Raw genomic sequence first — 54,414 nt, 5'->3', positions numbered from 1 at the left:
TCTGGGAGAACCGCATCCTCGGCCACGTCACCGAGGCCCCCAACTCCAAGCGCGGCGTCCTCGACCCGAAGGCGGCCCGCAAGGACACCGAGCGGATCGTGCGCGAGTACGACGTCCGCACCCCGGGCATCGACGTCACCGCGTCCTCCCTCTCCGGCGGCAACCAGCAGAAGCTGATCGTCGGCCGCGAGATGAGCCACGCGCCCAAGTTCCTGATCGCCGCCCACCCCACCCGCGGCGTGGACGTCGGCGCCCAGGCGCAGATCTGGGACGCGATCCGCGACGCCCGCCGCGAGGGCCTGGCGGTGCTGCTGATCTCCGCCGACCTCGACGAGCTGATCGGCCTCTCCGACACCCTCCGGGTGATGTACCGCGGCAAGCTCGTCGCGGACGCCGACCCCGCCACCATCACGCCCGAGGAGCTGGGCTCCGCCATGACCGGCGCGGCCACCGGCCGCCTGGAGGGCACCGAAGCGCAGTCCGAAGACGGTGACGCCCGATGATGAAATTCGACAAGGACAAGCTGATCATCGGCGCCGCCGGCCCGGTGCTCGCCCTGGTCACCTCGTTCGTGCTCACCGTCCTGGTGCTGCTCGCGACGGGCCTCGACCCCATCGAGCCGATCCGGCTGATGATCGAGAACGCCGGCTACTCGGACATCCAGGTCCTGATCGTCAACCAGACCGGCATCTACTACCTGGCAGCCCTGGCCGTGGCCATCGGTTTCCGGATGAACCTGTTCAACATCGGTGTCGACGGCCAGTACCGGCTCGCCGCGATGGTCTCGGCCCTCATCGGCGCCTCCGTCGAGCTGCCCGGTCCGCTGCACATCCTGCTCATCGTGCTCGTCGCGATGCTGACCGGTGCCTTCTGGGCCGGCATCGCCGGCATCCTGAAGACCGCCCGGGGCGTCTCCGAGGTCGTCTCGACGATCATGCTGAACGCCATCGCGACCTCGCTGGTGGCCTGGCTGATCCTGCCGAAGAACTTCGGCGTCCAGCCCGAGGGCTCCAACAACCTCACCACCGGCGAGATCGCCGAGTCCGGCTGGTTCCCCGGCATCGACATGGGCGAGGGCAACGGCGTCATCTACGGCTTCACCTTCGTGGCGCTCGCCCTCGGCGTCGTCTACTGGTTCGTCCTCAACCGCACCCGCTTCGGCTTCGACCTGCGCGCCACCGGCGCCAGCGAGTCCGCCGCGCAGGCCAGCGGCGTCGACGCCAAGAAGATGATCCTCACCTCGATGCTGCTCTCGGGCGCGCTGGCCGGCCTCTCCGGCATGCCGACGCTGCTGGGCGAGTCCCACACGTACAGCCTCGACTTCCCGACCGGTGTCGGCTTCACCGCCATCACCATCGCCCTGCTCGGCCGCAACCACCCGGTCGGCATCCTGTTCGCCGCGCTCCTCTTCGCGTTCCTCGACAAGGCGTCCTCGACGCTTGACACCTTCGGTTACCCGAAGGAGATCACCGTGATCATGCAGGGCATCATCGTGATCGCCGTCGTCGTCTCGTACGAGCTCGTCCGCCGTTACGGCATCCGCCGCCAGCAGCAGAAGGTCGGCGAGGAACTCGCCGCCGGCGGTGCCATCAAGACCGACAAGGAGGTCGCGGCATGAGCACCACCACCGTCTCCAAGCCGGGCGCCGCGCCCAGGGGCACCGGACGCCGCAAGCTCACCTGGCCCTGGATCCTGCTGATCGTCGCCGCGGGCATCGTGCTCTTCTCGCTGGTCCGGTCCGTCTCCGGGGCCAACGACCTCACCTCCGTGGGCCAGGTCTCCGGAGCGCTCCAGCTCGCCGTCCCGATCGGCATGGCCGGCCTCGGCGGCCTGTGGGCCGAGCGCGCGGGCGTCGTCAACATCGGCCTCGAGGGCATGATGATCCTCGGCACCTGGTTCGGCGCCTGGGCGGGCTACCAGTGGGGCCCCTGGACCGGCGTCGTCGTCGGCATCCTCGGCGGCGCGCTCGGCGGCCTCCTGCACGCGATCATCACCGTCACGTTCAACGTGAACCACATCGTCTCCGGTGTGGCGATCAACATCCTCGCGGCGGGCTTCACCCAGTACCTGTCGAACTTCACGTTCGCCGAGGCCGAGGGCGGCTCCTCCAAGCAGTCCCCGCGCATCGACCAGATCACCGACATCACCATCCCGGGGCTCTCGGACTGGCTGGCCGACCTCCAGCAGAAGCACTGGTTCCTGATCTCGGACGTCGCCGGCATCCTCGGCGGCCTGGTCACCAACCTGTCGCTGCTGACCGTCGTCGCCATCCTGCTGATCCCGGCCACCTGGTGGATCCTGTGGCGCACGGCCTTCGGCCTGCGCCTGCGCTCCTGCGGCGAGAACCCGGTCGCGGCCGAGTCCCTGGGCGTCAACGTCTACAAGTACAAGTACATCGCCGTCGTCGTCTCCGGCGGCCTGGCCGGCCTCGGCGGCGCCTTCCTGGCGATCGTCTCCACCGGCATCTACCAGGAGGGCCAGACCGGCGGCCGCGGCTACATCGGTCTCGCCGCGATGATCTTCGGCAACTGGATGCCCGGCGGCATGGCGATGGGCGCCGGCCTCTTCGGCTTCACCGACAGCCTCAAGCTGCGCGGCGGCGCCGAGAACGTCCACGCGCTGCTGCTGCTCGTCGCGCTGCTCCTGGTGATCGCCGCGCTGTGGCAGATGTACCGCAAGAAGTGGGTCGTGGCGGCGATCGGCGCGATCTTCGCCGTCGGCTTCTTCCTCTGGTACGTCCTCACCGACGAGGTCCCGAGCCAGTTCGTCGACGCCGCCCCGTACGTCACCACCCTGCTCGTGCTCGCCCTCTCGGCGCAGCGCCTGCGGATGCCCAAGGCGGACGGCCTGCCGTACCGGAAGGGCCAGGGCAAGTGACGACGGCGCCCGACTGGGACCTGCTCCGGGAGACCGCCCGCGAGGCGATGTCCCACGCGTACGCCCCGTACTCGGGCTACCCGGTCGGCGCGGCGGCCCTCACGGAGGACGGGCGGGTGATCTCCGGCTGCAACGTGGAGAACGCCTCCTTCGGACTCGGCCTCTGCGCCGAGTGCGGGCTCGTCTCCCAGCTCCAGGCGACCGGCGGCGGCCGGCTGACCCACTTCGTCTGCGTGGACGGCCGGGGCGAGTCCCTGGTCCCGTGCGGCCGCTGCCGCCAGCTCCTGTACGAGTTCGGCGGACCCGAGCTCGTCCTGGAGACGCCGCAGGGTTTCCTGACCCTCGACGAGATGCTCCCGCAGGCCTTCGGCCCGGACCACCTCGCCAAGTAGCACTTCGGAGCGACCCTTCCGGCACGATGGGAAGGGTCGCTCCCCCCTTTCCCCTCTATGCGCGTAGAAAGAGGCACCACCATGGACGTCATCTCCGTCATCCGCACCAAGCGGGACAAGGGCGAGCTGAGCCCGGAGCAGATCGACTGGGTCATCGACGCCTACACCCGCGGCGTGGTCGCCGACGAGCAGATGTCCGCCCTGGCCATGGCCATCCTGCTCAACGGGATGAACCGCACGGAGATCGCCCGCTGGACCGCCGCGATGATCGCCAGCGGCGAGCGCATGAACTTCGACGCGCTCTCCCGCCCGACCGCCGACAAGCACTCCACCGGCGGCGTCGGCGACAAGATCACCCTCCCGCTCGCCCCGCTCGTCGCCGCCTGCGGCGCGGCCGTGCCGCAGCTCTCCGGCCGCGGCCTCGGCCACACCGGCGGCACCCTCGACAAGCTGGAGTCCATCCCCGGCTGGCGCGCCCTGCTCTCCAACGAGGAGATGCTGCACGTCCTCGACACCACCGGCGCGGTCATCTGCGCCGCCGGCGACGGCCTCGCCCCCGCCGACAAGAAGCTGTACGCGCTCCGCGACGTCACCGGCACCGTCGAGGCCATCCCGCTGATCGCCTCCTCGATCATGTCCAAGAAGATCGCCGAGGGCACCGGCTCGCTCGTCCTGGACGTCAAGGTCGGCACCGGCGCGTTCATGAAGAACATCGAGGACGCCCGCGAGCTCGCCTCCACCATGGTCGCGCTCGGCACCGACAGCGGCGTGAAGACGGTCGCCCTCCTCACCGACATGTCCACCCCGCTCGGCCTCACCGCGGGCAACGCCCTGGAGGTCCGCGAGTCCGTCGAGGTCCTCGCCGGCGGCGGCCCCTCCGACGTCGTCGAGCTGACGATCGCGCTCGCCCGCGAGATGCTCGACGCGGCCGGCATCAAGGACGCCGACCCCGCCAAGGCCCTCGCCGACGGCTCCGCGATGGACGTCTGGCGCCGGATGATCTCCGCCCAGGGCGGCGACCCGGACGCCACCCTCCCGGTCGCCCGCGAGCAGCACGTCGTCACCGCCCCGTCGACCGGCGTCCTCACCCGCCTGGACGCCTACGACATCGGCATCGCCGCCTGGCGCCTCGGTGCCGGCCGCGCCCGCAAGGAGGACCCGGTGCAGGCGGGCGCCGGCGTCGAGCTGCACGCCAAGCCGGGCGACACGGTGACCGCGGGCCAGCCGCTGCTCACCCTCCACACGGACACGCCGGAGAAGTTCGACTACGCCCTGGGCTCCCTGGAGGGCGCCTGGGACATCGCGGCCCCCGGCACCTCCTTCACGGCGAACCCGATCGTCCTCGACCGCATCGCCTGACACCGCCGCGCGACGGGGGCCGGCAGGTCGGCTACACCGGCTCCCGCAGCAGCCCCGGCAGCTCGCGCATGTCGTCGAAGACGACCGTGCGCGGGCCCATCAGGCGGTCCGCGCGGGTCAGGCCGCCGCAGTAGCCGAAGGCCCGCATCCCGGCCGCGCGGGCGGCCTGGACGCCGTACGGGCTGTCCTCGACGACCGCGCAGCGCTCGGGGGGGACGCCCATCGTGGCCGCCGCGTGCAGGAAGAGGTCGGGGGCGGGCTTGCCGTGGGCGACGTCGCGGGCGCTGAACATGCGACCCTCGAAGCGGTCGAGCAGTCCGGTGCGGCCCAGGTTCTTGCGGATGCCGCGGTGGCTGCCGTTGGAGGCCAGGCAGTACGGGACGGCCAGGGCGTCCAGGACGTCCGCGACCCCCTCCACGGCCGTCAGCTCGGCGTCCAGCGCGTCCTCGTAGCGCTGCTTGAACGGGGTCTGCCAGCCGGGTTCGAGCGGGCGGCCCAGGCGCTCCTCCACGATCGCCGTGAGCATCTCGTGCGAGGAGCCGACGAAGTAGTCGGCGATCTCCGCCTCGGTGAACTCCGCCCCGAGCGACGCGAACACCTCCCGGTCCACGCGGCAGTAGATCCGCTCGCTGTCCACCAGAACGCCGTCACAGTCGAAGATCACCATTTCGACACGTCCGTGAGTCATGATCGAGAGCCTAGGGGGTGTCCCGGGACTCCCGCGATGAGTTCCGGGCGCCCGGACGGTCGTACGGGCATGGACACCAGTCGAACGCTCGTCGTGACCCTGCCCGCCCGTCCCGGCCGGGACGAGGTGGCCGTCCTCTGCGCCGAGCTGGGCGCGGCCCCGCCCGGTGAGGTCGTCTGCGAGGTCGGCGCGCTCACGCACCCCGACCTCGCCGCCGTGGACGCCCTCGCCCGCCTGAAGCTCGCCGCGGGCCGCCGGGGTCACCGCATCCGCTTCCACGGAGCAGGACCCGAGCTGCGGGCCCTGCTCCTCCTGACGGGCCTCGACGGGACCCTTGGCGGCTAGCTGTCCGCCGTCTGGCCGTCCAGCCGCGCCGGCAGGTCGAAGAGGGGGAACCAGCGCTCGGTGTCCAGGAAGAAGTCCATGCCGGCGACCTTGCCGTCGCGGAGCTCCAGGACGATGAGCGCCCACGGGCCGAAGCCGCCCGCCGGGTCCGGGTGGTACTGGGCGAAGGCGGGGGAGCCGTTGGCCACGGTCGGCACCAGCTTGGAGCCGGAGCAGACCTCGCCGACGCCCAGCATCCAGCCGACGATGTCGTCGTGGCCCTGGAGCCACAGGTCGTACGGCGGCATGGACATGGTCGCGTCCTCGTGGAGGAGCGCGGTGAGCGCCTTCATGTCGTAGCCCTCGAAGGCGGCGACGTACCGCTCCAGGAGCGCCTTCTGCTCCTCGTCCAGCGGGTTCGCCGCGTCGGAGGCGGCGGGCGCCTGCTCGGCCAGGGTCGCGCGGGCCCGCTGGAGGGCGCTGTTGACCGAGGCGACGGAGGTGTCGAGGAGTTCGGCGACCTCGCTCGCCTTCCAGGCGAGCACCTCGCGGAGGATGAGCACCGCGCGCTGCTTCGGCGGCAGGTGCTGGAGCGCGGCCACGAACGCGAGCCGCACGGTCTCCCGGTGCACGGCGGTCTCCGCCGGGTCGGCGACCGAGGGCAGCACCCGCCCGTCCGGGACCGGCTCCAGCCAGGTGATCTCCGGCTGCTTGACGAGCTGCGCCTGCGCCACCGGCGTCGGCGAGGTGAGGTCCATCGGCCGCGCCCGCTTGTTGCCCGCGTTCAGCGCGTCCAGGCAGACGTTGGTCGCGATCCGGTACAGCCAGGACCGCAGCGAGGAGCGGCCCTCGAACGAGTCGATGGCCTTCCAGGCCCGGACCATCGTGTCCTGCACCGCGTCCTCCGCCTCGAAGGAGGATCCGAGCATCCGGTAGCAGTAACCGGTCAGCTCCCTGCGGTACTTGTCGAGTTCGTCCGTCGTCGCGGTCGCGGCATCGCTCATCGGGTCCACACCCCACTCACCCCTCACCGGCCCCGTCCGGGCCGGTGAGAGGGAAGCTACCTCAGCGGACTGACAACCGGGGTCAGGTTCCCGGCTTGCGGCCGTAGACGAAGACGTCGTCGCCGTTCCTGAGGAGGTTCCAGTACGCCTTCGCGTCGGCCGGCCGCATGTTGACGCAGCCGCCCGAACCCGGCGGGTTCCACATGGACTTGGTGGTCGAGTGGAAGGCCTGACCGCGGTCGAAGAACTGCGAGTACGGCATGGAGACGTTGTACAGCGTCGACCAGTGGTTGATGTTCCGCCAGTAGATCTTCTTGGAGCCGGTACGGGTCTCGGCGCCGTCCCGGCCGGTGCGCACCGGCACCGGGCCGTACTTCAGCCGCGCCCCGTCCTGGATCCAGCTCAGCTGGCGCGTCAGGTCGACGCAGGCGATCCGGCCCCGGTTCGTCGGGCAGGCGCCCGAGCGGTTGGGGTTGGTGCCGGCGGCCTTCTGCTGGAGCATCGTGTTCATCGTGCGCCAGGTGAGCGGGCCCGCGTACCCCATGGTCGGGGTGATGCCGTGCTTGCGCTGGAAGGCCTGGATGGCCAGACAGTCGCCGAGCGACTGGCGGCCGTCGACCGTCCGCCCGAGGAACTTCTCCACCTGCTTCTGGTACGGCCCCGTCGTCACGTTGCAGGACGCCGCCTGCGCCGGGGCCGTACCGAGCGCGATCGTCATCGGCACCACGAGCGCCGTGAGGCCGACGGTGATTCCCGCTCTCTTGCCTATCCGGTCCTTGATCCGGTTCATGATCGTCAACTCCCCCTTGAGTCCTGTGGGTTAGGACGCGCGGCAGAGTCTGTCAGTTGCAGGGGCCCGGGGGGAGGGTCAGGACGCGGCGAGCTGGAGCCGCCGCGCCTGCGTACGGGCGCTGAGGCTGCCGTACAGCGTCACCGAGACGACGCCGAGGACCGCGACCAGACCGATCAGGACGGTGCCAGCCCAGCCGCCCGCGTGGAAGGCCACGGCGCCGAGCGTGCCGCCCGCGCTGCTGCCGAGGTAGTACGCGGACTGGTAGAGCGCCGAGGCCTGTGCGCGGCCCGTCTTCGCCGTACGGCTCACCGAGGAGGAGGCGACCGCGTGGCCCGCGAAGAAGCCGGCCGTGATCAGGACCAGGCCCGCCAGGACCGCCGCCAGGGAGTCGGCGAGCGACAGCAGCAGACCCGCGGCGGTGGTGGAGACCGCCAGGTAGAGCGCCCCGCGCCGGCCCAGCCGCCCGACCAGCTTGCCGGCGGCGGCGGAGGAGACCGTGCCGACCAGGTAGACCAGGAAGATCGAGCCGATCACGCCCTGCGGCAGCGAGAACGGGGCCTCGACGAGCCGGTAGCCGATCACCGTGTACACCGCGCCGAAGACCGTCATGAACAGCGCGCCGATCACGTACAGGCGCACGAGCAGCGGGTCGGACAGGTGCCCGCGCACGGTGCTCGCCAGCGCCTTCGGGTTCAGCGTGCCCGGGGTGAAGTGCCGCGCCTTCGGGAGCAGCACCCGGAAGACCAGCGCGCAGAGCAGCGAGGTCAGGCCGACGGCGGCCAGGCCCGCCCGCCAGCCCCACAGCTGGGCGACCCAGCCGGTCACCAGGCGGCCGCTCATGCCGCCGATCGAGTTGCCCGCCACGAACAGGCCGATCGCGGCGACCAGCGCCTTCGGCCGCACTTCTTCGGCCAGGTACGCCATCGCGGAGGCCGGGAGCCCGGCGAGCGCCGCGCCCTGGAGCGCGCGGAGCGCGATCAGGGACTCCAGGTTCGGGGCGAGCGGCACGAGGAGCGCGACGGCGACCGCGACCGTCAGGGAGGCGGTCATCATCGCCCGTCGGCCGAACCGCTCCGAGAGGGCGCTGAGGGGGAGCACGCACAGGGCGAGGGCGCCGGTGGCCGCGGAGACCGTCCAGGAGGCGGCGGAGGCGGTGGCGCCGAACTCGGCCGAGATGGCCGGGAGGAGGGCCTGCGTGGAGTAGAGGAGGGCGAAGGTGGCCAGTCCCGCGGCGAAGAGCGCGAGGCTCAGCCGGCGGTAGCCGGGGGCGCCGGGGGAGAGGCGGGAGTCGGCGGACGCGCTGGTGGCGGCCGCCTTGGTACTGGCAGGAGGCATGTCTCGAACGTAGGACGCCCCGCTTCATGCGTCCAATGCACGGAACTGCTGTAATCGTTCCCATGGCGCATGAGTACAGGTCACAGCCCCGCCTGTCACCGAACAGTAACGAAGAAGACATGGGACTGCTTCTCGCACCCCGGCTCGCCTCCTTCGCCGCCGTCGCCCGTCACGAGCACGTGACCCGTGCGGCGGCCGAGATGGGCATGCCGCAGTCGACGCTCTCGCGGGCCATGGTCCGGCTCGAACAGGACCTCGGCGTCTCCCTCTTCGCCCGCCGCGGCCGCACGGTCTCGCTCACCCCGGCCGGCCGCCGCTTCCTCACCGCCGCCGAGCGCGCCCTCGCCGAGGTGGAGCGGGCCGCCGACACCGTACGGGCCGACGCCGACCCCACCGCCGGACGGGTCGCCTTCGGCTTCCTGCACACCATGGGATCCGAGACCGTCCCCGGCCTCATCCGAGCCTTCCGCGTCGACCACCCCGGCATCCGCTTCACCCTCGTCCAGAACTACGGCGAGGCGATGATCGAACGGCTCCGGGCCGGCGACCTCGACCTCTGCCTCACGTCCCCCGTGCCGGACGCCCCCGACCTGGTCGCCCGGCGCCTCGACGAGCAGCGGCTCCGGCTCGTCGTCCCCGACGACCACCGGCTCGCGGGCCGCCGCCGCGTCCGCCTCGCCGAGGCCGCGGACGAGACGTTCGTGACCCTGGAGCCTGGATACGGGCTCCGCCGCATCACCGACGACCTGTGTGCGGAGGCCGGCTTCAAGCCCCGGATCGCCTTCGAGGGCGAGGAGGCCGAGACCCTCCGCGGCCTGGTCGCCGCGGGCCTCGGCGTCGCCCTGCTGCCCCCGCCCGCCGTGCCCCGCCCCGGCGTCGTCGAACTGACCGTCACCGCCCCGCGCGCGGTCCGCGAGATCGGCGTCGCCTGGCTCGACGGCCACCCGGACACCGCCCCCGTGGCCGCCTTCAAGAAGTTCCTCCTCGGCCGCCGCGGCCACCTCCTCCCGAAGGAACCCTCGGCGCCGGCGTGAACCGTCCGGTGCCTCACCGCCGGGGTGAGCCGTCCCCGAACCGTCCCCGGGTGCCTCGCCGCCGAGTGAACCGTCCCCCGGCGCCTCGCCGCCGGGGTGGGCCCGCCTCCCGGTGCCTCACCGCCGGCGTGCACCGCCGAAGCCCGCCGCCAGGGGCATGCGCAGGCCCAGCGGCGGGGGTGCCGCCAGCGCGTCCGTCACCGGACGGGCGTAGGGCCGGGTGAAGAGGGTGCCGAGGAGGAAGTCGGCGGCGAGGTTGCGGACCTCGTCCGCGTACTGGCGCAGCGCGTGCCCGTCCGAGTGGACCTCGAAGCGGCAGGTGTCGCGGTTGGCCTTCTTCGCCCGCTCGGCGAAACGGAACGACAGCTCCGGGTCCGTCCTGGCGTCGTTCGTGCCGTGCACGACCAGCACCCGGCGCCCCACCAGTTGCCGCACCGGCTCGGGCTCCGCGGCCACGTCGTCCTCCGGCAGCCACGGGGCCAGCGCGAGGACCGCGCCGACCGCGTCGTGCCCGCCCGCGCGCAGCGCCGCGCGCCCCCCGAGGCCGTGCCCGACGAGCGCGACCGGAACGTCCCCGTAGCGCCGTACCGCCTCCGCGACCGCCCAGGACGCGTCCGCCGCGAGCTCCGCGTCGGTGCCGTTCCAGCCGCGCCCCCGGTAGCGCACCACGTGCGCCACGAGCCCCTCCGCCCGGCCCGCCCGCACCAGCCCCCGCCCGAGCGGCAGCATCGCCGCGTGCGCCCGGGCGGAGGCGCGCCGTCTCGACACCGGCTCACCGTCCGGCAGGAGCAGCACCACGCCGCCCACCGCCGCCGACGTCCGGGAACCTCCAACAGGCCGCCCGAGCCGGGGTCTCCGGGTCTCGAGCGGCCCCACGAGTGCGTAGTGCGCCATGGTGGAACAGTCTCAGAAGGCGAGGTGTACACCACCCGTACACGCGGTCACTGTTACGTATCGCCGTGGGGCCGAACGTCCGCCGCCGCTCGGTGTGTTCGAAGCGGAAGACGGGGTGTCCCGTCAGCGGGTGGTGGCCGTCGTCCCCGTCGTGGCGGTGCTCGCGGTCTGGCCGGTCGCGCCGGTGGGCGCGGTGGTGTCGACGAGCCCGTTCGGACCGATGAGCGGGTTCGCGCCGAGGGGACTGGCCGAATCGAGGAGCGAGATGTCGCCCAGGATCTCCGGGGCGAAGCTCAGCGTCTGCGTGCAGGCGCCGAACGTGCCCTGGCAGCTGTCGGTGAGCTGCCGGCCGTCGAGGGCCTGTGCGGTACCGACCATGCCCATCGTCAGGGCGCCCGCCGAGACCGCCACGAGCAGTCCACGGATGATTCGCATGGCACGTCCCTGCTTGGTGCCGGCGGGTTTCGGCTCCCGCCGCGAAAGCACCACGTAACCGCGCGCCCACGGGTACCGGAGCGTCCTGACCAGGCGGTGTCGTCTCGACGGCCCGATAAGTCGTATGCGCGACGGGGCGTCGGAAACCGCGCGCTCTACGCGCGTAGGGGCTACAGTGCGGAAATGACGAGCCAGACCCCCAACGTCCCCACCGCGGACCAGATCCGCCGTGCCCCGAAGGTGCTGCTCCACGACCACCTCGACGGCGGACTGCGCCCCGGCACGATCATCGAACTCGCCCGGGAGCAGGGCTACGACCAGCTCCCCGAGACGGAGCCCGACAAGCTCGGCATCTGGTTCCGCGAGGCCGCCGACTCCGGCTCCCTGGAGCGGTACCTGGAGACCTTCGCGCACACCTGCGCCGTCATGCAGACCAGGGCCGCCCTCGTCCGCGTCGCCGCCGAGTGCGCCGTCGACCTCGCCGAGGACGGCGTCGTCTACGCGGAGGTGCGCTACGCCCCCGAGCAGCACCTGGAGGGCGGCCTCACCCTCGAAGAGGTCGTCGAGGCCGTCAACGAGGGCTTCAGGGAAGGCGAGCGGCAGGCCAGGGCCGACGGGTACCGCATCCGGATCGGCGCCCTGCTCACCGCCATGCGGCACGCGGCCCGCGCCCTGGAGATCGCCGAACTCGCCAACCGCTACCGCGACTCCGGCGTCGTCGGCTTCGACATCGCGGGCGCCGAGGCCGGCTACCCGCCCACCCGCCACCTCGACGCCTTCGAGTACCTCAAGCGGGAGAACAACCACTTCACCATCCACGCCGGCGAGGCCTTCGGACTGCCCTCCATCTGGCAGGCGCTCCAGTGGTGCGGCGCCGACCGGCTCGGCCACGGCGTCCGGATCATCGACGACATCGAGGTCGCCGACGACGGCTCGGTCCGCCTCGGCCGCCTGGCCGCCTACGTCCGCGACAAGCGCGTCCCGCTGGAGATGTGCCCCTCGTCCAACCTCCAGACCGGCGCCGCCGCCTCGTTCGCCGAGCACCCCATCGGCCTGCTCCGCACCCTTCATTTCCGTGCCACGGTCAACACGGACAACCGCTTGATGAGCGGCACGACCATGAGTCGCGAATTCGAGCTGCTGAACGAGGCGTTCGATTACACGCTCGACGACATGCAATGGTTCACGGTCAATGCGATGAAATCAGCGTTCATTCCTTTCGATGAACGGCTGGCCATGATCAATGAGGTCATCAAGCCCGGATATGCCGAGCTGAAGTCCGAATGGCTGTTCCAGCAGACCGCCACGACCAGCGGATCTTCCGCCGTTGAGGGCTGAGCGGCATCCCGTCGGGGAGCAGGAAGCGGCCGGGGCGGCACGACACCCGGCCGCTTTCCGGTGTTTGCGGAGGAGTCGATCGCTGGTTAGGTTGCAGAGTCGCTCTGCATTCCCAGGATTTCCCCGCCCGGCTTTCCCGGAAGCCCCCGGATTCCCCAAGGAAGATTTTCAGATGAAGCAGTCTGCCGCCAAGAAGCTCGGTGTCGCCGCCCTCGGTGCCGCTTTCGCCGTCGCCGCCGCCGGCACGGCCTCCGCAGCGCCGTCCCTGCCGCTCGACGCCGACGCGCTGGGCACGGTGACCAACGCCGTCCCGCTGGGTGACGGCCTCACCGAGCTCCCCGACGGCGCCGCCGAATCCCTCGGCGCCGGGCAGGGCGCCCTCGGCCAGGGTGTCGACCAGGGCGTGAAGACCCTTCCCGCCGCCGCCGGCCAGGCCACCCAGAACCTCCCGCTCGACGCCGCCGCCGGCGGCCTCGGCGCCACCCCGCTCGGCGGCCTCCTCGGCGGCCTGCCGCTCGGCGCCCTCCCGCTCGGCTGACCCCCGCCGCACGCCGAAGGGGCGCGTACCCGGGAGATCCGGGTACGCGCCCCTTCGGCGTGCGCGGCGCCGACCCGCGGGCAGCTACCAGGCCGTGGACGCGGACTTCTCCGACGGGAGGAAGAACCAGAGCGCCAGGTACAGCAGGAACTGCGGGCCTGGCAGCAGGCACGAGACCAGGAAGATCAGGCGCATCGTCCACGCGGAGGTGCCGAAGCGCCGTGCCAGCGCCGCGCACACTCCGCCGATCACGCGTCCGTCACGGGGGCGGATGACTGCGGCCATGGTGGGCTCCTTCGGTGTCGTTTCCGGGAGCCGCTCCGTCGGGCTCCCGATGACTCCATACTGCCGCCGGGAGGGGGGACGAAGCGTCGGTCTACCGGGCGATCGGGACCCTGGGAATCGTCGGGGTCGAACCCTGAGCCGCCTCGTTCCGCAGCAGGGGGGAACCCCTACCGGGCCTACGGCCTCCGGAGGAGGACCCGCGCCCCGGCTCCGACCTGCGGCGCAGCCAGCCACGGCCGGCCGGCACGAACAGGAGGTGCGCCAGCGCCACCCCCGCCGTGTTCAGGAGGACCGAGTCCACGTCGACGACCTGACCCGGCACCGCGGTCTGCAGCAGCTCCACCGCCAGCGACACCAGCGCGCCGGCCGCGGTCGTCCGGGCCAGCGAGGCCCACCGCGACACGTCGAGCCGCCCGTCGGCCATCGGGAGCAGCACCCCCAGCGGGGCCAGCAGCAGCAACCCCTCGCCGATCAGCCGCGCCGCCTCGGTCGCGCCGAGCGCCAGATCCGCCCGCAGACCGTGCAGCGGGATCGTGTTCGGCGCGGTCACCCATGCCACGTCCCGTGGCCGCAGGCTGACCCAGGCGACGAGCAGCAGATGCGCGAGGAGGAGTACGAACCCCACCACGCGGACGACCACGGCGGCACCACCGCCCGAACCTTGACGCTGCACGCCCCCCAAGACGCCCGCCACAGCGGAATCGGTTCCGCCGCGTTCCTTTCCGGCCAGAACGGCCACCCGCGACCGGCCCCGGGCCGCGGGGATCCCCCGTGCGTCGGCCCCGTCCGCGAGGTCCGTCCGGGACCGTCTCAAGACGCGGGGTCCCCGCGCGACCGCCTCAGGGGGCCGGGGTCGCCGAGGCGGTCGCCGGGGGGCGTACCGCGGCGGTCGGCGGGGCGGATTCCGGGCGTTCGCGGAGTTCGGTCGTGCAGCGGTAGCGCTTCGGCGGGTAGGAGCCGGGGCCGCCGAGCAGGACGGTGCGCTCGCCGGCGCCGGCGGAGCTCTCCGCGAAGGTGCAGACGATCTGCGACAGGGCGGTCGGCGCGAGGTCCTCCGGCTGCCGGCTCAGCCGCAGCGTCCCGGCCGGGTCGCCCGCGTGGCCGCCGGTGACCAGCAGGGGACTTCGTACCGCCGTCGTGAAACCGGCCTGCCGCTCGCTGTCCGACGGCTCGTCGAGCAGCTGCGCGAGCAGTCCCGCCGCCGTACGGACCGGATCGCCGCCCGCCTTCTCCTCCGGCAGCGGCGACCGCCGGTCGACCGGCTCCAGCTGCGAGCCGCACACCAGGTGGACCCGGACGGGCATGCCCTGCGCGGTCGTCGCCGACGCGCTTTCGTCGGCCAGGCTGCAGGGGACGCGGGACGGGGCCGCGCCCGCGTCCACGGGGACGGACGTGGTCCTGATCCCGCAGCCCGTGACCAGTACCGTCAGCGCGGCCGCGAGCAGGGCGCCCGCTCCCGTCGTACGCCCGAAGGTGCGGCGCCTCACTCTTCCTCCACCTCGCCCTGGCTGCTGCGGGTCTGCACCTCGCGCGTGATCCCCGAGGCGTCCAGCGGAAGGCGCAGCACGAACACCGCGCCGTCCACCGCACCGTCCTCGCCGACCGAGTTGGAGGCCGTGATCGACCCGCCGTGGATCAGGGCGTTCTCCATGGCGATCGACAGGCCGAGACCGCTGCCCTCGGACCGCGGCCGGGACGCGCTCGCCTTGTAGAAGCGGTCGAAGACGTGCGGCAGCACCTCCTCGGGAATGCCGGGGCCGTGGTCGCGCACCGCGATGACCAGCTCCTCGTCCTCCGTGCGCACGGACACCCGGACCGGCGAACCGCCGTGCTTCAGCGCGTTGCCGATCAGGTTCGCCAGGATCACGTCGAGGCGGCGCGGGTCGAGCGGCGCCACGATGCCGCGCTCGGCGTCCAGGTCGACCGCGTCCAACCAGGCCCGCGCGTCGATGCACGCGGTGATCTGGTCGGCGATGTCCACCTCGTCGAGGACGAGCCGGGCGGTGCCCGCGTCGAAGCGGGTCACCTCCATCAGGTTCTCCACCAGGTCGTTCAGCCGCCGGGTCTCGCTGACCACCAGCGCCACCGCGGGGGCGATCATCGGGTCGAGCGTGTCCTGCTCGTCCTCCAGGACCTCGGTGACGGCGGTCAGCGCGGTCAGCGGGGTGCGCAGCTCGTGCGACATGTCGGCGACGAACCGGCGGCTCGACTCCTCCCGCGCGCTCATGTCCGCGACCTTCTTCTGCAGGGACTCGGCCGCGCTGTTGAACGTACGGGAGAGATCTGCCAGTTCGTCCGCGCCGCTCACCCGCAGCCGGGTGTCGAGCTTCCCCTCGCCGAGCTGCCGGGCCGCCTCGCCGAGCCGGTGCACCGGGCGCAGCACGGTCGTCGCCGCGACCTGCGCCAGCAGCACCGAGCCGACGACCGCGAGCGCGGTCGCGATCCCCAGCGACCAGGCCAGCGAGTTCAGGTCGGCCTTCTCCGCGGCCAGCGACTTGAACATGTAGCCCGCGGGCCCGCCGCCGTCGATCCGCGTCCCGCCGACCAGGTACGGCGTCCCGTTCCGCTCCGTACGCTGCCAGAACAGGTGGTACTTGTACGCGTTGGCGTCCGTCACCGGCCGCTCCGTGTCCACCGCCTCCCGCAGCGAGAGCGGCACGTCCGCGAGCGTGAAGTCGTCCGGGTCGGACGCGCCGACGATCGGCTTGCCCGCGTCCCGCTCCCCGAGCAGCAGCACCTGGTAGTCGGCGGCACCGCCGCTCGCCATCTGCTCGGCGGTCCGCCGCAGGTCGTCCTGGGTGGGCCGGAGCGGCAGCGTGGCCGCCCGGTTCTGCATCTCCTGCCGGAAGTCGTTGAGCGCCCCGTCCTGCGTACGCGTCAGCACCGCTTCGCGGTTGAGCCAGTACGCGATGCCGGAGGCGGCGACGGCCGCGGTGAGCGCGACCAGGGCGAAGACGACGACGAGCCGCAGCCGCAGGCTGGACAGCCTCGGCCGCGCGAGGATCCCGTTGCTCACGCAGGAACGTCCAGCCGGTAACCGACGCCCCGCACCGTACGGATGAGCGTCGGCGAGGACGGCACGTCCTCCACCTTGGCGCGCAGCCGCTGCACACAGGCGTCGACGAGCCGCGAGTCGCCCAGGTAGTCGTGCTCCCACACCAGCCGCAGCAACTGCTGCCGGGACAAAGCCTGCCCGGGGCGCCGGCTCAGCTCCAGGAGCAGCCGCAGCTCGGTCGGCGTCAGCTGGAGGTCCTCGCCGTTCTTGGTGACCGTCATCGCGGACCGGTCGATGACCAGGGACCCGTAGGTCGCCGAGTCCGTCGACTCCCGCTCGCCGCGCCGCAGTACGGCCCGGATGCGCGCGTCGAGGACCCTGCCCTGCACCGGCTTCACGACGTAGTCGTCGGCGCCCGACTCCAGGCCCACCACCACGTCGATGTCGTCGCTGCGCGCGGTCAGCAGGATGATCGGCAACTGGTCGGTCCGGCGGATCCGCCGGCAGACCTCGAAGCCGTCGATTCCGGGCAGCATGACGTCCAGCACGACCAGGTCCGGCCGCTGCTCGCGCAGCAGCTGCAGGCCGTCCTCACCCGTCGCGGCGGTGGCCACCCGGTGACCCTGCCGCGACAGGGAGAGCTCGAGGGCCGTGCGGATGGCGTCGTCGTCCTCGATCAGCAACAGAAAAGGCACGCCGTCATTCTGTCGCATTGGGCCGTCCGAGTACGACCGCTCGCCGACTCGCTCCCGTCCCGTCTCCTGTGACACGCCTGTGACAGTCGGCGGACAACGCCATGAAGTCCCAGGGGCAAGCTTCTTGGCACACGGACCGAAACACACTCCAACCGACGGGGGGCGCAAGATGAACGCACTGCACGGCACCACCTCAAGCGCAGTTGTCACGCGTCTCCACGACGTCGTGCGGAGCACCGAGAAGTCCGGCGTGGTGAACGGGCGGGGGTGCGTTCGCAGCGTCGGGCGTCAGCGCAAGGCGCCGTACATGGTCGCCGTCGCTGACGGGGGAGCGGCGTACGGGGAGGTCACGGGGGAACGCACGAACTGCTCGGAAGCCGAGTTCACGGCTTACGTGCAGGAGCGTCGTGCCTCCCTGTACGCCACCGCCTACCACCTCACCGGTGACCGGTTCGAGGCCGAGGACCTGCTCCAGAGCGCGCTGTTCTCCACCTACCGCGCCTGGGACCGCATCAGCGACAAGGCCGCCGTCGGCGGATACCTCCGCCGCACCATGACCAACCTGCACATCAGCGCCTGGCGCCGCCGCAAGCTCAACGAGTACCCGACCGAGGAACTCCCCGAGACGGTCGGCGAGACCGACGCCATGCGCGGCACCGAACTCCGCGCCGTCCTCTGGCAGGCCCTCGCCCGGCTGCCCGAGCTCCAGCGCACCATGCTCGTCCTGCGCTACTACGAGGGCCGCACCGATCCCGAGATCGCCGACATCCTCGACATCAGCGTCGGCACCGTCAAGTCCAGCATCTGGCGCTCCCTCCGCCGCCTCCGCGAGGACGAGGTCCTCAGCTTCGGCCGCGACGAGGAGGAGTCCTTCGGCGAGCTCGTGGCCTGAGGAAGGGGGAACGGGGGGAACGGGGGAAGACCCGCGGGGCCACGGGGGAACGAGGCCGTCGCGGGCCCGTACGGGGGTACGGGGTACGGGGTACGGGGGAAACACGACACGGGTCGTACAAGCCGGGGGGCTTGTACGACCCGTGTCGTGTTTCCCCACCCACTTCCTGCACCACCCCTGGAGCCCCCGACGCGCGCCCCCTGCGGTACGCCTTCGCCCCCTGACGCGGCCCGCGCCCGTCGCGGTCCCTCATTCCGCTGCGGAGGGCCCACCCTGCCGGGCCTGGCCCACCCCGTTGCAGCCCAACGGACGCGCACGCCGGTCGGCCGGTCCGGTCCACCTCGTTGCGGGCATTCGTTCCGCCGGGGCGGCGCCCACCCCGTTGTGGGCAATCGTCCGCCAGGGGGACCCCCAGGCCCCAGCGGGACGATTGCCCACACGGGGGTGGGCCGACGGCCGGCGCACGGGTGCCACCTGCATGGCGGGTGGCGGAGGCGGTAGCCCGACGCGCGGGCCCACGCAACGGCGGACGACGGTGGCGGGCGCGGCCCACCCGGCGGTGGGCGACGGCTCCGGCGGCCCGCACCCCGCACAAGGCCCGGCACGGGCGTGCCCGGCCGACGAGGGGCCGCTGGGTGCGGGACCCGGGGGCCCGGTCGCGCGCGGAGGGGCCGGGACCCCGGGAAGGCCGGTCGCGCGGGAGGCCCCGGGGCTTGGGGGCCAGTCGAGTGGTGCGGGTCCGGCCCGGGGTGGGAGGTCGCCGGGGTCAGGTGGGGGTGGGGGTGCGGTGGCGGCCGGCTGCGGCTGCGGCGAGGCGGCCGAGGGCCTCGGGCTTGGCGCAGGGATGGGCGCCGAGCGCGGCCTGCCGGGCGACGATGGCGCGCTCGGTGCGCATGAGGCGCCAGCCGCGCCGGATGAGGAACGGCACGGACTTGCGCCCCTCGCGGAGGTCGCGGGCGAGGCGGCGGCGGAAGGTCGTCGAGGGCCGGCCGCGCAGGCAGATCGCGTCGGCGAGGACGTCGAGTTCGCGGCAGCGGGCGACGATCTCGGCCGCGAAGATGCCCTCGGCCACGAAGAGCGGGGTCCGCGCGATGTCGAGCCGCTCGCGGTCGACGCGGGAGCTGGTGGCGATGTCGTACACGGGGACGTCGGTCCGTCCGGTGCGGCACAGTTCGACGATGGCGGCGACGGCCGTGTCCGCGTCCCAGGACAGCGGGGAGTCCCAGTCGATGTCCGTGCTGCCGTCGACGAGCGGGAGCGTCGGGTCGTCGGCTTCCTTGTAGAAGTCGTCGAGGCGCAGGACCGGGAGGCCGGTGACGGCGGCGAGGGACGACTTGCCGGAGCCGGAGGGGCCCGTGAGCAGGACGACACGGGTCGGGATCGGTTGGGAACTCACGGGACACCAGTGTGAAGCATTCCCCCGTGCAGGGGACCCCCGAGGAAGGCCGTTGGTATCGAGCATCACACCTCGACTACTGTCGGTGGCCGCCCGGTCACCCCTTGGAAGGATCATGATGGCGCGTCACGCACAACCCCGGACCCCTCGTCGCAGCGCCCTGCTGAAGGTCGGTCTCACCGTCACGGCGGCGGGTGCCGCGCTGGTCGGCGGGGGCGCCGCGGCCCAGGCGGCGGCCCCGGTGCCGCTGCCCGTCGACTCGCTGGCGAGGACGGACGCGGCGGCGGCCGGGTCGGGCGCGCTGAGCGGGGTCGCCCACGGGCTGGGGCCGCTGACCCGGCTCCAGCTCGACCCGCTGGCCAACACGGGGGTGGATCCGCTCGACAACGGGCTCGGCACCCAGGTCGCCGACTTCAAGCCGATCGGTACGAACCTGGTCACCGACCACGTCACGAAGGGCGGGGCCGTGGCCGACCTGCCGGTGGCCGGTCCGCTGACGCAGGGGCTGCTTCCGTAGCGGCGTTCCGTGCCGTGGAGGGCTCTCGTCCCGGTTCCGTGGCGGGGTCCCGCACCGGCCCCGTGGTCGAGCCCGGCCCCCCGGCGGTTTCCGGTTCCGTGGCCGCGCCCGGGTCCCCAGGGGTTTCCGGGGCGGTCGGCGCCGGTCGCAGGGGGGTTTCGCGTAGGAGCCAGGCCGCGGTGAAGGAGAGGGCGGCGAGGGCGGCGGTGCCGAGGAGGACGCCGTGGAGGCCGTTCGTGACCGCGGTGCGGAGGGCTTCGCGGGCCGGCTCCGGGAGGTGGGCGGCCTGGGTCGGGGTGAGGCGGGTGTCGGTGCCGGTGAGGTGGGAGGAGAAGACCGCGCCGAGGGCGGCGACGCCGAGGGAGCCGCCGAGGGTGCGGAGGAGCGTGACGGTGCCGCTCGCCGCGCCCATGTCGCGGGGTTCGGCGCCGTACAGCGTGATGAGCACGGTGGATTGCATGATCAGGCCCATGCCGGCGCCGAGGACCACGGGGAGCGCGGAGGCGACGGCGACGGGGGTGTCCGTGTCGAGGAGGAGCAGGAGGAGTGCTCCCGTGGTCATGAGCGCGCCGCCGAGGACGGGGTGGAGCCGGTAGCGGCCGGTGCGGGCGATGAGGCGGCCCGAGGCGAGTTGGGCGCCGACCATGCCGAGCATGAGGGGCAGGAGGAGCAGGCCGCCGGCGGTGGAGGAGCTGCCGCGGGCGAACTGGAGGTACTGCGGCAGGTAGCTCATCGCGGCGAGCATGCCGGCGCCGACGAGGAGGCTCAGGAGTTGGGCGAGGGCGAAGTTCCGGTTGCGGAAGAGGCGGGGCGGGACGACGGGTTCCTCGGCGCGGTGCTCGACCCGGACGAGCCAGGTGAGGGAGGCGGCGGCGAGGGCGCCGAGGGCGAGGATCCGCGGTGAGGTCCAGGAGTGTCCGGTGCCGGCCCAGGTCGCGAGCAGGGTGAGGGCGAGGACGCCGGTGGTGAGGAGCAGGGCTCCGAGCCAGTCGACGCGGGCCCGGACGCGCGGGGTCCTGACGTGGAGGGCGAGCGCGACGATCAGCAGGGCGGCGAGGCCGAGGGGGACGTTGACGTAGAAGGCCCAGCGCCAGGACAGGTGGTCGGTGAGGGCGCCGCCGACGAGGGGGCCGCCGGCGAAGGCGACGGGCATCATGGCGCCGGTGACGGCCTGGACCCGGGGGCCGTCCTCGGGGGGGACGAGGGTGCCGATGAGGGCGAAGGCGCCGACCATCAGGCCGCCCGCGCCGACGCCCTGGAGGGCGCGGAAGGCGATGAGCTGGTCCATGGTCTGGGCGAGTCCGGAGAGGACCGAGCCGGCGAGGAAGACGGCGACGGCCGCGAGGTAGCTCCCCTTGCGTCCGCGGAGGTCGCCGATCTTGCCCCAGAGGGGGGTGCTGACGGCGGCGGTGAGGAGGTAGCCGGTGATGACCCACGACAGGCGGTCGAGGCCGCCGAGTTCGCCGACGACGGTGGGGAGCGCGGTGCCGACGACGGTGCCGTCGAGGGCGCCGAGGACGATGCCGAGCATGAGTCCGGTGATCCCCAGGTAGGGGATGCGGGTGCGCGGGGTGTCGGTCACGGTCAGGCTCCGTAGGGGGTCTTGGCGCGGCCTTCGCGCAGGACCTGGGCCCACCAGGCGAGTTGGTCGAGCATCGACGCGGCGGCGGTGTCGGCGGCCGGGTCGACGGCCCGGCCCCGGGCGTCGAACTGCCCCCAGACACCCTGGAGTCCGACGGCCTCGCGGATGGTGACGGCGTGCAGTTCGGCGAAGACGGCCCGCAGGTGTTCGACGGCGCGCAGGCCCGCGGAGAACCCGCCGTAGGCGACGAGGGCGACGGGCTTGGCGTGCCATTCGCGGTTGTGCCAGTCGATCGCGTTCTTCAGGGACGCGGGGTAGCTGTGGTTGTACTCGGGCGTGACGACGACGAAGGCGTCGGCGGCGGCGAGGCGCGGGGAGACGGCGGCGAGCAGGTCCCGGTCCTCCTCGCGGGCCGGGGCCTGGCCGAGCTGCGGGAAGACGGTGGGCAGCGGGGTCTCGGCGAGGTCGATCAGGTCGGTGCTCATGTCGGGGCGGGCGGCGGCGCGGGCGTCGATCCAGCGGGCGACGGTGGGGCCGAAGCGGCCGTCGCGGGTCGAGCCCTGGATGACGGCGATGCGGAGCGGAGTGCTCATGGTTCCCCCTGGGAGCAGCGATGTGTACGGCGTACACAGGAGGGTGTACAACGTACACGTCGGTGTGTACGGCGTCCACAAGGCATACGCTGTACGCGACACGAGGAGGCCGGAGTGGCGAAGAAGGACGAGACGGACGCCGTCTCGCTGTGGGAGCGGCTGGAACGGCCCGCGACGGCACCCAGGGCGTCGCTCACCCCCGGCAGGATCGCCGACGCGGCGATCGCGATCGCGGACCGCGACGGCTTCGCCGCCGTCACCATGCGCAAGGTCGCCGCCGAACTGGGCGTCGCCCCCATGGCCGCGTACCGGCACGTCGACGGCAAGGACGAGCTGTGGGCGCTCATGATCGACCGGGTCTCCGGCGAGCTGGAGCCCCCCGGCGAGCCCTCCGGCTGGCGCGAGACGCTCCGCGCCCACGCCCTGCGGACCCGCGAGACGATGCTGCGCCACCCGTGGCTCGCCCACATGCCGGCGCCGCTCTTCGGGCTCACCCCGAACCGGATGGCGGCGGCCGAGCGCCAACTCGCCTCGCTCGACGGCCTCGGGCTCGACGTCGACACGATGATGGCGGCCTTCCGCGCCGTCAACGCCTACGTCCACGGCGCCACGCAGTCGGAGGCCGCGCTGCGCCGGTACATGGCGGACCAGGGCTGGGAGAGCGGCGACGAGACCCGCCGCGGCCTCGCCCCGCAGATGTCCTACCTCATGGAGACCGGGCGCTACCCGACGTACCGGCGCTACACCCTGGGGGCCGCGCGCAAGGACGACGCGGCCTGGCAGTTCGAGACCGGCCTCGACTGCGTGCTCGACGGGGTGGCCGGGCTGGTGGAGCGCGGGCGGGCATGAGAACGGCCCCCGGGTGCGCACACCCGGGGGCCGCCGTCGCGTGCCTCCGCGTACGCGTCGACGCGTACGGGTCGACGCCTACGAGGAGCCGCCGCTAGTACGAGGAGCCGCTCGCGCCCAGGCTGCCCGTGGGGTGCCAGACGGTCTTGGTCTCCAGGAAGGCGGTCATGCGGTCCGTGCCGGGGGACTCGGCGAAGTCCTCGGTACGGGGGCGCAGGACGCGCTTCAGGTTGTCGGCCGCGGCGATCTCCAGGTCCCGGGCCAGGTCGGCGCCGGCGCCCGTCAGGTCGATCGCGTTGACGTCCTGGTGGGCCGCGAGGTGCGGGCCCATCTCGGCGGCCTTGCCGGACAGGATGTTGACGACACCGCCCGGGAGGTCGGAGGTGGCGAGCACCTCGCCCAGGGAGAGGGCGGGGAGCGGCGACTTCTCCGAGGCGATCACGACGGCCGTGTTGCCCGTCGCGATCACCGGGGCGATCACCGAGACCAGGCCCAGGAAGGACGAGTCCTGCGGGGCCACGACCGTGACGACACCGGTCGGCTCGGGCGAGGAGAGGTTGAAGTACGGGCCGGCGACCGGGTTGGCGCCGCCGACGATCTGGGCGATCTTGTCCGTCCAGCCCGCGTACCAGACCCAGCGGTCGATCGCCGCGTCGACGACCGCGGCCGCCTTCGACTTCGACAGGCCCTCCGCGTCCGCGACCTCGCGGACGAACTGCTCCCGGCGGCCCTCCAGCATCTCGGCGACGCGGTAGAGGACCTGGCCGCGGTTGTACGCGGTCGCGCCCGCCCAGCCACCGAAGGCCTTGCGGGCGGCGACGACCGCGTCACGCGCGTCCTTGCGGGACGACAGCGGTACGTTCGCCAGCCACTTGCCCTTGGAGTCGGTCACCTCGTACACCCGGCCGCTCTCGGAGCGGGGGAACTTGCCCCCGACGTACAGCTTGTAGGTCTTGAAGACGCTCAGCCGCGTCGCCGACTCAGACATCGAGGTAGGCCTCCAGACCGTGACGGCCGCCCTCGCGGCCGAAGCCCGACTCCTTGTAGCCGCCGAAGGGCGAGGTCGGGTCGAACTTGTTGAACGTGTTGGCCCAGACGACACCCGCGCGGAGCTTGGACGCGACCGCCAGGATGCGGGAGCCCTTCTCCGTCCAGATGCCGGCGGACAGGCCGTACTGGCTGTTGTTGGCCTTCGCGACGGCCTCGTCCGGCGTACGGAAGGACAGCACCGACAGGACCGGGCCGAAGATCTCGTCGCGGGCGATGCGGTGCGCCTGCGTGACGCCCGTGAAGAGCGTCGGGGCGAACCAGTAGCCGGCCGACGGGATCTCGCAGGAGGCGCTCCAGCGCTCGGCGCCCTCCGCCTCGCCCTGCTCCACCAGCGAGGTGATGCGGGCCAGCTGCTCCGAGGAGTTGATGGCGCCGATGTCGGTGTTCTTGTCGAGCGGGTCGCCCAGGCGCAGGGTGTTCAGGCGGCGCTTGAGCGAGTCGAGCAGCTCGTCCTGGATCGACTCCTGGACGAGGAGGCGCGAGCCCGCGCAGCAGACCTGGCCCTGGTTGAAGAAGATGCCGTTGACGATGCCCTCGACGGCCTGGTCGATCGGGGCGTCGTCGAAGACGATGTTGGCGCCCTTGCCGCCCAGCTCCAGCGTCACCTTCTTGTCGGTGCCGGCGATCGAGCGCGCGATGGCCTTGCCGACGGCGGTCGAACCGGTGAAGGCGACCTTGTTCACGTCCGGGTGCTCGACCAGCGCGGCGCCCGTCTCCCCGTAACCGGGAAGGATGTTGACGACGCCCTTCGGCAGCCCGGCCTGGCGGCAGATGTCCGCGAAGAACAGGGCGGAGAGCGGGGTCGTCTCGGCCGGCTTCAGGACGACCGTGTTGCCGGTCGCGAGCGCCGGGGCGATCTTCCACGCCAGCATCAGCAGCGGGAAGTTCCACGGGATGACCTGGCCGGCCACGCCCAGCGGGCGCGGGTTCGCGCCGTAGCCGGCGTGGTCGAGCTTGTCGGCCCAGCCCGCGTAGTAGAAGAAGTGCGCGGCGACCAGGGGGAGGTCCGCGTCGCGGGTCTCCTTGATCGGCTTGCCGTTGTCCAGGGTCTCCAGGACGGCCAGCTCGCGGCTGCGCTCCTGGATGATCCGGGCGATCCTGAAGAGGTACTTGGCGCGCTCGGAGCCGGGCAGCGCCGACCACTTCTCGAAGGCCTTGCGGGCCGCCTTCACCGCGCGGTCGACGTCCTCGGCGCCCGCCTGGGCGATCTCGGACAGGACCTCCTCGGAGGAGGGGGAGACGGTCTTGAAGACCTTGCCGTCGGCCGCGTCGACGAACTCGCCGTCGATGAACAGGCCGTACGAGGGGGCGATGTCGACGACGGACCGGGACTCGGGCGCCGGTGCGTACTCGAATGCAGATGCCATGTTGATCAGTCCACCGTCACGTAATCGGGGCCGGAGTAGCGGCCGGTCGCCAGCTTCTGGCGCTGCATCAGCAGGTCGTTGAGCAGGCTGGAAGCGCCGAAGCGGAACCAGTGGTTGTCCAGCCAGTCCTCACCGACGGTCTCGTTGACGAGGACGAGGAACTTGATCGCTTCCTTGGTGTTGCGGATGCCGCCGGCCGGCTTCACGCCGATCTGCACGCCGGTCTGGGCGCGGAAGTCGCGCACGGCCTCCAGCATGAGGAGCGTGTTGGCGGGGGTGGCGTTGACCGCGACCTTGCCGGTCGAGGTCTTGATGAAGTCCGCGCCGGCCATCATGCCGAGCCAGGAGGCGCGGCGGATGTTGTCGTACGTGGACAGCTCGCCGGTCTCGAAGATCACCTTGAGCCGGGCGCGGTCGCCGCACTCCGCCTTGATCGCGGCGATCTGCTCGTAGACCTTCAGGTAGTGGCCGGCGAGGAAGGCACCACGGTCGATGACCATGTCGATCTCGTCGGCGCCGGCGGCGATGGCGTCGGCCGTGTCCGCGAGCTTCACGGGGAGCGCGGCGCGCCCGGCCGGGAACGCGGTGGCGACCGAGGCGACCTTGACGCCGGAGCCCGCGACGGCGGCCTTGGCGGTGGCCACCATGTCGGGGTAGACGCAGACGGCGGCGGTCGTCGGGGTCGTGCGGTCGGTCGGATCGGGGTTGACGGCCTTGGCGGCGAGCGCCCGGACCTTGCCCGGGGTGTCCGCGCCTTCGAGCGTCGTCAGGTCGATCATGGAAATGGCCAGGTCGATGGCGTACGCCTTGGCCGTGGTCTTGATCGAGCGGGTGCCGAGGGACGCGGCGCGTGCCTCCAGGCCGACGGCGTCGACGCCGGGCAGCCCGTGGAGGAAGCGGCGCAGCGCACCGTCGGACGCGGTCACGTCGGCGAATGCGGATGCTGCGGATGCAGTGGTGGGCATGGTCACCAGTCGAGCATATCTACGCGCGTAGCGACCTGTACAGAGGGGCCGCTCCGAGGAGCGCGAGGTCACACGGGGTCCCACGGCGTGGTGGTTCATGTCCCACGGCGCGGTGACTCCTGTCACAGGGCCGTGACACGGAGCGGACGGCTCCCCCATACGAGATCAATAGATTCTTATCAGCAGCCAGCCAGACCTCACCGGAAACAGTCGGACCGAGAAAAAGCGGCATGCGACTCACCTGACCACCTACCTGAATCACAGGAGTCGTTATGCGCACCGCCCTTCGCACCGCCATCGCCACCGCCCTCGTCGCGGGCGTCGCGATCACGCCGGCCCTCACCGCGGGCGCCGCCTTCGCCACCGACGGCCCGTCGGCCGCGAAGCCGGCCTCGGCCCCGACCGCTTCCGCCCCGGCTGCCTCCACCACGACGCCCGCCCGCACCGGCGCCGGCTGGATCGAGAACTGGAAGGCCAAGCCGGGCGAGACCTTCGTCCGCGACCAGGTCCTGGTCACCGGCTCCGTCGCCAAGATCGTCAAGGTCGGCCCGCAGCACCACCGCGCCTACCTGTACAAGCAGGGCCAGATCGTCGGCACCCTCGACGCGAACGGCAGCGCCGTCGCCGGCCAGGACAACGGCGAGTTCCTCGTCCTCCACGCGGACGGCACCACCCACAACTGGATCGGCAACAGCGTCACCGGCAAGCCCGGCCTCTACCGCCTCGCCGACGGCACCGTCCTGGAGCTCGCGAGGAAGGACGGCCGCTACGGCCTCCAGCTGGTCGAGAACGGCAAGGGCCGCGGCTTCCACTACCTGTCCGGCAGCCGTTCCGCCCTCACCCTCGGCAAGGCCGTCGTCGTCCTGGAGCAGGGCGGCTCGTTCGCCGCCCACCTCCCCGGCTCGGCCAGGCAGGGAGCCCCGCAGCCCGTCGAGGCCGCCGGCTACGTCCGCACCGAGAAGCTCCCGAACGGCGCCCAGGCCAAGATCTTCAAGGTCGGCGACTCCCACCACCGCGCCGAGCTCTACAAGGAGGGCCAGCGCGTCGGCACGGTCGACGCCGACCACCGCTCGGAGGCCGGCAACGACAACGGCACCTTCTTCGTCCTCCACGCGGACGGCACCACCAAGAGCTGGTTCGGCAACTACCTCCCGGGCGCCAAGCCCGGCGTGTACAAGCTCGTCGACGGCACCACGCTGGAGATCACCAAGAAGGACGGCCGCTACGGCATCCAGCAGCTGCGCTGGGGCACCCACGGCACCGGCTTCACCTACCTGACCGGCCCCCGCGGCGTCTTCGGCTTCAACAACGCCACCGTCGTCCTGGAATACGACGGCGGGTTCGCCGCCTACGTCCACGGCTCGGCCACGCAGGCCGCCCCCAAGCCGGTCACCAAGGACGACGCCTGCACCGTCGTCACCACCGTCGACGTCGGCGCGGGCACCGGGGCCGAGCTCACCATGAGCCCGAACGGCCCGACCGCCACGTTCCACGACGCCGGCGACAACAAGCAGGTCCTCGGCAAGCTCGATCGCAACCACCCCTCGCTGCCGAAGAACGCCGGCGTCATCGCCCGGATCGACAACCCGTTCAGCGCCACGCCGACGCTCTACACCAAGTTCGAGGGCGGCTCCGCCAAGGGCGGCACGCACGCCTTCCCGAAGCTGCCCAAGGGCTGCACGCTCAACCCGGTCAAGGGCACCACCTCGAACGGCGCAACGGGCACCACCGGCAACACCGGCGTCACCGCCAACAACGCCGGCCAGACCACCGTCATCCCGCGGGGCGGCGTCGCCGCCGGCGCCGAGCTCGGCACCCAGGACGACTCCACCGCGCTCGCCGCCGCCGGTGCGGGCGCCGCCTCCCTCGCCGCCGCGGGCCTCGGCTTCGTCGTCCTCCGCCGCCGCGCCGCCTCCCGCGGCTGACCCACCGCGCCGCGCCCCGGCGGGGCCCGACACCCCGCCGGACCGCCCGGCCCACCCGTCGCGCTCCACGGGGCCCGACGCCCCGCCGGACCGTGCCGGCCCACCCCGCAACGACCCGGCAGCAGGCCCGACAGCCCCCGCCGGATCACCCCGGCCCCGCCCGTGGCGAGGCCGCCGTCCACCGCTCCTCGACCCTGACCCGAGCCAGGAGCACCCACCCCCGACCGGCCGCCGCGCCCCACGCGGCGGCCGGTCGCACCGCGTCCGGAGCCGTCCTGTGAGCCGCCGCCCCGCCCGTACCCGTACCGCCTCCGTCGTCCTCGTCGCCGCGCTCGCCGCCCTCGTCGGCTGCTCGGCCGGGGGCGGGGCCGGCGCGACGCCGCCCGCGCACGTCGTCGAGGCCAGTGCGCCCGCGCCGACCGCGAGCGCCGCGCCCGCCGGCCCGCTGGGCCGCTCGCTGCCCGTCCGGGTACGGGTGCCCGCCGCCGGGGTCGACACCGGGAGCGACGGGTCCGTCCTCGGCCTGGGCCTGAACGCGGACGGCACCGTCGAGGTGCCGTCGGAGGCCGAGGCGGACCGCATCGGCTGGTACGAGAAGGGCGTGACGCCGGGCGAGACCGGCCCCGCCGTGCTCGTCGGCCACTTCGACACGGCCCGCGGGCCCGCCGTCCTCAAGGACGTCTCGCGGGTCCGGGTCGGCGACGAGATCACCGTGACCCGCGCCGACGGGAAGACGGCGGTGTTCCGGGTCACGGAACTGGAGCAGGTCGACAAGGACGCCTTCCCGACCGCCAAGGTCTACGGGAACACCACGCGCCCCGAGCTGCGGCTCGTCACCTGCGGCGGGGAGCTGGTCGACGGCCACCGCCCCGACAACATCATTCTGTACGCGGAGCTGGTGGCCACGCGGGCCGCCTGAGCCTCCGCCGGCCCGCTGAGGCACAATCGGCGGCATGACGACCCCCGAGCCGACCCCCGAGCCGAGTCACGAGCCCAGCCGCGAGTCGACCCCCGCACAGCCGGCCGCCGGACAGCCGGCCGCCGACCGTGTCTTCCGTTCGCCCCTCGGGATCGCGAGCGGGGTGTTCCTGCTGCTCCTCGCGGGCATGTTCGGCATCGACGCGGCGATCCGCGGCGAGGGGAACACCCCGTGGGTCGCGCTCGCGGCCGTCCTCCTCGTCGCCCCGCTGATCGTCGCCTTCACCATCAGGCCGGCGGTGTACGCCAACGAGGACCGGCTCCGGATCCGCAACCCGTTCCGGTCGATCGTCCTGCCCTGGGCCTCCGTCGCCGACGTCCGCGCCGGCTACTCCAGCGAGGTCTTCACCCAGGACGGCGCCAAGTACCAGCTGTGGGCCATCCCCGTCTCGCTGCGCCAGCGGAAGCGGGCCGCCCGCCGCGCCGCCCGCGCCTCCCAGGACGACCCGCACGGCCGCACCTCCGTCACCGCCGACGTGAACGACGCCGCCTCGCGGATCGCCCCCGGCGACAAGACCGTCTCCGAGCTGCGGGAACTCGCCGAGACCCGCGCCGCGAGCCCGGGCTCGCAGGGCGAACCGCAGGTGCGCTGGGCGTACGAGATCCTCGGCCCCGCCGCCGCCGGGCTGCTGCTCCTCGTGATCCTGCTCGCGATCGGCTGACCGGAAGCACCGGAAGCACCGGAAGCACCGGAAACACAGGAGGGCCGGTACGGAATCGCTTCCGTACCGGCCCTCCGCCGTGCGGTCCGTCCTACAGCCCCGCGGCGGCGGACAGGTCCCGCTTGATCGCCGAGAGCACCCGGTCGCCGGTGGCGCGGGCGGTCGCCAGCTCGCTGCCGTCGCCGACGGGGACGACGACCTCCAGGTAGCACTTCAGCTTGGGCTCGGTGCCGCTCGGGCGGACGATGACCCGGGCCCGGTAGTCGCCCTCCAGGTGGTAGCGCAGGCCGTCCGTCGGGGGCAGCGACTCCGTGCCCTTCGTCAGGTCCTCGGCCGAGACGACCGTGAGCCCGGCGAGCGAGACCGGCGGCCGCTCGCGCAGCGCGGCCATGGCGTTCGCGATGACGCCCAGGTCCTCGACCCGCACCGACAGCTGGTCCGTGGCGTGCAGCCCGTGCGCGACCGCCAGGTCGTCGAGGAGGTCGGTGAGCGTCCGGTCCTGCTCCTTGAGCACAGAGGCGAGCTCGGTGACGAGCAGCGCGGCCGTGATGCCGTCCTTGTCGCGGACGCCCTCGGGGTCGACGCAGTAGCCGAGCGCCTCCTCGTAGCCGTACCGCAGTCCCTCGACGCGGGCGATCCACTTGAAGCCGGTCAGCGTCTCCTCGTAGCCGACGCCCGCGGCCTGCGCGATCCGGCCGAGCAGCGACGACGACACGATCGACTCGGCGAACACACCGGTGGCGCCCTTGTGCACCAGGTGCGCGGCGAGCAGCGCGCCCACCTCGTCGCCGCGCAGCATCCGCCAGCCGCCCTCGACGGACGCGTCCGGCACGGCGACCGCGCAGCGGTCCGCGTCCGGGTCGTTGGCGATGACGATGTCGGGGTCCACGGCCCGGGCCGCCTCGAAGGCGAGGTCCATGGCACCCGGCTCCTCCGGGTTCGGGAAGGCGACCGTCGGGAACGCCGGGTCGGGATCGGCCTGCGCTGCGACGAGCGCGGGCGGCGGGAAGCCGGCGCGGCCGAAGGCGGCCGTCAGGACGTCCTTGCCGACGCCGTGCATGGCCGTGTAGACGGTCCGGGCGGTCCGGGGGGAGCCGGCGGTCAGCACGGCGTCCGTGCGCTCCAGGTAGGCGTCCAGGACCTCGTCGCCGAGGGTCTCCCAGCCGGACTCGGGGCGGGGCACGTCCGCGAGGGAGCGCACCGCGGCGATCTCGGCGGCGATCTCCGCGTCGGCGGGCGGCACGATCTGCGAGCCGTCGCCCAGGTAGACCTTGTAGCCGTTGTCCCGCGGCGGGTTGTGGCTCGCCGTCACCTCCACGCCCGCGACGGCACCCAGGTGCCTTATGGCGTACGCCAGGACGGGCGTCGGCAGCGGCCGCGGGAGGACCGCCGCGCGCAGCCCCGCGCCGATCATCACGGCGGCGGTGTCACGGGCGAAGTCGGCCGACTTGTAGCGGGCGTCGTAGCCGATGACCACGAGGCCGCCCCGCTCGCCCTTGGCGTTCAGGTACGCGGCGAGGCCCGCCGCGGCGCGGATGACGACGGAGCGGTTCATCCGCATCGGCCCGGCGCCGAGCTCGCCGCGGAGTCCGGCCGTGCCGAACTGCAGCGTTCCGGCGAAGCGGTCGGCGAGCTCGTCGGTGGCGTTGCGGTCGAGGAGTGCGGCGAGTTCCTCGCGGGTCTCCTGGTCGGGGTCCTCGGCGAGCCACGCCTGGGCCCGGGCGAGGAGGTCGTCCTGCGTCACGGTGTGCCTTTCGGGAGGTGCGGGCGGTGGAGCGGTGGGTCGGTGCGGGCCGGTGGGGCGTGCGGGTGCGTGCCGCTGCGCGGAGCCTTCCCCCACCCCGCCCCTTCCCGAAACCGGGGGCGGGCCCCCGGCCCCCGTACGGCCTGCGGCCGTGGCCGCGAACGCCGCACGGGCCGGACGTCCGGCCCGTGCGGGGCGGGGAGGGGACCCCGGCGGCCGGAGGGCCGCCGTGGCGCCCCGAGGACCGTCCGGCTCTGGGGGCCGGAGGGTGCGAGGGGCGCACGGGGGACTCAGATCCGGTCGAGGACCCGCGTCAGGAGTTCACCCATCCGCGCCGCGGAGTCGCGTCCCGCCTGGAGGACCTCCTCGTGGTTGAGGGGCTCGCCCGAGAGCCCCGCCGCGAGGTTGGTGACGAGGGAGATGCCGAGGACCTCGGCGCCGGCCTCGCGGGCGGCGATGGCCTCCAGGACGGTGGACATGCCGACGAGGTCGCCGCCCAGGACGCGGACCATGTTGATCTCGGCCGGGGTCTCGTAGTGGGGGCCGGGGAACTGGACGTAGACGCCCTCCTCCAGGGTCTCGTCGATCTCCTTGCACAGGGCGCGCAGGCGCGGCGAGTACAGGTCGGTGAGGTCGACGAAGTTGGCGCCCACGATGGGAGAGGCGGCCGTGAGGTTGAGGTGGTCGCTGATGAGGACCGGCTGGCCGGGGCGCATGCCCTCGCGGAGGCCGCCGCAGCCGTTGGTGAGGACGACGGTCTTGCAGCCGGCGGCGACGGCGGTGCGGACGCCGTGGGCGACGGAGGCGACGCCGCGGCCCTCGTAGAAGTGGGTGCGGCCGAGGAAGACCAGCGCGCGCTTGTCGCCGATCTTGTACGAGCGGATCTTGCCGCCGTGGCCCTCGACCGCGGGCGGCGGGAAGCCGGGGAGTTCGGTGACGGGGAACTCGGCCTCGGGGGCTCCGAGCGCGTCGACGGCGGGTGCCCAGCCGGAGCCCATGACCAGGGCGACGTCGTGGTTCTCGACTCCGGTCAGCTCGCGAAGACGTGCGGCAGCGGCCTCGGCGGCCTCGTACGGGGTGGCAGTTGCGTTCACTGACTCTCTCGCCTCGGGGAGGGGAGTCCGAGGGGGGCCCCGGACGGATTTGGTACGCGAAGAAGCGTAGCCGGAGAATGCCTACGCGCGTAGATGACGATGCTGACGGACATGCGATCGTTGTCTTGTCGTTTCCGACGAACGGGAGGTTCCGGTCTCCCGGGCGGATCAACAGGGACGCTTGCGCAACTCCATCACGTAGTCGTGCGGCGCGCCCGCCGACTCGGCCGCGTCCGCGACCTCTCCCAGGTACCGCGCGGAGGGCAGCCCGCCCTCGTAGGCGTTGAGCACGTACACCCAGGCCGGCTCGTCGCCGTCGAGCGTGTGCACCCGCACCCGCATCCGCCGGTAGATGTCGAGGCCCACGCCCTCCCAGCGGTCCATGGAGTCCTCGTCCATCGGCGCGATGTCGTACAGCGCCACGAACACCTGGGAGCGGGGGGCCTCCACGATGGTGGCGAGCGCGCCGTCCCAGCCCATCTGCTCGCCGCCGAAGGTCAGCCGCCAGCCGTTCAGCCAGCCGGTGCCGCGCAGTGGGGAGTGCGGTGCGCGGCGGCTCATCAGCCGTGCGTCGAGGTTGCCGGCGAAAGCGGCGTAGAGCGACATGGGACCGAGGGTACGGGAGGGGGTGGGGTGTCCGCCGAACTCCGAGGTGGCGGAGGCGCGGAGGGCGCGCGGCACCTCCTACGGTGCCCCGACGTGAGGCAGCGCCGGGCGTGCGGGAGAATGGGGTACGCACTTGAAGCGTGCGGGACAATGGCGTACGCACTGCACCCCAGCGGGGGGACCCCCCGGCAGAACGAGAGCGCGAGGCGTAGATCCCAGTGACCCGGATCGTGATCATCGGCGGCGGACCCGGCGGATACGAGGCGGCCCTGGTGGGCGCCCAACTCGGCGCGGAGGTGACCGTCGTCGACTGCGACGGCCTCGGCGGCGCGTCCGTCCTGACCGACTGCGTCCCCTCCAAGACCCTGATCGCCACCGCCGAGGTGATGACCACCTTCGACTCCTCGTACGAGGAGCTGGGCATCATCGTCGCGGACGACACCCCGCACGTGGAGCAGGCCGCCCGCGTCGTGGGCGTGGACCTCGGCAAGGTCAACCGACGGGTGAAGCGCCTCGCGCTGGCCCAGTCGCACGACATCACCGCCTCCGTCACCCGGGCCGGCGCCCGGGTGCTGCGCGGCCGCGGCCGGCTCTCCGGCCGGCAGGCCGTGGACGGCTCCCGCCAGGTGGTCGTCACCGCGGCCGACGGCACGGAGGAGACGCTCACCGCGGACGCCGTGCTGATCGCGACCGGCGCCCACCCGCGCGAGGTGCCCGACGCCAAGCCGGACGGCGAGCGCATCCTGAACTGGACGCAGGTCTACGACCTGAAGGAGCTCCCCGAGGAGCTCATCGTGGTCGGCTCCGGCGTCACCGGCGCCGAGTTCGCCGGCGCCTACCAGGCGCTCGGCTCCCGGGTCACCCTCGTCTCCTCCCGCGACCGGGTGCTGCCGGGCGAGGACCCGGACGCGGCGGCGGTCCTGGAGGACGTGTTCCGGCGCCGCGGCATGAACGTCATGGCCCGCTCCCGCGCCGAGTCCGCGAAGCGGGTCGGCGACCGGGTCGAGGTCACCCTGGCGGACGGCCGGGTCATCTCCGGCACGCACTGCCTGATGGCGGTCGGCGCGATCCCGAACTCGGCCGGAATGGGCCTGGAGGAGGCCGGGATCAAGCTGAAGGACTCCGGTCACATCTGGACCGACCGGGTCTCCCGCACCAGCGCCCCCGGCGTGTACGCGGCCGGCGACGTCACCGGCGTCTTCGCGCTGGCCTCGGTCGCCGCCATGCAGGGCCGCATCGCGATGTACCACTTCCTCGGCGACGCGGTGGCCCCGCTCAACCTGAAGACGGTCTCCTCGAACGTCTTCACCGACCCCGAGATCGCCACCGTCGGCTACACGCAGGCCGACGTGGACGCGGGCAAGATCGACGCCAAGGTCGTCAAGCTGCCGCTGCTGCGCAACCCGCGTGCGAAGATGCAGGGCATCAGGGACGGCTTCGTCAAGATCTTCTGCCGCCCGGGCACCGGCATCGTCGTCGGCGGCTGTGTCGTCGCCCCGAAGGCGAGCGAGCTGATCCACCCCATCTCGATCGCGGTCGACAACAATCTGACGGTCGAACAGATCGCAAATGCTTTCACCGTGTACCCCTCCCTGTCGGGCTCGATCGCGGAAGTGGCACGGCAGTTGCACACCCGAAAGTCGGCCGGCGAGGCGTAGCGCGCCCGTTCGGTGCCGCTCCCGCCTGCGGGAACGGTTCGCCGACTCGGACAACCCCCGGCAAGGCGGGGCATAGATCGACCAATGGCGGGGCCTCCCATACCACTTGGAGGCCCCGCCTGTGCGCATCTTCTGCAAATCGGCGCATACTGCTGAAAACTATCGGCCGGTCACGTTACTGTCAGTTTCGTGTTCGCTGCAGAACGTCGCCAGTTGATCCTCGAAATGGTGCGAGCCAATGGGGCCGTGTCGCTCCGCGAGCTCGCCCGCGTCGTCCAGACCTCGGAAGTGACCGTACGGAGAGACGTACGGGCACTCGAGGCAGAAGGACTCCTCGACCGCCGCCACGGCGGTGCGGTGTTGCCGGGCGGATTCACGCGAGAATCCGGCTTCCCGCAGAAATCCCATCTCGCGACCGCGGAGAAGACGGCCATCGCCGACGTCGCCGCGAGCCTCGTCGAAGAAGGCGAGGCCATCGTCGTCGGCGCCGGGACGACCACGCAGGAGCTGGCCCGCCGGCTCGCCCGCGTGCCCGGTCTGACCGTGGTCACCAACTCCCTGCTCGTCGCCCAGGCCCTCGCCCACGCCAACCGGGTCGAGGTCGTCATGACCGGCGGCACCCTGCGCGGCTCCAACTACGCGCTGGTGGGCAGCGGGGCCGAGCAGTCCCTCCAGGGGCTGCGGGTCTCCCGGGCCTTCCTCTCCGGAAGCGGGCTCACCGCCGAGCGCGGCCTGTCCACGTCCAACATGCTCTCCGCGAGCGTGGACCGGGCGCTGGTGCAGGCGGCGGCGGAGGTCGTGGTCCTCGCCGACCACACCAAGCTCGGCTCCGACACCATGTTCCAGACGGTGCCGACGGACGTCATCACCCGCCTCGTCACCGACGAGCCCCCGGCGCACGACGACCGCGCCGCCACCGAGCTCCAGGCCCTCGCCGACCAGGGCGTGCAGATCGCCGTCGCCGGCACGGGCCAGAGCGCGGCCGGCGGTGACCAGCACCCCCCGGGCGCCCGGCCCCGTCGTGACGTGCCGCTCCCCGTCCAGCGGGGCCGGATGGCGGCCGGACAGTACCGCGGTCCGGGTGGCGGCATGGCCGCGGAGACGATGGAACGCACCGCGCGCGTCGCGGACATGCGCCGCCGCTGAGGCCCCGAGGGACCCTCCCCCAGGGGTCCCACGCCCCCGCGCGCGTACGCGGGACCCAGGCCGTCGCGCCCCCGCGGCACCGGCGCGAGGCGAGCTCGGTCCTTGAGGCGGGCTCAGTCCTTGAGGCCCCGGAGCGTCAGCGCGAGCAGGCGGTCCGCGAGGAGGGCGTCCTCCGGGCACTGCTCCGCCGCCAGCGCGATCGCGTTGGTCAGCTGCATCAGGTCGCCGATCGACACGTCGGTACGCACCTGCCCCGCCTCCTGGGCGCGCCCGAGCAGCCGCTCGCCCGCCGCGCGCAGCGGATCGCTGCACCGGGCGAGCGCGGAACTCCGGTCGTACGACGCGGACATCAGCGCGTGCGCGAGCCCCCGGTACTCGACCGCGTGGGTGATCAGCGCCCGCAGCCACTCCACGAGCGCCCCGCACGGCGCGTCCGCCTCCGCCAGTTCCCGCGAGCGGTCGAGCAGTTCCGCCAGGGCCTCCTGGAAGACCGAGTTGAGGAGTTCGGCCCGGGTCGGGAAGTGGCGGTAGAGGGTGCCGATCCCGACGCCCGCGCGCCGCGCGATCTCCTCCAGGGGCGCGTCGGTGCCCTGCTCGGCGAAGGCGGTCCGGGCTTCGGTGAGCAGCCGCTCGTGGTTGCGGCGCGCGTCGGCTCGCACGGTTGATGACCCTCCCCTGGTCCGGCCCGATGCACGGGTCGCAGCGTGCACGAAGGGCCCGCAGGCTGCTGCCCGCGGGCCCTCCGTACCGTACTGGGTGCGACGGGTCAGTCCTTGATGTCGCAGATGGAGGCGCCGGAGGTGACGGACGCGCCGACCTCGGCGGTCAGGCCCTTGACGGTGCCGGAGCGGTGCGCGTTCAGCGGCTGCTCCATCTTCATGGCCTCCAGGACGACGATGAGGTCGCCCTCCTTGACCTCCTGGCCCTCCTCGACCGCGACCTTGACGATCGTGCCCTGCATCGGGGAGGCGAGGGTGTCGCCGGAGGCGGTCGGGCCGGACTTCTTGGCCGCGCGCCGCTTCGGCTTGGCACCCGCCGCGATGCCCTGGCGGGCGAGCGACATGCCGAGCGAGGACGGCAGGGAGACCTCCAGGCGCTTGCCGCCGACCTCGACGACGATCGTCTCGCGGTTGCCCTCGTCCTCGTCCGCCTCGCCACCGGCGGGGGCGAACGGCTTGATCTCGTTGACGAACTCGGTCTCGATCCACCGGGTGTGGACGCGGAACGGGTCCGCGGTGAACGCCGGGTCGACGACGACGGCCTGGTGGAACGGGATCGCCGTCGCCATGCCCTCGACCTTGAACTCCGCCAGGGCGCGGGCGGCACGCTGGAGCGCCTGCTCGCGGGTCGCGCCGGTGACGATCAGCTTGGCGAGGAGCGAGTCCCACGCCGGGCCGATGACCGAGCCCGACTCGACACCGGCGTCCAGGCGGACACCGGGGCCCGTGGGGGCGTTGAAGACGGTGACGGTGCCGGGGGCGGGCAGGAAGCCGCGGCCCGGGTCCTCGCCGTTGATGCGGAACTCGAAGGAGTGACCCCTTATGGCCGGGTCGTCGTAGCCGAGCTCCTCGCCGTCGGCGATGCGGAACATCTCGCGGACCAGGTCGATGCCGGTGACCTCTTCGGTGACCGGGTGCTCGACCTGGAGACGGGTGTTGACCTCCAGGAAGGAGATCGTGCCGTCCATGCCGACGAGGAACTCGACCGTGCCGGCGCCGACGTAGCCGGCCTCCTTCAGGATCGCCTTCGACGCCGTGTACAGCTGCGCGTTCTGCTCGGCCGTCAGGAACGGCGCGGGCGCCTCCTCGACCAGCTTCTGGTGGCGGCGCTGGAGCGAGCAGTCACGGGTGGAGACGACGACCACGTTGCCGTGGGAGTCGGCCAGGCACTGGGTCTCGACGTGCCGCGGCTTGTCGAGGTAGCGCTCGACGAAGCACTCGCCGCGGCCGAAGGCGGCGACGGCCTCGCGGACGGCGGAGTCGTAGAGCTCCGGCACCTCTTCGAGGGTGCGGGCGACCTTCAGGCCGCGACCGCCGCCGCCGAAGGCGGCCTTGATGGCGATCGGCAGGCCGTGTTCCTCGGCGAACGCGACGACCTCGTCGGCGCCCGACACGGGGTCGGGGGTGCCGGCCACGAGCGGCGCGCCGGCGCGCTGCGCGATGTGACGCGCGGCCACCTTGTCGCCCAGGTCGCGGATCGCCTGCGGCGGCGGGCCGATCCAGGTCAGACCCGCGTCGAGCACGGCCTGCGCGAACTCCGCGTTCTCGGAGAGGAACCCGTAACCCGGGTGGACCGCGTCCGCGCCCGAGTCCTTCGCGGCCTGCAGGACCTTCGCCATGTCCAGATAGCTGGTCGCCGGGGTGTCACCGCCCAGAGCGAACGCCTCGTCGGCCGCCCGGACGTGCAGAGCGTCCCGGTCCGGCTCGGCGTACACGGCCACGCTGCCGATACCCGCGTCCCGGCACGCCCGGGCCACACGGACAGCGATTTCGCCACGGTTGGCGATGAGCACCTTGCGCACGATGGCTCCCTCCTTGAAACAAGCTGAGTTTAGGGACTGCCGACACGGCCTTTCGACCCGTCCCCAGTGGTGAGCTTGCCCACACGGAGCGTGACCCCGGGCCTGCTCGGGTCGTGATTTCCCTTGTCGCACCACGGTACGCAGGGTTCCTTTACGGCACAGTAGATCCGAGGTGTGGCGCAGGTCTCTGTTCAACCGGCCAGTCGCCATTCGGGTTTCTTTGTGGAGTCCCTACGAATGGCTCAACGATTCTTTGCGGGTGCGTCCGCCGCCGCCCGCCGTGCGCGAACTCTTGTCCAGGGGTTTACCGGCCAGTAGCCTTCGCGCTGTCGATCGTACTGTCGGTAACAGGCGAAACCAGGGGGTGGCCGAGGTGGCCCGCAGACCGATAGCCCTCGTGACGGCGGCGGTGCTCCTCCTCGAAGCACCCGGCATCGTCGCGATCAACGCCGTGATGGCACGGTTCGTCGAGGTGCAGGCGATGTCCCTCGACGGCATGGACCCCGACGCGATGGTCGCCGGCACCTGGGCGCTCGGCATCGGCTCCGGGGTCGCCCTCGTCCTCTGCGGGCTCGTCGCCCTCGTCGCGGGCGTCCGCGACCGCAGTCCGGGCCGCTTCGGCCGCGCGCTCCTCATCGGCTGCGCGGTCGTGCACGGCCTCCTCGGCGCGGTCGCGGTCGGCCTCCTCGGCTGGAAGGCCTTCGCCTTCCTGATGGTCGTCCTCGGCCTGCTCGTCCTCACCCTGGTGGCGTACGGCAAGGAGACCTTGGCGGAGGAGGCCCCGGCGGCCCAGGAGCCGGCGGCCGCCTGAGCACCGGTCGCCCCGGTCGCGCCCGCCCGGCGGCTCAGGTCCAGAGGTCGGTGATGTCGACGTCCAGCTTCTTGAGCAGCCTGCGCAGCAGCGGCAGCGACAGGCCGATCACGTTGCCCGGGTCGCCGTCGATGCCGTCGATGAACGGCGCCGAGCGGCCGTCCAGGGTGAACGCGCCCGCCACGTGCAGCGGTTCGCCACTCGCCACGTACGCCGCGATCTCCTCGTCCGTCGGCTCGCCGAAGCGCACGACGGTGGAGGCGGTCGCCGACTCGTACCGCTTGGCGGCCGTGTCGTACACGCAGTGACCGGTCTGGAGGATGCCGACGCGGCCGCGCATCGCCTTCCAGCGGGCGGTGGCCTCCTCGGCGTCGGCCGGCTTGCCGAGGGCCTGCTTGTCGAGCTCCAGGACCGAGTCGCAGCCGATGACGAGCGCGCCGAACACCTCGGGCATGGCGGCCACATGGGCGGCCTTCGCCTCGGCGAGCGCGAGCGCGAGCTCGGCCGGGGTCGGGGCGTGGACCTTGTCCTCGTCGACGCCGCTCACGATCACCTCGGGGGCGAGCCCGGCCTGGCGGAGCAGGCCGAGGCGGGCGGGGGAGGCGGAGGCGAGGACGACACGGCGCGGGTCAGCAGTCATGGGGGCAGCGTAGTCAGTACCGCGCGTCCGTTCCCGCCGAACCGGCGCCGCCCGCCGGCTCATCGCGCGCTGACGACGACCATCGCCACCACCATCGCCAGCGCCAGGATCACACCGGTGCGGCGGAGCATCGCCTGCATGTCGCGCAGGAACTTCGGCGGCTGGTTCTTCGGGTCGGACCACAGCATGCCCCGATCCTCCGGGCGGGGCTCTCCGGGCGCCTGAGTACGGATACTCAGGCGCCCCCGTGCCGAAGGACTATTCGCGGACGTAGGCACCGGCGCGGGCGGCCGCGAGCGCCGCCGTCGCGGCCCGTTCGGCCACGTCCGCGGTGAGTTCCTCGTGGGTGACCGCGAAGCGGTAGTAGAGCGGCGCGGAGACGGCCCGGAGCAGTTCGACGGGGTCGGTCCCGGCCGGGACCTCGCCGCGGGCCGCGCCCTTGGCGACGGCCGGGGTCCATTCGGCGAGCCGGGTCCGGTAGAAGCCGGCGAGGGCGCGGGCGCACTCCTCGTCGCAGGCCGCCGCGGCGATGACGGCACGGAAGACGGCGCCCATCCGGAGGTCGGTGAGGGTGGCCCGGACGAGTTCGGCGTTGGCCCGGAGGTCGCCGGCGAGGGTGCCGGTGTCGGCGGCGGGCAGGGACTGCTCCGCCATGTCGTGCAGGAGGTCGCCGACCAGGCCGGTGGGGGAGGTCCAGCGGCGGTAGACGGTGGTCTTGCCGACGCCGGCGCTCGCGGCGATCCGGTCCATGTTCAGGGCGTGGAAGCCGGTGTCGGCGAGGGCGTCCAGGGTGGCGTCGAGGACGGCCCTCCGGACCTTGGCGGTGCGGCCGCCGGGGCGCAGGGTGCCGGGCGTGGCCGGTCGGCTCTCATTCAAATGGGTCTCCAGTTCCATTAGCGCCATCGACTCTGCTACGGTACGGGACATCTTAACGGAACCAGCCTCCCATTAAGGGGTCGTACGCATGGTTGCCCTGGATCTTCCCGCGCCCACCGAACCCGCCACGGGACCCGCCGCCGCCCGCATGACCGGCCGGATGCGGCTCGTCCTCGTCGTCCTGCTCCTCGCCCAGTTCATGCTGGCCGTCGACTTCTCGATCCTGAACGTCGCCCTGCCCGTCATCGGCCAGGGACTCGGCTTCACCCTCGGCGGCCTCCAGTGGATCGCCACCGCCTTCGCCCTCGCCGCCGCCGGATTCACCCTCCTCTTCGGGCGCGTCGCCGACCTGATCGGCCGCCGGCGGCTCTTCCTCGGCGGCATGGCCCTCCTCGGCCTCTCCTCGCTCGCCGGCGGCCTCGCCACCGGCCCCGAGACGCTCATGGCCGCCCGTGTCGCCCAGGGCCTCGCCACCGCCGCCGTGACCCCCGCCGGGCTCGCCCTGCTCACCGCGTCCTTCCCCGAGGGCCCGCTGCGCGCCAGGGCGCTCGGCCTCAACGGCGCCCTGATGTCCGCGGGCTTCACCACCGGCGCGATCCTCGGCGGCGTCCTCACCGACCTGCTCTCCTGGCGCTGGGCCTTCCTCGTCAACGTGCCGGTCGCCCTCGCCGTCCTCCTCGTCGCCCCCGCCGTCCTCGCGGAGAGCCGCCCGGCCGTCCGCCCCCGCCTCGACGTGCCCGGTGCGATCACCGTCACCGGCGGGCTCCTCGCCCTCGTCTACGGCCTGACCGCCGCCGGCGAGCACGGCTGGGCCGACCCCGCCGCGCTCCTCGCCCTGGCCGCCGGAGCCGTCCTCCTCGCCGCCTTCGGCCTCGTCGAGCGCCGGGCCGCCTCGCCCCTCGTACCGCTCCACGTCCTGAAGCGCCGCACGGTCGTCTGGGGCAACCTCGCCGGGCTCGTCGCCTTCGTCACCGAGACCTCCCTGGTCTTCCTGATGACGCTCCACCTCCAGGACGTCCTGGGCTTCTCGCCGCTGGCCGCCGGGCTCTCCTTCGGCGTCCTCGGCGCCGGCACGGTCCTCGGCGGGGTGACCGCCTCCCGGTTCATCGGCCGCTTCGGCGCCCGCGGCGCCCTCGTCTCCGGCGGACTCCTCCAGGCCGCCGCCACCCTCTCCCTGTACGGGCTCGGCGACGACCGGGGCGGCCTGTGGCTGCTGCTCGCCGCGACCTTCGCCGGCGGCGTCGGCAACATGCTCGCGATCGTCGGCTTCATGGTCACCGCCACCTCCGGCATCCCCGACGGCGAGCAGGGCGCGGCGACCGGGCTCGCGACGATGACCCAGCAGATCGGCATCACCATGGGCACGCCGATCATGAGCGCCGTCGTCGTCACGGCCCCCGTCCTCCCCGACGGCATCGGCCTCGCGGTCCTCGTCAACGCCGCGATCGTCGCCGCCGGAGCCGTCCTGACCGGCCTCTTCCTCCGCCGTACGTGACGCCGGGCGTGAGCACGCGAGAGGCCGGACCCCCCGCACACGGGGTCCGGCCTCTCGTCGGTGGTCGGTCAGGCGTGCCCTAGACGGGCCAGTACGACCGGGCCCAGGCCCGCGGGCCCGGCCGGTGCCGTACCGTCCGCGCGATGCGGGAGGGGTCCGACCAGCCCTCCGGCACCGCCGGGCCGGCGCCCTCGGCGGACGCCGCCGCCGTGGCCGCGGCCCGGGCTTGAACGACCGCCAGTGCGGCGGCCAGCTCCTCGGGCGTCGGGTTTCCTCGTACGACCTTGATCACAACGGCTCCTTCAACGCTCGTACGGGGCCTACAGCGGGATGTTGCCGTGCTTCTTCGGAGGAAGGGATTCCCGCTTCGTCCGCAGCTGACGCAGCCCCTTCACGATCTGCGGGCGCGTGTCGGACGGCAGGATCACCCCGTCGATGTAACCGCGCTCGGCCGCGATGTACGGGTTCAGCAGGGCGTCCTCGTACTCCTGCATCAGCCGCGCCCGCTCCGACTCCTGGTCCTCCGCCTCGGCGATGGTGCGGCGGTGCAGGATGTTGACGGCGCCCTGCGCGCCCATGACCGCGATCTGCGCCGTCGGCCACGCCAGGTTCAGGTCCGCGCCCAGGTGCTTGGAGCCCATGACGTCGTACGCGCCGCCGAAGGCCTTCCGGGTGATGACGGTGATCAGCGGGACGGTCGCCTCGGCGTACGCGTAGATCAGCTTCGCGCCGCGCCGGATGATGCCGCCGTACTCCTGGTCCACGCCCGGCAGGAAGCCGGGGACGTCCACGAAGGTCAGGACCGGGATGTTGAACGCGTCGCAGGTGCGCACGAACCGCGCGGCCTTCTCGGACGCGTTGATGTCCAGGCAACCCGCGAACTGCATCGGCTGGTTGGCGACCACGCCGACCGGGAAGCCCTCGACGCGGCCGAAGCCCGTGACGATGTTCGGCGCGAACAGCGCCTGCGTCTCCAGGAACTCGCCGTCGTCCAGGACGTGCTCGATGACCTTGTGCATGTCGTACGGCTGGTTCGCCGAGTCAGGGATCAGCGTGTCGAGCTCGCGGTCCTCGTCCGTCACCTCGGTCTCCGCGACCTCAGGGAAGGCCGGCGGCTCGGAGAGGTTGTTCGACGGAAGGTACGACAGGAGCGACTTCACGTACTCGATCGCGTCCTTCTCGTCCCCCGACATGTGGTGCGCCACGCCCGAGGTCGAGTTGTGCGTCCGGGCGCCGCCCAGCTCCTCGAAGCCCACGTCCTCGCCGGTCACCGTCTTGATGACGTCGGGACCCGTGATGAACATGTGGGAGGTCTGGTCCACCATCACGGTGAAGTCGGTGATCGCGGGGGAGTACACCGCGCCGCCCGCGCACGGGCCGACGACCAGCGAGATCTGCGGGATCACGCCGGACGCGTGGGTGTTGCGGCGGAAGATCTCGCCGTACATGCCGAGCGCGCTCACGCCCTCCTGGATGCGGGCGCCGCCGGAGTCGTTGATGCCGACGACCGGGCAGCCGGTCTTCAGCGCGAAGTCCATCACCTTGATGATCTTCTGGCCGTACGTCTCGCCGAGCGCGCCGCCGAAGACGGTGAAGTCCTGCGAGAAGACGGCGACGGGACGCCCGTCGACCGTGCCGTAGCCGGTGACGACACCGTCGCCGTACGGGCGGTTCTTCTCCAGGCCGAAGTTGGTCGACCGGTGCCGGGCCAGCTCGTCGAGCTCGACGAACGACCCTTCGTCGAGCAGCAGGGCGATCCGCTCGCGCGCGGTCAGCTTGCCCTTCGCGTGCTGCTTCTCCACCGCACGCTCCGAGCCGGCGTGAGTGGCCTCGTCGATACGGCGCTTGAGGTCCGCGATCTTGCCTGCGGTCGTGTGAATGTCGATCTCGTACTGCTCTGCCGGCTCGGACATCGGGATGCGGCTCCCTGCCTGGTCACGGGGGGTTCGTTGACTACGAATGGGCTACTGCTGGCCTACTGACCCGTAGCGTATCGACGCCGATACGGTTCGGCACTGCGGTCTTTGCCACACCTACTCTGGCTTGCATGACGTCCTCCCAAGGCTCCGGCGGACCCTGGTCCGACCTCGACCGGCCCCCGCTGAACGCCCCCGCACTGCGCCGAGCGCTCGTGACGACCGACGGCCCGTGGACCTCGCTCGACGTGGTCGCCACCACCGGCTCCACCAACAGCGACCTCGCCGCACGCGCCGACGAACTGCCCGAAGGGGCGGTCCTCGTCGCCGAGGAGCAGACCTCGGGCCGCGGCCGCCTCGACCGCAGCTGGACGGCGCCCGCCCGCTCCGGACTCTTCCTCTCCGTCCTCCTCAAGCCCGCGGTGCCGGTCCACCGCTGGGGCTGGCTCCCGCTGCTCACCGGCGTGGCCGCCGCGACCGGCCTCGCGAAGGCCGCCGGCGTCGACATGTCCCTCAAGTGGCCCAACGACCTGCTGGTTTCCGTCGAGGGCGAGGAACGCAAGACCGGCGGCATCCTCGCCGAGCGGGCCGGCGAGGACGGCATCGTCGTCGGCCTCGGCATCAACGTCACCCTCCGCGCGGACGAACTCCCCGTCCCCGCCGCCGGCTCCCTCCTCCTCGCCGGGGCCGCCTCCACGGACCGCGACACCCTCCTGAGGGCCGTCCTGCGCTCCCTCGGCCAGTGGTACGGCGACTGGGTGCGGGCCGACGGCGACCCCGCCGCGTCCGGCCTCCAGGCCGCCTACGCGGCGGGCTGCGCCACCCTCGGCCGCCGCGTCCGCGCCGACCTCCCCGGCGAACGCATGCTGGAGGGCGAGGCCGTCGCCCTCGACGGCGACGGGCGGCTCGTCGTCGCCACCGAGGGCGGCGGCACCGAAGCGGTGGGCGCCGGCGACATCGTCCACCTCCGCGCGCCGGCCTGACCCCCGGGCCCCCTCGCGGGGGCACCGGGCGGAGTCCGGGGGAGGGCGGGCGCACCCCCGGACGCGCGCCGCGCCCTCCGGGGGCGGTACACCCGGAGGGCCGCCCGTACCACCGGGTGGGCGTTCCGGCGTGAGCCAGCGCACACCTGTCGTATCGTGGACCGCGATCCAGGCGACAGATCGGCAGGGCAAGTGGGCAGGGAACGGGCAGGAGGCGGCCGGTGACCGTCGACGACGAGAACGAGGGCGGCGCGCCCGAGCCTCCCACGTACCCCACGCCTCACCACGAGGTCGACCACACGGCGGAGCCGAGTGACGACCCCCTCGCCATCCGCCTGGAACAGCTCATCCTCGGCGCCGACCGCCGCTACACGCCGTTCCAGGCCGCCCGCACCGCCGGCGTCTCCATGGAGCTCGCCTCCCGCTTCTGGCGCGCCATGGGCTTCGCCGACATCGGCCAGGCCAAGGCGCTCACCGAGGCCGACGTGCTGGCCCTGCGCCGCCTCGCCGGCCTCGTCGAGGCCGGACTGCTCAGCGAGCCCATGGCCGTGCAGGTCGCCCGCTCCACCGGGCAGACGACCGCCCGGTTGGCCGAATGGCAGATCGATTCCTTCCTGGAGGGCCTCACCGAGCCGCCCGAGCCCGGCATGACCCGCACGGAGGTCACGTACCCGCTGGTCGAGCTGCTCCTGCCCGAGCTGGAGGAGTTCCTGATCTACGTGTGGCGCAGGCAGCTCGCCGCCGCCACCGGCCGGGTCGTGCAGGCCGCCGACGACGAGGAGATGGTCGACCGGCGGCTCGCGGTCGGCTTCGCGGACCTCGTCGGCTTCACCCGGCTCACCCGCCGGCTGGAGGAGGAGGAGCTCGGCGAGCTCGTCGAGGCCTTCGAGACGACCTGCGCCGACCTCGTCGCCGCGCACGGCGGCCGGCTCATCAAGACCCTCGGCGACGAGGTGCTGTACGCCGCCGACGACGCCGGCACGGCCGCCGAGATCGCGCTGCGCCTCATCGAGACCCTCAGCCACGACGAGACGATGCCCGCGCTCCGGGTCGGCATCGCCTTCGGCACCGTCACGACCCGGATGGGCGACGTCTTCGGCACCACCGTGAACCTCGCCAGCCGCCTCACCTCGATAGCGCCGAAGGACGCCGTCCTCGTCGACGGCGCGTTCGCCGAGGAACTCTCCAGGACCCGCGAGGCCCCCGTCTCCGAGACGGAGGCCGCCGAGGAGGCGGCCCGCGCCGAGAAGGAGGGCCGCGAGGCCGCCCGCTACCGCTTCGCCCTCCAGCCGATGTGGCAGCGCCCGGTCCGTGGCCTCGGCGTCATCGAGCCCTGGCTCCTGACCCGCCGCCCGACTTAGGATCTCCCCGGTGAACGCCGGTTAACAGCCGTTAACGGGCGGGTCTTGGTCGGGAGGGTGTGCGGTCATGTCCGAGCAGCGTTTTGGTGAGTTCGTGGTGGTCCGGAAGGACGGGAGCGGGCACGTCGCCGAGCTCGTCCTCGACCGGCCCAAGGCGATGAACGCCGTCTCCTCCGAGATGGCCCGCTCCCTCGGCGCCGCCTGCGAGGCGCTCGCCGCCGACCCGACGGTCCGCGTCACCGTGCTGACCTCGTCGAACGACCGGGCGTTCTGCGTCGGCGCCGACCTCAAGGAGCGCAACTCCTTCACCGACGCCGAGCTGGTCCGCCAGCGGCCGACCGCCCGCGCCGCCTACACCGGCGTCCTGGAGCTGCCGATGCCGACCGTCGCGGCCGTGCACGGCTTCGCCCTCGGCGGCGGCTTCGAGCTGGCACTCGCCTGCGACGTGATCGTGGCCGACGCGACCGCCGTGGTCGGCCTCCCCGAGGTCTCCGTGGGCGTCATCCCGGGCGGCGGCGGTACGCAGCTGCTCCCGCGCCGGGTGGGTGCGGCGCGCGCCGCCGAGCTGGTCTTCACGGCCCGCCGGGTGGAGGCGGCGGAGGCCCGCGAGCTGGGCCTCGTCGACGTCCTGGAGGAGGACGCGCGGACGGCGGCCCTGGAGCTGGCGGGCCGGATCGCGGCCAACTCGCCGGTCGGGCTGCGCGCCGCGAAGAAGGCGATGCGGCTCGGTCAGGGCCTGGACCTGCGCGCGGGCCTGGAGGTCGAGGACGCGGCGTGGCGTTCGGTGGCCTTCTCGGGCGACCGGGCGGAGGGCGTCGCGGCCTTCAACGAGAAGCGCAAGCCGAACTGGCCGGGCGAGTAGGCCGTTCGCGTCCCGCCGATTTTCCCCGGATGTCACGTACGGTGACGTCTCGAAGGTGAAAACGGGTCAAACCTCCCTAAGCTGGAGGAATGGGAGAGGATGTACGGCTGCGGGCCGTAGTGGCGCTGGCGCAGGGGATGGCGGCGGCGCACACTCCGCGAGAGTTCTGGCGGGCGGCGGCGCTCGGGGCCTGCGAGGGGCTCGACGGCACGTTCGCGGCCCTGTCCGTCTGGCAGCGGGACCACGGCCGGCTGAAGGTCCTCGTGAACGCGGGGGCGCGGGCCGTGGGCGAGGAGGAGTTCCCGGACTCGGAGACGTATCCCGTGCACCAGTTCCCCGAGATCACCGAGTTCCTGCACGACCAGTGGGCGGGCGGCGGCGAGCCGGACTCCTGGGTGGAGACCGCCGCCGACCGGGTCCCCACCGGCCGCGTCCTCGGCCTCCGCAGGCGGGGGAGGGGCTGCTGCGTGGTGGCCCCGATCGTGCTGCACGGGCGGGCCTGGGGCGAGCTGTACGTGGCGCGCCCACCGGAGGTGAAACCTTTCACCCGGGCGGACGCCGACTTCGCGACCGTCCTCGCGTCGGTCGTCGCGGCCGGCATCGCCCAGGCCGAGCGCCTGGAGGAGGTGCGCAAGCTGGCCTTCACCGACCCGCTCACCGGGCTCGCCAACCGGCGGGCCGTCGACACCCGCCTCGACGAGGCCATCGAGCGCTACCGGGTGGACGGCTCCGTCGTCAGTCTCGTGGTCTGCGACCTCAACGGCCTCAAGCGCGTCAACGACACCCACGGCCACGCCGTCGGCGACCGCCTCCTCGAACGCTTCGGCTCCGTCCTCTCCCGCTGCGGCGCCCGGCTCCCCGGCGCCCTCGCGGCCCGGCTGGGCGGCGACGAGTTCTGCCTCCTCGCGGTCGGCCCCACGGCGGACGAGGTCGTGGCCGTCGCCGAGGAGCTCTGCGTGCGCGCGGCCGAACTGGAACTGGGCGAGGGCGTCGCCTGCGGCGTGGCCTCCACCGGCGACCCCATCGGCCCCCTCAAGTCCGCCCGCCGCCTCTTCCGGCTCGCCGACGCCGCCCAGTACCAGGCCAAGGCCGACCGCTCCGCCAAGCCCGTCGTCGCCGGCCGCGACGGCACCGTCATCCGCCTCGCCGACGCCCCGCCCGGCGCCCGCGACCGCCGCCGCTTCCGCGACGCGCCCACGCTGGAACCCCCGTCGGGGGCCCGGCCGGAGACACCGCCGCGGGCCGACTGACCGGTAAGGGTCCCGGCCGTGTCGGGACAGTGACACATTCCCCTAGTGACATGTCGGTCTTCAATCCGTAGGGTGCTGAATATGGATATGCAGACAGTCGTCGTCCTCGGCACGTCCGGCACGACCCCGCAGGACGTCATCGACGTCGCCCGCCACGGCGCCCGCGTCGAGCTGTCGACCGACGCGGTGGCCGCGCTGGCCGCCGCCCGGGAGATCGTGGACGCCCTCGCCGCCAAGCCCGAGCCCGTCTACGGGGTCTCGACCGGATTCGGCGCCCTCGCCACCCGGCACATCAGCCACGAGCTCCGTGCCCAGCTCCAGCGCAACATCGTCCGCTCGCACGCCGCCGGCATGGGCCCGCGCGTCGAGCGCGAGGTCGTCCGCGCGCTGATGTTCCTGCGCCTGAAGACCGTGGCCTCCGGCCACACCGGCGTCCGCCCCGAGGTCGCCCAGACCATGGCCGACGTCCTCAACGCCGGCATCACCCCGGTCGTGCACGAATACGGCTCCCTCGGCTGCTCCGGCGACCTCGCCCCGCTCTCCCACTGCGCCCTGGCCCTGATGGGCGAAGGCGACGCCGAAGGCCCCGACGGCGTCGTCAAGCCCGCCGGCGAGCTCCTCGCCGCCGCCGGCATCGCGCCCGTCGAACTCAAGGAGAAGGAGGGCCTCGCCCTCCTCAACGGCACCGACGGCATGCTCGGCATGCTGGTCATGGCCCTCGCCGACCTCGACACCCTCTACAAGTCGGCCGACATCACCGCCGCGCTCTCCCTCGAAGCCCTCCTCGGCACCGAGAAGGTCCTCGAACCCGAGCTGCACGCGATCCGCCCGCACCCCGGCCAGGCCGCCTCCGCCGCCAACATGCTCGCCGTCCTCAAGGGCTCCGGCCTCACCGGCCACGCCCAGGCCGGCGAAGCCCCCCGCGTCCAGGACGCCTACTCCGTGCGCTGCGCCCCGCAGGTCGCCGGCGCCGGCCGCGACACCATGGCCCACGCCCTGCTCGTCGCCGAGCGCGAGCTCGCCGCCGCCGTCGACAACCCGGTGGTCCTGCCCGACGGCCAGGTCCGCTCCAACGGCAACTTCCACGGCGCCCCGGTCGCGTACGTCCTCGACTTCCTCGCCATCGCCGCCGCCGACCTCGGCTCCATCGCCGAGCGCCGCACCGACCGGCTCCTCGACAAGAACCGCTCGCACGGCCTGCCGCCGTTCCTCGCGGACGACGCCGGCGTCGACTCGGGCCTGATGATCGCCCAGTACACGCAGGCCGCCCTGGTCAGCGAGATGAAGCGGCTCGCCGTCCCGGCCTCCGCCGACTCCATCCCGTCCTCCGCCATGCAGGAGGACCACGTCTCCATGGGCTGGTCCGCCGCCCGCAAGCTGCGCACCGCGATCGGCAACCTCAACCGGATCATCGCCGTCGAGATGTACGCCGCCACCCGCGGCATCGAGCTCCGCGCGGGCCTCACCCCGGCGCCCGCCTCGCAGGCCGCCATCGACGCGCTGCGCGCCGCCGGCGTCGAGGGCCCCGGCCCGGACCGCTTCCTCGCCCCCGACCTGGCCGCCGCCGACGCCTTCGTCCGCGAGGGCCGGCTGGTCGCCGCCGTCGAGCCGGTCACCGGCCCGCTGGCGTAGCGACCGTCCGCGCGACGCCCGCCGTCACGCGTCGAGGGCCCGCCCCCGGGACTTCCGGGAGCGGGCCCTCGCCCGTGGCGGGAGGAGCTCAGGAGGCCCGGCCGCGCCGCCGCATCGCCAGCGCCACGAAGCCCGCGCCGACCCCCAGGAAGCCCGTACCGCCCAGGACGTACGGAGTGGTGTCCAGCCGGCCGGTCTCCGCCAGGTGCCCGTCGGCGACGGGGCCGTCCTGACTCACCCCGACCCGGACCCCGCCCTGCTCGTCGGTGGCGTTCGCGGACGGCACGAACCACAGGGCGCACAGCAGCGTCCCCGCGGCGGTGGCGGTCAGCAGTGGGCGTCGGGCGGCGGACACGGAAATTTCGATCCCCCTTGCGGAAACCGTGAATTGGTCGGTGCGCCGATGCTAATGAACACAGCGGGTCGCAGGAAAGCCGAGGCCCCCCGGGCCCCTACGCTCCGACCCATGAGCACTTCTGACACAGCACGCTATGTACGCCTTCGCGTCGATGTGGTCCTGGAGATCGACGGACCGGCCGATCTGGTCGACGCCGCGAAGGCCCGGATCGACGGCGACGAGTTCATGCCCGAGGAGGAGCGGGCGCAGGCCCGCGCCGCCGCGGCCGAGGACAGCGCCGAGGCCCTCGCCCACCTCGTCGAGCCCTTCGACCTCATCCGCGACGTCCCCGGCATCGAGATGGTCCAGGCCTCCTGGAGCACCGAGGAGATCGAGTACGACCCCGATGCACTGGAGTGGGACCTCGGCGAGGAAGATGGGGACGAGGAAGACGACGACCGGTCGTAGGGGCGGGCACCGGCCGCAGCGCCGCCGGTGGACGCCCTGACCGAAGGCCCTGGGACGGTGTCCCGGGGCCTTTCCCGTGCACGGTTCCCGGACGGCCCGGGGCGGGTGTGAACCGGGACGGTCCGGAGCAGGTGTGGACCGGACGGTTCGGAGCAGACGGGAACCGGACGCTCCGCACGTGCGTGTCGATCAGTGGTGTTCCCCACAAACCGCTCGGTTCCGGAACCGGACGGGGTGTCATGGGTATTCAAGTAGATGAAGCAAGATCCGGCAGGGAATCGGCGACGATGGAGAAGCGTGTGATGACGGACGGCAAGCGCCGCAAGAGCCTGGCCGCAGCGGCCGCCGTGCTCGGCGGCGTGCTGGTGCTCTCGGCGTGCAGCGGCGACAAGGACGGCAGCGCCTCCGGATCCTCCACGCCACCGTCACAGGCCCAGGTCGACGAGGCGGCCGCGCAGAAGACCTCCAAGGCGCAGATCACCATCTCGCCGAAGAACGGCGCGCAGAACGCCTCCATCAACAACGACGCCAAGGTCACCGTCGCCGAGGGCAAGCTCACGCAGGTCACCATGACCTCCGCCGAGGGCACCGCCGTCGAGGGCGACATAGCGGCCGACGGGCTCAGCTGGAAGCCCTCCGGCCCGCTCAAGCGCGCCACGGTCTACAAGATCGCCGCCACCGCCACCGACGCGGCCGGCCTGGAGGCCCACGAGAACGCCTCCTTCACCACGGTCTCGCAGGCCAACAGCTTCATCGGGAACTTCACCCCCGAGGACGGCTCGACCGTCGGCGTCGGCATGCCCGTCTCGATCAACTTCAACAAGGCGATCACCGACAAGAAGGCCGTCCAGGGCGGCATCAGCGTCTCCTCCAGCTCCGGCCAGGAGGTCGTCGGACACTGGTTCAACTCGACGCGCCTCGACTTCCGCCCCGACCAGTACTGGACCGAGGGCTCGACCGTCACGCTGAAGCTGGACCTCGACGGCGTCGAGGGCGCCGACGGCGTCTTCGGCGTCCAGCAGAAGACCGTCACCTTCAGGATCGGCCGCAACCAGGTCTCGACCGTCGACGTCGCCACCAAGACCATGACGGTCACCCAGGACGGCAAGACGATCAAGACCATCCCGATCTCCGCCGGCTCCCCGGAGAACACCACCTACAACGGCCAGATGGTGATCTCCGAGAAGTTCAAGGAGACCCGGATGAACGGCGCCACCGTCGGCTTCACCGACTCCGACGGCAAGGGCGAGTACGACATCAAGGACGTGCCGCACGCCATGCGCCTGTCCACCTCCGGCACCTTCATCCACGGCAACTACTGGGGCGCGCGGTCGATCTTCGGCTCCGTGAACACCAGCCACGGCTGCATCGGCCTCGCCGACGTCAAGGGCGCCAACGACCCCAACCAGATGGCCGCGTGGCTCTTCGACCACTCGATCGTCGGCGACGTCGTGATCGTCAAGAACTCCGACGACAAGACGATCAAGCCCGACAACGGCCTCAACGGCTGGAACATGAGCTGGGCGGAGTGGAAGGCCGGCTCGGAGGCCTGACCCGAACACACGGGCCCGTGGCCCCCTCCCGTCTCCGGGAGGGGGCCACCCGCGCGTCCGGCCGCGCGGGTCCGTACGGCGCCCGGTCCGGCGACCGTCAGCCCACCTTCCCGCAGAGGGATTCGGTCGAACCGTGCAGCCGGGTGAGCGTCCTGTACCCGGTGGGGGAGACCGTGAGGGTGTAGGCGCCGTCGACGGTGTACAGGCCGCGCGGCACGTTCCCGCCGCCCTCGCCGAAGCCCGCGAGGATCGGCCCGACCACGTACCAGGACTGGGAGCGGTCCGGACGGATCTCGACCACCGCCCGGCCGCTCGCGTCGGCGTCGTACGAGGCGCCGTTCGCGGAGTTGACGACCCGGACCACCAGATCGCCCTTGTGCTCGACGACCTTCGTCCCGTCCTCGTACGTGGCGAGGGTGCGCCGCACGGCCTCGTCGACCACGGGCGAACCCTGGATGGCGAAGTCGCAGCGCGCCCCGGCCGGATGGGACCAGGAAGGGGAGGGCGCCGGCTCCCAGCCGTCGTTCGGGGTGCCTGTGCCTGCGCCTGTGCCTGTGCCTGCGCCTGTGCCTGTGCCTGCGCCTGTGCCTGCGCCTGTGCCTGCGCCTGCGCCTGCGCCTGCGGCGCCGGCACCGGTGTCGGCGCCGGCGGGGGCCGTGACGGCCAGCACGGCGCAGACGGCCGCCAGGGGCACGAGAATCCGTCGCTTCAAGAGAACTCCTCGGTGAGCGGGAACGTGAACGGGCGTCACCCTCCCCCCGCCCCCTGACCGGATCCTGACCACGCCCCAGGGCACCGCTCCGGACACCCCCTAAGGTGACCGGCACCATGGACTTCACCCTGCTCGGTGCCTTCGAGGCCCGCCACGAAGGGCGCTGCGTGCGGCTCGGCAGCCGTCGCCAGGAGCGGTGCCTGCTAGCGGTCCTCCTCCTGGAGGCGGGCCGCCCCGTCGCCACCGACCGGCTCGGCGGCCGGCTGGTCGAACTGCGCCTGACCGCGCTGGAACAGCGTGCCGAGGCCCAGCTGCCATGGGCCTCCACGACCGGGTCCTCGCCGACCTCGCCCCGTTCACCGGCGAACACCCCGGCCGCGAAAGGCTGGTGGCCGCCCACATGACCGCCCTCTACCGGGCCGGCCGGCAGACCGAGGCCCTGGAACTCCACCGTGCCACCCGCGACCACCTCGTCACCGAACCCGGCCCGGCGCTCACCACGCTCCACGAACGCATCCTGAACGCCGACCCCCGGCTCGACCGCACCCCGGCCCCGCTCTACGCGGTCCGCGTCCGCGAGGAATGGCTCCCCTGGTCCACCGGCGGCCACCCTGCCCTGGAGTTCTGCGACACCTACGCGGGCCGGCACCGCACCCCCGCCGTGCCGGGCTCCGACGGGCTGCGCACCTACCGCACCCTCACCCTCCGCGCCTGCCCCAGCGACGACTGCGGCTGGCTCTTCCCGGACACGACCGGCCGCCGCCGCTGGCGCGCGACGGCAACCTGCGGCGCCGGCCGGTCCTGAGGGGACGGGTCCGGGGCTACTCGGCCTTCGCCACCCCGATCGGGCAGGAGACGCCCGTGCCGCCGATGCCGCAGTAACCGGCCGGGTTCTTGTCGAGGTACTGCTGGTGGTAGGCCTCGGCGGGGTAGAAGGGACGGGTGTCGTCGGCGGGGAGGACGTGGGTGGTGATGTCGCCGTAGCCG

At 72.7% G+C, this 54,414-nt stretch carries 58 protein-coding genes (2 of these 58 running past the window's edge); 28 read left to right on the top strand and 30 right to left on the bottom strand.

Annotation, left to right across the window (positions count from 1 at the left end; all coding sequences use genetic code 11):
• The 5 genes from ACIQFX_RS04875 to ACIQFX_RS04855 form a co-directional block, all read left to right on the top strand.
• Window positions 1-503, top strand: partial view of an ABC transporter ATP-binding protein gene (locus tag ACIQFX_RS04875; protein ID WP_402458988.1) — the 3' end only. Its footprint begins 1,210 nt before the window's first position; 503 of the gene's 1,713 nt are visible here — the last part of the coding sequence; its start codon lies off the left edge, out of view; its stop codon occupies window positions 501-503.
• On the top strand, window positions 500-1,618 hold the full coding sequence (locus tag ACIQFX_RS04870) for an ABC transporter permease (protein WP_402458987.1): 1,119 nt from the start codon (window positions 500-502) through the stop codon (window positions 1,616-1,618). Before ACIQFX_RS04875 ends, ACIQFX_RS04870 begins: the two co-directional genes overlap by 4 nt.
• Entirely contained in the window at window positions 1,615-2,877 is a 1,263-nt protein-coding gene (locus tag ACIQFX_RS04865; RefSeq protein WP_402458986.1) for an ABC transporter permease, read from the top strand. The genes ACIQFX_RS04870 and ACIQFX_RS04865 overlap by 4 nt, the downstream gene beginning before the upstream one ends.
• Complete coding sequence (locus ACIQFX_RS04860) at window positions 2,874-3,269, top strand: cytidine deaminase (protein ID WP_402458984.1); 396 nt, start codon at window positions 2,874-2,876, stop codon at window positions 3,267-3,269. Before ACIQFX_RS04865 ends, ACIQFX_RS04860 begins: the two co-directional genes overlap by 4 nt.
• 81 nt (window positions 3,270-3,350) lie before the next feature.
• The gene (locus ACIQFX_RS04855; RefSeq protein ID WP_402458982.1) at window positions 3,351-4,628 is read left to right on the top strand and encodes a thymidine phosphorylase; all 1,278 of its coding nucleotides are present in this window, start codon (window positions 3,351-3,353) and stop codon (window positions 4,626-4,628) included.
• Between the two features lie 31 nt (window positions 4,629-4,659).
• On the opposite strand, the gene ACIQFX_RS04850 is transcribed toward ACIQFX_RS04855, so the two are convergent.
• A complete protein-coding gene (locus tag ACIQFX_RS04850) occupies window positions 4,660-5,316 on the bottom strand; it encodes an HAD family hydrolase (protein WP_402458981.1) in 657 nt (218 codons plus the stop codon).
• A 69-nt stretch (window positions 5,317-5,385) separates the two neighbouring features.
• Between ACIQFX_RS04850 and ACIQFX_RS04845 the strand changes: the two genes are divergently transcribed.
• Entirely contained in the window at window positions 5,386-5,661 is a 276-nt protein-coding gene (locus ACIQFX_RS04845) for an STAS domain-containing protein (protein WP_402458979.1), read from the top strand.
• On the opposite strand, the gene ACIQFX_RS04840 is transcribed toward ACIQFX_RS04845, so the two are convergent.
• From ACIQFX_RS04840 to ACIQFX_RS04830, 3 genes are all read right to left on the bottom strand, one after another.
• Window positions 5,658-6,644: a sigma-70 family RNA polymerase sigma factor gene (locus tag ACIQFX_RS04840; RefSeq protein WP_402458977.1), complete on the bottom strand. Its 987-nt coding sequence runs from the start codon at window positions 6,642-6,644 to the stop codon at window positions 5,658-5,660. The genes ACIQFX_RS04845 and ACIQFX_RS04840 overlap by 4 nt on opposite strands.
• A gap of 82 nt (window positions 6,645-6,726) precedes the next feature.
• The gene (locus tag ACIQFX_RS04835) at window positions 6,727-7,362 is read right to left on the bottom strand and encodes a L,D-transpeptidase family protein (protein WP_402459572.1); all 636 of its coding nucleotides are present in this window, start codon (window positions 7,360-7,362) and stop codon (window positions 6,727-6,729) included.
• 150 nt (window positions 7,363-7,512) lie between these two features.
• A complete protein-coding gene (locus ACIQFX_RS04830; RefSeq protein WP_402458975.1) occupies window positions 7,513-8,772 on the bottom strand; it encodes an MFS transporter in 1,260 nt (419 codons plus the stop codon).
• Window positions 8,773-8,834: 62 nt separating this feature from the next.
• Here ACIQFX_RS04830 and ACIQFX_RS04825 point away from each other — a divergent pair, with 62 nt between their 5' ends.
• Window positions 8,835-9,806, top strand: a complete 972-nt coding sequence (locus tag ACIQFX_RS04825) for a LysR family transcriptional regulator (RefSeq protein WP_402458973.1) — start codon at window positions 8,835-8,837, stop codon at window positions 9,804-9,806.
• Between the two features lie 117 nt (window positions 9,807-9,923).
• Here ACIQFX_RS04825 and ACIQFX_RS04820 read toward each other — a convergent pair whose 3' ends face one another.
• Both ACIQFX_RS04820 and ACIQFX_RS04815 read right to left on the bottom strand, forming a co-directional pair.
• On the bottom strand, window positions 9,924-10,700 hold the full coding sequence (locus ACIQFX_RS04820; protein WP_402458971.1) for an alpha/beta hydrolase: 777 nt from the start codon (window positions 10,698-10,700) through the stop codon (window positions 9,924-9,926).
• Window positions 10,701-10,823: 123 nt separating this feature from the next.
• Window positions 10,824-11,135 carry a hypothetical protein gene (locus ACIQFX_RS04815; RefSeq protein ID WP_402458970.1) on the bottom strand — a complete coding sequence of 104 codons (312 nt, stop codon included), beginning with the start codon at window positions 11,133-11,135 and terminating at the stop codon, window positions 10,824-10,826.
• A gap of 183 nt (window positions 11,136-11,318) precedes the next feature.
• Between ACIQFX_RS04815 and ACIQFX_RS04810 the strand changes: the two genes are divergently transcribed.
• On the top strand, window positions 11,319-12,473 hold the full coding sequence (locus ACIQFX_RS04810) for an adenosine deaminase (RefSeq protein ID WP_402458968.1): 1,155 nt from the start codon (window positions 11,319-11,321) through the stop codon (window positions 12,471-12,473).
• A gap of 172 nt (window positions 12,474-12,645) precedes the next feature.
• On the top strand, window positions 12,646-13,011 hold the full coding sequence (locus ACIQFX_RS04805) for a hypothetical protein (protein ID WP_402458966.1): 366 nt from the start codon (window positions 12,646-12,648) through the stop codon (window positions 13,009-13,011).
• 84 nt (window positions 13,012-13,095) lie between these two features.
• Here ACIQFX_RS04805 and ACIQFX_RS04800 read toward each other — a convergent pair whose 3' ends face one another.
• The 5 genes from ACIQFX_RS04800 to afsQ1 form a co-directional block, all read right to left on the bottom strand.
• A complete protein-coding gene (locus tag ACIQFX_RS04800) occupies window positions 13,096-13,296 on the bottom strand; it encodes a PspC domain-containing protein (protein WP_402458964.1) in 201 nt (66 codons plus the stop codon).
• Between the two features lie 91 nt (window positions 13,297-13,387).
• On the bottom strand, window positions 13,388-13,969 hold the full coding sequence (locus ACIQFX_RS04795) for a VanZ family protein (protein ID WP_402458963.1): 582 nt from the start codon (window positions 13,967-13,969) through the stop codon (window positions 13,388-13,390).
• Window positions 13,970-14,135: 166 nt separating this feature from the next.
• Window positions 14,136-14,783 (bottom strand): hypothetical protein, encoded by a 648-nt coding sequence (locus ACIQFX_RS04790; protein ID WP_402458961.1) that lies wholly within the window; start codon window positions 14,781-14,783, stop codon window positions 14,136-14,138.
• Complete coding sequence (locus ACIQFX_RS04785) at window positions 14,780-16,312, bottom strand: ATP-binding protein (RefSeq protein ID WP_402458959.1); 1,533 nt, start codon at window positions 16,310-16,312, stop codon at window positions 14,780-14,782. Before ACIQFX_RS04785 ends, ACIQFX_RS04790 begins: the two co-directional genes overlap by 4 nt.
• Window positions 16,309-16,986 carry a two-component system response regulator AfsQ1 gene (afsQ1, locus tag ACIQFX_RS04780; RefSeq protein ID WP_017239746.1) on the bottom strand — a complete coding sequence of 226 codons (678 nt, stop codon included), beginning with the start codon at window positions 16,984-16,986 and terminating at the stop codon, window positions 16,309-16,311. The genes ACIQFX_RS04785 and afsQ1 overlap by 4 nt, the downstream gene beginning before the upstream one ends.
• Window positions 16,987-17,155: 169 nt before the next feature.
• Here afsQ1 and ACIQFX_RS04775 point away from each other — a divergent pair, with 169 nt between their 5' ends.
• Window positions 17,156-17,878, top strand: coding sequence for a SigE family RNA polymerase sigma factor (locus tag ACIQFX_RS04775; protein ID WP_402458958.1), 723 nt, complete (start codon window positions 17,156-17,158; stop codon window positions 17,876-17,878).
• A gap of 766 nt (window positions 17,879-18,644) precedes the next feature.
• Here ACIQFX_RS04775 and ACIQFX_RS04770 read toward each other — a convergent pair.
• The gene (locus ACIQFX_RS04770; protein WP_402458956.1) at window positions 18,645-19,340 is read right to left on the bottom strand and encodes a uridine kinase; all 696 of its coding nucleotides are present in this window, start codon (window positions 19,338-19,340) and stop codon (window positions 18,645-18,647) included.
• A 52-nt stretch (window positions 19,341-19,392) separates the two neighbouring features.
• On the opposite strand from ACIQFX_RS04770, the gene ACIQFX_RS04765 reads away from it, so the two are divergent.
• Window positions 19,393-19,791, top strand: coding sequence for a hypothetical protein (locus ACIQFX_RS04765; RefSeq protein WP_402459570.1), 399 nt, complete (start codon window positions 19,393-19,395; stop codon window positions 19,789-19,791).
• On the opposite strand, the gene ACIQFX_RS04760 is transcribed toward ACIQFX_RS04765, so the two are convergent.
• Window positions 19,724-21,373 (bottom strand): MDR family MFS transporter, encoded by a 1,650-nt coding sequence (locus ACIQFX_RS04760; protein ID WP_402458955.1) that lies wholly within the window; start codon window positions 21,371-21,373, stop codon window positions 19,724-19,726. The genes ACIQFX_RS04765 and ACIQFX_RS04760 overlap by 68 nt on opposite strands.
• A 2-nt stretch (window positions 21,374-21,375) precedes the next feature.
• Window positions 21,376-21,966 carry an NADPH-dependent FMN reductase gene (locus ACIQFX_RS04755; RefSeq protein ID WP_402458953.1) on the bottom strand — a complete coding sequence of 197 codons (591 nt, stop codon included), beginning with the start codon at window positions 21,964-21,966 and terminating at the stop codon, window positions 21,376-21,378.
• Window positions 21,967-22,080: 114 nt separating this feature from the next.
• Between ACIQFX_RS04755 and ACIQFX_RS04750 the strand changes: the two genes are divergently transcribed.
• Entirely contained in the window at window positions 22,081-22,815 is a 735-nt protein-coding gene (locus tag ACIQFX_RS04750) for a TetR/AcrR family transcriptional regulator (RefSeq protein ID WP_402458951.1), read from the top strand.
• Window positions 22,816-22,909: 94 nt separating this feature from the next.
• On the opposite strand, the gene ACIQFX_RS04745 is transcribed toward ACIQFX_RS04750, so the two are convergent.
• Genes ACIQFX_RS04745 through deoC form a run of 3 tightly spaced genes read right to left on the bottom strand, consistent with a single transcriptional unit; the run spans window position 22,910 to window position 26,197 of the window.
• Window positions 22,910-23,803: an aldehyde dehydrogenase family protein gene (locus ACIQFX_RS04745; protein WP_402458950.1), complete on the bottom strand. Its 894-nt coding sequence runs from the start codon at window positions 23,801-23,803 to the stop codon at window positions 22,910-22,912.
• A complete protein-coding gene (locus ACIQFX_RS04740; RefSeq protein ID WP_402458948.1) occupies window positions 23,796-25,232 on the bottom strand; it encodes an aldehyde dehydrogenase family protein in 1,437 nt (478 codons plus the stop codon). Before ACIQFX_RS04740 ends, ACIQFX_RS04745 begins: the two co-directional genes overlap by 8 nt.
• A 5-nt stretch (window positions 25,233-25,237) precedes the next feature.
• Entirely contained in the window at window positions 25,238-26,197 is a 960-nt protein-coding gene (deoC, locus tag ACIQFX_RS04735) for a deoxyribose-phosphate aldolase (RefSeq protein ID WP_189513677.1), read from the bottom strand.
• 272 nt (window positions 26,198-26,469) lie between these two features.
• Here deoC and ACIQFX_RS04730 point away from each other — a divergent pair, with 272 nt between their 5' ends.
• From ACIQFX_RS04730 to ACIQFX_RS04720, 3 genes are all read left to right on the top strand, one after another.
• Entirely contained in the window at window positions 26,470-28,122 is a 1,653-nt protein-coding gene (locus tag ACIQFX_RS04730) for a hypothetical protein (RefSeq protein WP_402458947.1), read from the top strand.
• 277 nt (window positions 28,123-28,399) lie between these two features.
• Entirely contained in the window at window positions 28,400-29,041 is a 642-nt protein-coding gene (locus tag ACIQFX_RS04725) for a class F sortase (RefSeq protein WP_402458945.1), read from the top strand.
• Window positions 29,042-29,075: 34 nt separating this feature from the next.
• The gene (locus ACIQFX_RS04720) at window positions 29,076-29,762 is read left to right on the top strand and encodes a PH domain-containing protein (protein WP_402458944.1); all 687 of its coding nucleotides are present in this window, start codon (window positions 29,076-29,078) and stop codon (window positions 29,760-29,762) included.
• 91 nt (window positions 29,763-29,853) lie between these two features.
• Here the strand turns inward: ACIQFX_RS04720 and ACIQFX_RS04715 are convergent, their stop codons facing one another.
• The 3 genes from ACIQFX_RS04715 to ACIQFX_RS04705 all read right to left on the bottom strand — a co-directional run bounded on the left by ACIQFX_RS04715 (window position 29,854) and on the right by ACIQFX_RS04705 (window position 33,206).
• Complete coding sequence (locus ACIQFX_RS04715) at window positions 29,854-31,506, bottom strand: phospho-sugar mutase (protein ID WP_402458942.1); 1,653 nt, start codon at window positions 31,504-31,506, stop codon at window positions 29,854-29,856.
• Between the two features lie 290 nt (window positions 31,507-31,796).
• Entirely contained in the window at window positions 31,797-32,600 is an 804-nt protein-coding gene (locus ACIQFX_RS04710; RefSeq protein WP_402458940.1) for a purine-nucleoside phosphorylase, read from the bottom strand.
• 168 nt (window positions 32,601-32,768) lie between these two features.
• The gene (locus ACIQFX_RS04705) at window positions 32,769-33,206 is read right to left on the bottom strand and encodes a gamma-glutamylcyclotransferase (RefSeq protein WP_402458938.1); all 438 of its coding nucleotides are present in this window, start codon (window positions 33,204-33,206) and stop codon (window positions 32,769-32,771) included.
• A 218-nt stretch (window positions 33,207-33,424) separates the two neighbouring features.
• Between ACIQFX_RS04705 and ACIQFX_RS04700 the strand changes: the two genes are divergently transcribed.
• Both ACIQFX_RS04700 and ACIQFX_RS04695 read left to right on the top strand, forming a co-directional pair.
• Window positions 33,425-34,864, top strand: a complete 1,440-nt coding sequence (locus ACIQFX_RS04700) for an NAD(P)H-quinone dehydrogenase (RefSeq protein ID WP_402458936.1) — start codon at window positions 33,425-33,427, stop codon at window positions 34,862-34,864.
• Window positions 34,865-35,089: 225 nt separating this feature from the next.
• Window positions 35,090-36,010, top strand: coding sequence for a DeoR/GlpR family DNA-binding transcription regulator (locus ACIQFX_RS04695; RefSeq protein ID WP_402458934.1), 921 nt, complete (start codon window positions 35,090-35,092; stop codon window positions 36,008-36,010).
• Between the two features lie 113 nt (window positions 36,011-36,123).
• Here the strand turns inward: ACIQFX_RS04695 and ACIQFX_RS04690 are convergent, their stop codons facing one another.
• Window positions 36,124-36,669 (bottom strand): TetR/AcrR family transcriptional regulator, encoded by a 546-nt coding sequence (locus ACIQFX_RS04690; RefSeq protein ID WP_402458932.1) that lies wholly within the window; start codon window positions 36,667-36,669, stop codon window positions 36,124-36,126.
• Between the two features lie 107 nt (window positions 36,670-36,776).
• Window positions 36,777-38,531, bottom strand: a complete 1,755-nt coding sequence (locus ACIQFX_RS04685) for an acetyl/propionyl/methylcrotonyl-CoA carboxylase subunit alpha (protein WP_402458931.1) — start codon at window positions 38,529-38,531, stop codon at window positions 36,777-36,779.
• 373 nt (window positions 38,532-38,904) lie between these two features.
• Between ACIQFX_RS04685 and ACIQFX_RS04680 the strand changes: the two genes are divergently transcribed.
• On the top strand, window positions 38,905-39,342 hold the full coding sequence (locus ACIQFX_RS04680; RefSeq protein WP_402458930.1) for a hypothetical protein: 438 nt from the start codon (window positions 38,905-38,907) through the stop codon (window positions 39,340-39,342).
• A 34-nt stretch (window positions 39,343-39,376) separates the two neighbouring features.
• Here the strand turns inward: ACIQFX_RS04680 and ACIQFX_RS04675 are convergent, their stop codons facing one another.
• The 3 genes from ACIQFX_RS04675 to ACIQFX_RS04665 all read right to left on the bottom strand — a co-directional run bounded on the left by ACIQFX_RS04675 (window position 39,377) and on the right by ACIQFX_RS04665 (window position 40,909).
• Window positions 39,377-39,982 (bottom strand): nucleoside triphosphate pyrophosphatase, encoded by a 606-nt coding sequence (locus ACIQFX_RS04675; protein ID WP_402458929.1) that lies wholly within the window; start codon window positions 39,980-39,982, stop codon window positions 39,377-39,379.
• Window positions 39,983-40,041: 59 nt separating this feature from the next.
• Window positions 40,042-40,170: a morphogenic membrane protein MmpB gene (gene mmpB, locus ACIQFX_RS04670; protein WP_402458927.1), complete on the bottom strand. Its 129-nt coding sequence runs from the start codon at window positions 40,168-40,170 to the stop codon at window positions 40,042-40,044.
• A 70-nt stretch (window positions 40,171-40,240) separates the two neighbouring features.
• Entirely contained in the window at window positions 40,241-40,909 is a 669-nt protein-coding gene (locus ACIQFX_RS04665; protein ID WP_402458925.1) for a TetR/AcrR family transcriptional regulator, read from the bottom strand.
• A gap of 37 nt (window positions 40,910-40,946) precedes the next feature.
• Here ACIQFX_RS04665 and ACIQFX_RS04660 point away from each other — a divergent pair, with 37 nt between their 5' ends.
• Window positions 40,947-42,353, top strand: coding sequence for an MFS transporter (locus ACIQFX_RS04660; RefSeq protein WP_402458923.1), 1,407 nt, complete (start codon window positions 40,947-40,949; stop codon window positions 42,351-42,353).
• A gap of 79 nt (window positions 42,354-42,432) precedes the next feature.
• On the opposite strand, the gene ACIQFX_RS04655 is transcribed toward ACIQFX_RS04660, so the two are convergent.
• Together ACIQFX_RS04655 and ACIQFX_RS04650 are read right to left on the bottom strand one after the other, a co-directional pair.
• Entirely contained in the window at window positions 42,433-42,645 is a 213-nt protein-coding gene (locus ACIQFX_RS04655; protein ID WP_367821525.1) for an acyl-CoA carboxylase epsilon subunit, read from the bottom strand.
• A gap of 28 nt (window positions 42,646-42,673) precedes the next feature.
• Window positions 42,674-44,266, bottom strand: a complete 1,593-nt coding sequence (locus ACIQFX_RS04650; protein ID WP_402458921.1) for an acyl-CoA carboxylase subunit beta — start codon at window positions 44,264-44,266, stop codon at window positions 42,674-42,676.
• A gap of 134 nt (window positions 44,267-44,400) precedes the next feature.
• Between ACIQFX_RS04650 and ACIQFX_RS04645 the strand changes: the two genes are divergently transcribed.
• From ACIQFX_RS04645 to hutH, 5 genes are all read left to right on the top strand, one after another.
• A complete protein-coding gene (locus ACIQFX_RS04645) occupies window positions 44,401-45,252 on the top strand; it encodes a biotin--[acetyl-CoA-carboxylase] ligase (protein ID WP_402458919.1) in 852 nt (283 codons plus the stop codon).
• A gap of 221 nt (window positions 45,253-45,473) precedes the next feature.
• A complete protein-coding gene (locus ACIQFX_RS04640) occupies window positions 45,474-46,613 on the top strand; it encodes an adenylate/guanylate cyclase domain-containing protein (protein ID WP_402458917.1) in 1,140 nt (379 codons plus the stop codon).
• Between the two features lie 67 nt (window positions 46,614-46,680).
• Window positions 46,681-47,475 (top strand): enoyl-CoA hydratase/isomerase family protein, encoded by a 795-nt coding sequence (locus ACIQFX_RS04635; protein WP_402458916.1) that lies wholly within the window; start codon window positions 46,681-46,683, stop codon window positions 47,473-47,475.
• Between the two features lie 89 nt (window positions 47,476-47,564).
• Window positions 47,565-48,725, top strand: a complete 1,161-nt coding sequence (locus ACIQFX_RS04630; protein ID WP_402458914.1) for a diguanylate cyclase domain-containing protein — start codon at window positions 47,565-47,567, stop codon at window positions 48,723-48,725.
• Window positions 48,726-48,812: 87 nt separating this feature from the next.
• The gene (gene hutH / locus ACIQFX_RS04625) at window positions 48,813-50,357 is read left to right on the top strand and encodes a histidine ammonia-lyase (RefSeq protein ID WP_402459568.1); all 1,545 of its coding nucleotides are present in this window, start codon (window positions 48,813-48,815) and stop codon (window positions 50,355-50,357) included.
• Between the two features lie 88 nt (window positions 50,358-50,445).
• On the opposite strand, the gene ACIQFX_RS04620 is transcribed toward hutH, so the two are convergent.
• Window positions 50,446-50,712, bottom strand: a complete 267-nt coding sequence (locus ACIQFX_RS04620) for a hypothetical protein (protein ID WP_402458913.1) — start codon at window positions 50,710-50,712, stop codon at window positions 50,446-50,448.
• 111 nt (window positions 50,713-50,823) lie between these two features.
• Between ACIQFX_RS04620 and ACIQFX_RS04615 the strand changes: the two genes are divergently transcribed.
• Together ACIQFX_RS04615 and ACIQFX_RS04610 are read left to right on the top strand one after the other, a co-directional pair.
• Window positions 50,824-51,162: a hypothetical protein gene (locus tag ACIQFX_RS04615; protein ID WP_402458912.1), complete on the top strand. Its 339-nt coding sequence runs from the start codon at window positions 50,824-50,826 to the stop codon at window positions 51,160-51,162.
• Window positions 51,163-51,449: 287 nt separating this feature from the next.
• Entirely contained in the window at window positions 51,450-52,715 is a 1,266-nt protein-coding gene (locus tag ACIQFX_RS04610; protein WP_402458910.1) for an Ig-like domain-containing protein, read from the top strand.
• 97 nt (window positions 52,716-52,812) lie between these two features.
• Here the strand turns inward: ACIQFX_RS04610 and ACIQFX_RS04605 are convergent, their stop codons facing one another.
• On the bottom strand, window positions 52,813-53,157 hold the full coding sequence (locus tag ACIQFX_RS04605; RefSeq protein WP_402458909.1) for a hypothetical protein: 345 nt from the start codon (window positions 53,155-53,157) through the stop codon (window positions 52,813-52,815).
• 386 nt (window positions 53,158-53,543) lie between these two features.
• On the opposite strand from ACIQFX_RS04605, the gene ACIQFX_RS04600 reads away from it, so the two are divergent.
• Together ACIQFX_RS04600 and ACIQFX_RS04595 are read left to right on the top strand one after the other, a co-directional pair.
• Window positions 53,544-53,831: a hypothetical protein gene (locus tag ACIQFX_RS04600; protein WP_402458907.1), complete on the top strand. Its 288-nt coding sequence runs from the start codon at window positions 53,544-53,546 to the stop codon at window positions 53,829-53,831.
• Entirely contained in the window at window positions 53,744-54,232 is a 489-nt protein-coding gene (locus ACIQFX_RS04595) for a BTAD domain-containing putative transcriptional regulator (protein WP_402458905.1), read from the top strand. Before ACIQFX_RS04600 ends, ACIQFX_RS04595 begins: the two co-directional genes overlap by 88 nt.
• Window positions 54,233-54,248: 16 nt before the next feature.
• On the opposite strand, the gene msrA is transcribed toward ACIQFX_RS04595, so the two are convergent.
• Window positions 54,249-54,414, bottom strand: the 3' end of a protein-coding gene (gene msrA, locus ACIQFX_RS04590; RefSeq protein ID WP_402458903.1) for a peptide-methionine (S)-S-oxide reductase MsrA. Its footprint extends 497 nt past the window's final position; 166 of the gene's 663 nt are visible here — the last part of the coding sequence; its start codon lies beyond the right edge, outside the window — the gene reads right to left on this strand; it ends in the stop codon at window positions 54,249-54,251.

This window comes from Streptomyces sp. NPDC093089 (assembly GCF_044754405.1).
Classification (GTDB): Bacteria; Actinomycetota; Actinomycetes; order Streptomycetales; family Streptomycetaceae; genus Streptomyces.
Note: the sequence above shows the minus strand (reverse complement) of the source record. Positions and strands in the feature narration are given on the sequence as shown.

Excerpts from the sequence above, each read along its gene's own strand:
- ACIQFX_RS04770 (WP_402458956.1), bottom strand. The coding sequence starts at position 19,340 with ATGCTCGATACCAACGGCCTTCCTCGGGGGTCCCCTGCACGGGGGAAT.
- ACIQFX_RS04820 (WP_402458971.1), bottom strand. The coding sequence starts at position 10,700 with ATGGCGCACTACGCACTCGTGGGGCCGCTCGAGACCCGGAGACCCCGG.
- ACIQFX_RS04865 (WP_402458986.1), top strand. The coding sequence starts at position 1,615 with ATGAGCACCACCACCGTCTCCAAGCCGGGCGCCGCGCCCAGGGGCACC.
- ACIQFX_RS04635 (WP_402458916.1), top strand. The coding sequence starts at position 46,681 with ATGTCCGAGCAGCGTTTTGGTGAGTTCGTGGTGGTCCGGAAGGACGGG.
- ACIQFX_RS04660 (WP_402458923.1), top strand. The coding sequence starts at position 40,947 with ATGGTTGCCCTGGATCTTCCCGCGCCCACCGAACCCGCCACGGGACCC.
- ACIQFX_RS04665 (WP_402458925.1), bottom strand. The coding sequence starts at position 40,909 with ATGTCCCGTACCGTAGCAGAGTCGATGGCGCTAATGGAACTGGAGACC.
- ACIQFX_RS04835 (WP_402459572.1), bottom strand. The coding sequence starts at position 7,362 with ATGACGATCGCGCTCGGTACGGCCCCGGCGCAGGCGGCGTCCTGCAAC.
- ACIQFX_RS04845 (WP_402458979.1), top strand. The coding sequence starts at position 5,386 with ATGGACACCAGTCGAACGCTCGTCGTGACCCTGCCCGCCCGTCCCGGC.
- ACIQFX_RS04775 (WP_402458958.1), top strand. The coding sequence starts at position 17,156 with ATGAACGCACTGCACGGCACCACCTCAAGCGCAGTTGTCACGCGTCTC.
- hutH (WP_402459568.1), top strand. The coding sequence starts at position 48,813 with ATGCAGACAGTCGTCGTCCTCGGCACGTCCGGCACGACCCCGCAGGAC.
- ACIQFX_RS04850 (WP_402458981.1), bottom strand. The coding sequence starts at position 5,316 with ATGACTCACGGACGTGTCGAAATGGTGATCTTCGACTGTGACGGCGTT.
- ACIQFX_RS04615 (WP_402458912.1), top strand. The coding sequence starts at position 50,824 with ATGAGCACTTCTGACACAGCACGCTATGTACGCCTTCGCGTCGATGTG.
- ACIQFX_RS04650 (WP_402458921.1), bottom strand. The coding sequence starts at position 44,266 with ATGTCCGAGCCGGCAGAGCAGTACGAGATCGACATTCACACGACCGCA.
- ACIQFX_RS04855 (WP_402458982.1), top strand. The coding sequence starts at position 3,351 with ATGGACGTCATCTCCGTCATCCGCACCAAGCGGGACAAGGGCGAGCTG.
- ACIQFX_RS04745 (WP_402458950.1), bottom strand. The coding sequence starts at position 23,803 with ATGTCTGAGTCGGCGACGCGGCTGAGCGTCTTCAAGACCTACAAGCTG.
- ACIQFX_RS04595 (WP_402458905.1), top strand. The coding sequence starts at position 53,744 with ATGGGCCTCCACGACCGGGTCCTCGCCGACCTCGCCCCGTTCACCGGC.
- ACIQFX_RS04630 (WP_402458914.1), top strand. The coding sequence starts at position 47,565 with ATGGGAGAGGATGTACGGCTGCGGGCCGTAGTGGCGCTGGCGCAGGGG.
- ACIQFX_RS04730 (WP_402458947.1), top strand. The coding sequence starts at position 26,470 with ATGCGCACCGCCCTTCGCACCGCCATCGCCACCGCCCTCGTCGCGGGC.
- ACIQFX_RS04645 (WP_402458919.1), top strand. The coding sequence starts at position 44,401 with ATGACGTCCTCCCAAGGCTCCGGCGGACCCTGGTCCGACCTCGACCGG.
- ACIQFX_RS04870 (WP_402458987.1), top strand. The coding sequence starts at position 500 with ATGATGAAATTCGACAAGGACAAGCTGATCATCGGCGCCGCCGGCCCG.
- ACIQFX_RS04600 (WP_402458907.1), top strand. The coding sequence starts at position 53,544 with ATGGACTTCACCCTGCTCGGTGCCTTCGAGGCCCGCCACGAAGGGCGC.
- ACIQFX_RS04810 (WP_402458968.1), top strand. The coding sequence starts at position 11,319 with ATGACGAGCCAGACCCCCAACGTCCCCACCGCGGACCAGATCCGCCGT.
- ACIQFX_RS04705 (WP_402458938.1), bottom strand. The coding sequence starts at position 33,206 with ATGTCGCTCTACGCCGCTTTCGCCGGCAACCTCGACGCACGGCTGATG.
- deoC (WP_189513677.1), bottom strand. The coding sequence starts at position 26,197 with ATGCCCACCACTGCATCCGCAGCATCCGCATTCGCCGACGTGACCGCG.
- ACIQFX_RS04800 (WP_402458964.1), bottom strand. The coding sequence starts at position 13,296 with ATGGCCGCAGTCATCCGCCCCCGTGACGGACGCGTGATCGGCGGAGTG.
- ACIQFX_RS04815 (WP_402458970.1), bottom strand. The coding sequence starts at position 11,135 with ATGCGAATCATCCGTGGACTGCTCGTGGCGGTCTCGGCGGGCGCCCTG.
- ACIQFX_RS04765 (WP_402459570.1), top strand. The coding sequence starts at position 19,393 with ATGGCGCGTCACGCACAACCCCGGACCCCTCGTCGCAGCGCCCTGCTG.
- mmpB (WP_402458927.1), bottom strand. The coding sequence starts at position 40,170 with ATGCTGTGGTCCGACCCGAAGAACCAGCCGCCGAAGTTCCTGCGCGAC.
- ACIQFX_RS04720 (WP_402458944.1), top strand. The coding sequence starts at position 29,076 with ATGACGACCCCCGAGCCGACCCCCGAGCCGAGTCACGAGCCCAGCCGC.
- ACIQFX_RS04830 (WP_402458975.1), bottom strand. The coding sequence starts at position 8,772 with ATGCCTCCTGCCAGTACCAAGGCGGCCGCCACCAGCGCGTCCGCCGAC.
- ACIQFX_RS04740 (WP_402458948.1), bottom strand. The coding sequence starts at position 25,232 with ATGGCATCTGCATTCGAGTACGCACCGGCGCCCGAGTCCCGGTCCGTC.
- ACIQFX_RS04825 (WP_402458973.1), top strand. The coding sequence starts at position 8,835 with ATGGCGCATGAGTACAGGTCACAGCCCCGCCTGTCACCGAACAGTAAC.
- ACIQFX_RS04755 (WP_402458953.1), bottom strand. The coding sequence starts at position 21,966 with ATGAGCACTCCGCTCCGCATCGCCGTCATCCAGGGCTCGACCCGCGAC.
- ACIQFX_RS04675 (WP_402458929.1), bottom strand. The coding sequence starts at position 39,982 with ATGACTGCTGACCCGCGCCGTGTCGTCCTCGCCTCCGCCTCCCCCGCC.
- ACIQFX_RS04840 (WP_402458977.1), bottom strand. The coding sequence starts at position 6,644 with ATGAGCGATGCCGCGACCGCGACGACGGACGAACTCGACAAGTACCGC.
- ACIQFX_RS04805 (WP_402458966.1), top strand. The coding sequence starts at position 12,646 with ATGAAGCAGTCTGCCGCCAAGAAGCTCGGTGTCGCCGCCCTCGGTGCC.
- ACIQFX_RS04610 (WP_402458910.1), top strand. The coding sequence starts at position 51,450 with ATGGAGAAGCGTGTGATGACGGACGGCAAGCGCCGCAAGAGCCTGGCC.
- ACIQFX_RS04695 (WP_402458934.1), top strand. The coding sequence starts at position 35,090 with ATGGTGCGAGCCAATGGGGCCGTGTCGCTCCGCGAGCTCGCCCGCGTC.